49 protein-coding genes (2 of these 49 running past the window's edge) are annotated in these 56,467 nt (G+C 64.5%); 30 read left to right on the forward strand and 19 right to left on the reverse strand.

Annotated elements, in window-relative coordinates; translation table 11 throughout:
* The 3 genes from DBR47_RS21950 to DBR47_RS21960 form a co-directional block, all read left to right on the forward strand.
* A protein-coding gene (locus tag DBR47_RS21950; protein ID WP_124454132.1) for an aldo/keto reductase crosses the window boundary here: on the forward strand, positions 1-862 show its 3' portion. The gene continues 122 nt to the left of window position 1, outside the view; 862 of the gene's 984 nt are visible here — the last part of the coding sequence; the start codon falls outside the window, past its left edge; it ends in the stop codon at positions 860-862.
* A 244-nt stretch (positions 863-1,106) separates the two neighbouring features.
* A complete protein-coding gene (locus tag DBR47_RS21955; protein WP_124454134.1) occupies positions 1,107-1,514 on the forward strand; it encodes a DUF1801 domain-containing protein in 408 nt (135 codons plus the stop codon).
* Between the two features lie 128 nt (positions 1,515-1,642).
* On the forward strand, positions 1,643-2,875 hold the full coding sequence (locus DBR47_RS21960; RefSeq protein ID WP_197047220.1) for a cation:proton antiporter: 1,233 nt from the start codon (positions 1,643-1,645) through the stop codon (positions 2,873-2,875).
* Positions 2,876-2,913: 38 nt separating this feature from the next.
* Here DBR47_RS21960 and DBR47_RS21965 read toward each other — a convergent pair whose 3' ends face one another.
* Complete coding sequence (locus tag DBR47_RS21965; RefSeq protein ID WP_124454139.1) at positions 2,914-3,222, reverse strand: hypothetical protein; 309 nt, start codon at positions 3,220-3,222, stop codon at positions 2,914-2,916.
* A 100-nt stretch (positions 3,223-3,322) separates the two neighbouring features.
* Between DBR47_RS21965 and DBR47_RS21970 the strand changes: the two genes are divergently transcribed.
* Positions 3,323-3,577, forward strand: coding sequence for a hypothetical protein (locus tag DBR47_RS21970; protein WP_124454141.1), 255 nt, complete (start codon positions 3,323-3,325; stop codon positions 3,575-3,577).
* A gap of 3 nt (positions 3,578-3,580) precedes the next feature.
* Here DBR47_RS21970 and DBR47_RS21975 read toward each other — a convergent pair whose 3' ends face one another.
* From DBR47_RS21975 to DBR47_RS22020, 10 genes are all read right to left on the reverse strand, one after another.
* Positions 3,581-4,330 (reverse strand): hypothetical protein, encoded by a 750-nt coding sequence (locus DBR47_RS21975; RefSeq protein ID WP_124454143.1) that lies wholly within the window; start codon positions 4,328-4,330, stop codon positions 3,581-3,583.
* Positions 4,331-4,369: 39 nt separating this feature from the next.
* On the reverse strand, positions 4,370-6,355 hold the full coding sequence (locus DBR47_RS21980) for a diguanylate cyclase domain-containing protein (protein WP_197047221.1): 1,986 nt from the start codon (positions 6,353-6,355) through the stop codon (positions 4,370-4,372).
* 62 nt (positions 6,356-6,417) lie between these two features.
* Positions 6,418-7,143, reverse strand: coding sequence for a nucleotidyltransferase family protein (locus DBR47_RS21985; protein ID WP_124454146.1), 726 nt, complete (start codon positions 7,141-7,143; stop codon positions 6,418-6,420).
* A gap of 308 nt (positions 7,144-7,451) precedes the next feature.
* The gene (locus tag DBR47_RS21990) at positions 7,452-9,632 is read right to left on the reverse strand and encodes an ATP-binding protein (RefSeq protein WP_124454148.1); all 2,181 of its coding nucleotides are present in this window, start codon (positions 9,630-9,632) and stop codon (positions 7,452-7,454) included.
* Positions 9,625-11,160: an HD domain-containing phosphohydrolase gene (locus DBR47_RS21995; protein WP_124454150.1), complete on the reverse strand. Its 1,536-nt coding sequence runs from the start codon at positions 11,158-11,160 to the stop codon at positions 9,625-9,627. Before DBR47_RS21995 ends, DBR47_RS21990 begins: the two co-directional genes overlap by 8 nt.
* Positions 11,161-11,390: 230 nt before the next feature.
* Positions 11,391-12,014, reverse strand: coding sequence for a putative 2OG-Fe(II) oxygenase (locus DBR47_RS22000; protein WP_124454152.1), 624 nt, complete (start codon positions 12,012-12,014; stop codon positions 11,391-11,393).
* Positions 12,015-12,027: 13 nt separating this feature from the next.
* The gene (locus tag DBR47_RS22005; protein ID WP_231512447.1) at positions 12,028-12,981 is read right to left on the reverse strand and encodes a HupE/UreJ family protein; all 954 of its coding nucleotides are present in this window, start codon (positions 12,979-12,981) and stop codon (positions 12,028-12,030) included.
* The gene (locus tag DBR47_RS22010) at positions 12,978-13,862 is read right to left on the reverse strand and encodes a peptidyl-prolyl cis-trans isomerase (protein WP_124454154.1); all 885 of its coding nucleotides are present in this window, start codon (positions 13,860-13,862) and stop codon (positions 12,978-12,980) included. The genes DBR47_RS22005 and DBR47_RS22010 overlap by 4 nt, the downstream gene beginning before the upstream one ends.
* 171 nt (positions 13,863-14,033) lie before the next feature.
* Complete coding sequence (locus DBR47_RS22015) at positions 14,034-16,256, reverse strand: hypothetical protein (protein WP_124454156.1); 2,223 nt, start codon at positions 16,254-16,256, stop codon at positions 14,034-14,036.
* A 128-nt stretch (positions 16,257-16,384) separates the two neighbouring features.
* Positions 16,385-16,861: a copper chaperone PCu(A)C gene (locus tag DBR47_RS22020; RefSeq protein WP_124454157.1), complete on the reverse strand. Its 477-nt coding sequence runs from the start codon at positions 16,859-16,861 to the stop codon at positions 16,385-16,387.
* Positions 16,862-17,105: 244 nt separating this feature from the next.
* Between DBR47_RS22020 and DBR47_RS22025 the strand changes: the two genes are divergently transcribed.
* The 7 genes from DBR47_RS22025 to DBR47_RS22055 all read left to right on the forward strand — a co-directional run bounded on the left by DBR47_RS22025 (position 17,106) and on the right by DBR47_RS22055 (position 21,044).
* Positions 17,106-17,540: a BLUF domain-containing protein gene (locus DBR47_RS22025; protein WP_124454159.1), complete on the forward strand. Its 435-nt coding sequence runs from the start codon at positions 17,106-17,108 to the stop codon at positions 17,538-17,540.
* Between the two features lie 30 nt (positions 17,541-17,570).
* Positions 17,571-17,957, forward strand: coding sequence for a VOC family protein (locus tag DBR47_RS22030; protein ID WP_124454161.1), 387 nt, complete (start codon positions 17,571-17,573; stop codon positions 17,955-17,957).
* Positions 17,957-18,541, forward strand: coding sequence for a GNAT family N-acetyltransferase (locus tag DBR47_RS22035; RefSeq protein WP_124454163.1), 585 nt, complete (start codon positions 17,957-17,959; stop codon positions 18,539-18,541). The genes DBR47_RS22030 and DBR47_RS22035 overlap by 1 nt, the downstream gene beginning before the upstream one ends.
* An 18-nt stretch (positions 18,542-18,559) precedes the next feature.
* A complete protein-coding gene (locus DBR47_RS22040) occupies positions 18,560-19,108 on the forward strand; it encodes a hypothetical protein (RefSeq protein WP_124454165.1) in 549 nt (182 codons plus the stop codon).
* Positions 19,109-19,762, forward strand: a complete 654-nt coding sequence (locus DBR47_RS22045; protein WP_124454167.1) for a class I SAM-dependent methyltransferase — start codon at positions 19,109-19,111, stop codon at positions 19,760-19,762. It abuts the gene before it with no gap.
* A gap of 87 nt (positions 19,763-19,849) precedes the next feature.
* Positions 19,850-20,290, forward strand: a complete 441-nt coding sequence (locus DBR47_RS22050) for a hypothetical protein (RefSeq protein ID WP_124454305.1) — start codon at positions 19,850-19,852, stop codon at positions 20,288-20,290.
* Between the two features lie 115 nt (positions 20,291-20,405).
* Positions 20,406-21,044: a PEP-CTERM sorting domain-containing protein gene (locus DBR47_RS22055; protein ID WP_124454169.1), complete on the forward strand. Its 639-nt coding sequence runs from the start codon at positions 20,406-20,408 to the stop codon at positions 21,042-21,044.
* Between the two features lies 1 nt (position 21,045).
* On the opposite strand, the gene DBR47_RS22060 is transcribed toward DBR47_RS22055, so the two are convergent.
* Positions 21,046-21,660, reverse strand: coding sequence for a hemerythrin domain-containing protein (locus DBR47_RS22060; RefSeq protein WP_124454171.1), 615 nt, complete (start codon positions 21,658-21,660; stop codon positions 21,046-21,048).
* Positions 21,661-21,818: 158 nt separating this feature from the next.
* Between DBR47_RS22060 and tkt the strand changes: the two genes are divergently transcribed.
* From tkt to DBR47_RS22080, 4 genes are all read left to right on the forward strand, one after another.
* Positions 21,819-23,870 (forward strand): transketolase, encoded by a 2,052-nt coding sequence (gene tkt / locus DBR47_RS22065; protein WP_124454173.1) that lies wholly within the window; start codon positions 21,819-21,821, stop codon positions 23,868-23,870.
* A 221-nt stretch (positions 23,871-24,091) separates the two neighbouring features.
* Positions 24,092-25,108, forward strand: coding sequence for a hypothetical protein (locus DBR47_RS22070; protein WP_124454175.1), 1,017 nt, complete (start codon positions 24,092-24,094; stop codon positions 25,106-25,108).
* Positions 25,109-25,211: 103 nt separating this feature from the next.
* The gene (gap, locus tag DBR47_RS22075; RefSeq protein WP_124454177.1) at positions 25,212-26,210 is read left to right on the forward strand and encodes a type I glyceraldehyde-3-phosphate dehydrogenase; all 999 of its coding nucleotides are present in this window, start codon (positions 25,212-25,214) and stop codon (positions 26,208-26,210) included.
* A gap of 168 nt (positions 26,211-26,378) precedes the next feature.
* A complete protein-coding gene (locus DBR47_RS22080; protein WP_124454179.1) occupies positions 26,379-28,703 on the forward strand; it encodes a S8 family peptidase in 2,325 nt (774 codons plus the stop codon).
* Between the two features lie 101 nt (positions 28,704-28,804).
* On the opposite strand, the gene DBR47_RS22085 is transcribed toward DBR47_RS22080, so the two are convergent.
* Genes DBR47_RS22085 through DBR47_RS22095 form a run of 3 tightly spaced genes read right to left on the reverse strand, consistent with a single transcriptional unit; the run spans position 28,805 to position 30,998 of the window.
* Positions 28,805-29,566, reverse strand: coding sequence for a hypothetical protein (locus DBR47_RS22085; protein WP_124454181.1), 762 nt, complete (start codon positions 29,564-29,566; stop codon positions 28,805-28,807).
* 3 nt (positions 29,567-29,569) lie between these two features.
* Positions 29,570-30,463: a biotin--[acetyl-CoA-carboxylase] ligase gene (locus tag DBR47_RS22090; RefSeq protein ID WP_124454183.1), complete on the reverse strand. Its 894-nt coding sequence runs from the start codon at positions 30,461-30,463 to the stop codon at positions 29,570-29,572.
* A gap of 22 nt (positions 30,464-30,485) precedes the next feature.
* Complete coding sequence (locus DBR47_RS22095) at positions 30,486-30,998, reverse strand: SET domain-containing protein (RefSeq protein ID WP_124454185.1); 513 nt, start codon at positions 30,996-30,998, stop codon at positions 30,486-30,488.
* A gap of 124 nt (positions 30,999-31,122) precedes the next feature.
* Between DBR47_RS22095 and DBR47_RS22100 the strand changes: the two genes are divergently transcribed.
* The 14 genes from DBR47_RS22100 to DBR47_RS22165 all read left to right on the forward strand — a co-directional run bounded on the left by DBR47_RS22100 (position 31,123) and on the right by DBR47_RS22165 (position 48,136).
* Positions 31,123-33,804 carry a DNA topoisomerase III gene (locus tag DBR47_RS22100; RefSeq protein ID WP_124454187.1) on the forward strand — a complete coding sequence of 894 codons (2,682 nt, stop codon included), beginning with the start codon at positions 31,123-31,125 and terminating at the stop codon, positions 33,802-33,804.
* A 94-nt stretch (positions 33,805-33,898) separates the two neighbouring features.
* Positions 33,899-35,758 (forward strand): ATP-binding protein, encoded by a 1,860-nt coding sequence (locus tag DBR47_RS22105; protein ID WP_124454189.1) that lies wholly within the window; start codon positions 33,899-33,901, stop codon positions 35,756-35,758.
* A 70-nt stretch (positions 35,759-35,828) separates the two neighbouring features.
* The gene (locus DBR47_RS22110; protein WP_124454191.1) at positions 35,829-36,104 is read left to right on the forward strand and encodes a hypothetical protein; all 276 of its coding nucleotides are present in this window, start codon (positions 35,829-35,831) and stop codon (positions 36,102-36,104) included.
* A 620-nt stretch (positions 36,105-36,724) separates the two neighbouring features.
* Positions 36,725-38,527: an MFS transporter gene (locus DBR47_RS22115; protein WP_231512449.1), complete on the forward strand. Its 1,803-nt coding sequence runs from the start codon at positions 36,725-36,727 to the stop codon at positions 38,525-38,527.
* A 74-nt stretch (positions 38,528-38,601) separates the two neighbouring features.
* Positions 38,602-38,874, forward strand: coding sequence for a hypothetical protein (locus DBR47_RS22120; protein ID WP_124454193.1), 273 nt, complete (start codon positions 38,602-38,604; stop codon positions 38,872-38,874).
* 146 nt (positions 38,875-39,020) lie between these two features.
* Positions 39,021-41,885: a pitrilysin family protein gene (locus DBR47_RS22125; protein ID WP_231512450.1), complete on the forward strand. Its 2,865-nt coding sequence runs from the start codon at positions 39,021-39,023 to the stop codon at positions 41,883-41,885.
* Between the two features lie 102 nt (positions 41,886-41,987).
* A complete protein-coding gene (locus DBR47_RS22130; RefSeq protein ID WP_124454195.1) occupies positions 41,988-42,995 on the forward strand; it encodes an AEC family transporter in 1,008 nt (335 codons plus the stop codon).
* A gap of 9 nt (positions 42,996-43,004) precedes the next feature.
* The gene (locus DBR47_RS22135; RefSeq protein WP_124454197.1) at positions 43,005-43,721 is read left to right on the forward strand and encodes a bifunctional 2-polyprenyl-6-hydroxyphenol methylase/3-demethylubiquinol 3-O-methyltransferase UbiG; all 717 of its coding nucleotides are present in this window, start codon (positions 43,005-43,007) and stop codon (positions 43,719-43,721) included.
* Positions 43,718-44,569, forward strand: coding sequence for an APH(3') family aminoglycoside O-phosphotransferase (locus DBR47_RS22140; RefSeq protein WP_231512451.1), 852 nt, complete (start codon positions 43,718-43,720; stop codon positions 44,567-44,569). Before DBR47_RS22135 ends, DBR47_RS22140 begins: the two co-directional genes overlap by 4 nt.
* A gap of 49 nt (positions 44,570-44,618) precedes the next feature.
* Complete coding sequence (locus DBR47_RS22145) at positions 44,619-45,485, forward strand: N-acetyltransferase (protein WP_197047223.1); 867 nt, start codon at positions 44,619-44,621, stop codon at positions 45,483-45,485.
* 32 nt (positions 45,486-45,517) lie between these two features.
* Entirely contained in the window at positions 45,518-46,069 is a 552-nt protein-coding gene (locus DBR47_RS22150; RefSeq protein WP_124454203.1) for a GNAT family N-acetyltransferase, read from the forward strand.
* The gene (locus DBR47_RS22155) at positions 46,066-46,923 is read left to right on the forward strand and encodes a hypothetical protein (RefSeq protein ID WP_124454205.1); all 858 of its coding nucleotides are present in this window, start codon (positions 46,066-46,068) and stop codon (positions 46,921-46,923) included. The genes DBR47_RS22150 and DBR47_RS22155 overlap by 4 nt, the downstream gene beginning before the upstream one ends.
* 140 nt (positions 46,924-47,063) lie before the next feature.
* Complete coding sequence (locus DBR47_RS22160; RefSeq protein WP_124454207.1) at positions 47,064-47,519, forward strand: DUF4262 domain-containing protein; 456 nt, start codon at positions 47,064-47,066, stop codon at positions 47,517-47,519.
* Positions 47,520-47,815: 296 nt separating this feature from the next.
* Positions 47,816-48,136, forward strand: coding sequence for a hypothetical protein (locus DBR47_RS22165; RefSeq protein ID WP_197047224.1), 321 nt, complete (start codon positions 47,816-47,818; stop codon positions 48,134-48,136).
* Positions 48,137-48,374: 238 nt separating this feature from the next.
* On the opposite strand, the gene DBR47_RS22170 is transcribed toward DBR47_RS22165, so the two are convergent.
* Positions 48,375-49,316, reverse strand: a complete 942-nt coding sequence (locus DBR47_RS22170; RefSeq protein ID WP_124454209.1) for a GyrI-like domain-containing protein — start codon at positions 49,314-49,316, stop codon at positions 48,375-48,377.
* A gap of 188 nt (positions 49,317-49,504) precedes the next feature.
* On the opposite strand from DBR47_RS22170, the gene DBR47_RS22175 reads away from it, so the two are divergent.
* Positions 49,505-50,758, forward strand: a complete 1,254-nt coding sequence (locus tag DBR47_RS22175; protein ID WP_231512455.1) for a glutamate-5-semialdehyde dehydrogenase — start codon at positions 49,505-49,507, stop codon at positions 50,756-50,758.
* A 12-nt stretch (positions 50,759-50,770) separates the two neighbouring features.
* Here DBR47_RS22175 and DBR47_RS22180 read toward each other — a convergent pair whose 3' ends face one another.
* The 3 genes in view from DBR47_RS22180 to DBR47_RS22190 are tightly spaced (at most 47 nt apart) and all read right to left on the reverse strand, a layout consistent with a single transcriptional unit that may run on beyond the window.
* Positions 50,771-51,259, reverse strand: coding sequence for a hypothetical protein (locus tag DBR47_RS22180; RefSeq protein WP_124454213.1), 489 nt, complete (start codon positions 51,257-51,259; stop codon positions 50,771-50,773).
* A 27-nt stretch (positions 51,260-51,286) separates the two neighbouring features.
* Positions 51,287-54,529 (reverse strand): DUF6519 domain-containing protein, encoded by a 3,243-nt coding sequence (locus tag DBR47_RS22185; protein ID WP_124454215.1) that lies wholly within the window; start codon positions 54,527-54,529, stop codon positions 51,287-51,289.
* Positions 54,530-54,576: 47 nt separating this feature from the next.
* Positions 54,577-56,467, reverse strand: partial view of a hypothetical protein gene (locus DBR47_RS22190; protein WP_124454217.1) — the 3' portion only. Its footprint extends 176 nt past the window's final position; the window shows 1,891 of its 2,067 coding nt (coding positions 177-2,067); the start codon falls outside the window, past its right edge — the gene reads right to left on this strand; it ends in the stop codon at positions 54,577-54,579.

A 56,467-nucleotide genomic window follows, 5' to 3' on the forward strand; every position in this document is an offset into this window, starting at 1 on the left:
CGATGCCGGCGTGAACTTCTTCGACAACGCCGAGGTCTATGCCAACGGCCACAGCGAGCTGGTGATGGGCGAGGCCTTCAAGGCCTTGAAGTGGCCGCGCCTGAACTACATCGTCTCCACCAAGTTTTACTGGGGCCTGGCCTTTGAGGGCAATCGCGTCAATCGCAAGGACACGCTGAACCGCAAATACCTGATGCAGGCCATCGACGGCTCGCTCTCGCGCCTGCAGCTGGACTTCATCGACCTCGTCTACTGCCACCGCCCCGACCCGCATACGCCGATTGAAGAAACCGTGCGCGCGATGAGCGACATGATCACCCAGGGCAAGGCGCTGTACTGGGGCACCAGCGAATGGTCGGCCGCTGACATCCGCGCCGCCTGGGAGATTGCCGAGCGCCACCACCTGCACAAGCCCGTGATGGAGCAGCCGCAGTACAACCTGCTGCACCGCCGCCGCGTCGAGAACGAATACGCCCGCCTGTACGAAGACATCGGCCTGGGTCTGACGACCTGGAGCCCGCTGGCCTCCGGCCTGCTGACCGGCAAGTACAAGAGCGGCCAGGCCCCGGCCGGCAGCCGTGGCGCGATGGAAAACATGGCCTTCCTGCGCGACGGCCTGCTGGACCCCGCCCGCAACGCGGCCGTGGCCAAGCTGGAAGGCATCGCCGCTGAGCTGGGCGGTAATGTGGCGCAGCTGGCGATTGCCTGGGCCAATAAGAACCCGCATGTGTCCACCGTGATCCTGGGCGCCAGCAAGGCGGCTCAGCTGACGGACAACCTGGGCGCCCTGGCCCTGACGCCCAAGCTGACGCCCGAGGTGTTGGAACGGATTGATGCGGCGACGCAGGGTTTGGTGAAGTAAGCGAGGTGCGGCCTGAGTACAGCTCGGGCCGCTTGATTTGAAGAGGCGGGGATGACTTCATCGGAAGCGCTGGCGCTTCGTGTTGAGTAACCCGCTTCAGGAGTTCTCGCGTCGGGCCTTGGACGAACTGGTTCGACTGCAGGATGTTGGGAACCCATCCCAAGTTTGTGCGTAGATCAGACCCAGAGTGCGGGGGCAGAATCTATTCCTTCAGTTGGGCTCAACAAGAGAAGAGGCTCCCCCCATGGCCGAGAACAAAACCCAAGCCACCGCCGCCGACCCCCAGGCCTATCTGGCCACGATTGCCGATGAAGCAAGGCGCCAAGATTGCGCCGCCTTGCTCGCGCTGATGAGCAAGGCGACGAAGGCGCCTGCCGTGATGTGGGGCTCGGCCATCGTGGGTTTCGGCCTGCACAAATACCCGCTTGCCGGTGGCAAGCAGGGTGAGATTTGCGCGGTGGGTTTTTCCTCCCGCAAATCGGACATCTCGATTTACGGCGTGGCCGACAGCGAGCAGGCCGAGGCCTTGCTCGCTCAGCTGGGCTATCACAAGCGCGGCAAGGGCTGCCTCTATATCCGCCGCCTGGCGGAGGTGGACCTCAAGGTGCTGGAGCAGTTGCTGGCCCAGGCCTTCAAGCGCAAGAGCAACTGAGGCCGACTCCGGGCTGCAGGGCATCGTCCACAGCCGGGTTTGAGGCAAACAGCTTCATCCGCACGCACTTTCTGGGCGAGGCTGCCGTTAGGATGGCCCGCCACACCACGCTTAGCGCCACCCACCCCATGTCCATTGCCGCCCTGCCGACCCTGCTTGTTTTTTCCGCGGCCGCTGTGGCCCCTGTTCTGGGCATGCGGCTGCGCAAACTGGGTCTGCCAGCGGTCGTGATCGAGTTGGCCTTGGGTGTCTTGCTCGGCCCGCAGGTGCTGGCCTGGGTGGAGATCAACAGCACCCTCGAAGCCATGGCAGGACTGGGGATGGCCATGCTGTTCTTCCTGGCCGGCTGCGAGATCGATCTGCCCGCCATTCAGGGCCGGCCTTTGCGCGGGGCGCTCTCGGCCTGGCTGCTGAGCTTGGGGCTGGGCATGGGCCTGGCCTGGCTGGGCTTGCAAGAGGGCTGGCTCTCGGGCAGCACCGCGGCCCTGGTGGTCGGCCTTGCGTTTTCCAGCACGGCCTTGGGCATTCTGGTGCCCATGCTGCGCGATGCCGAGGTGCTGGACAGCTTCTTCGGCCGGCAGGTCATGGCCGCTGGCGTGGTGGGGGAGCTGGGGCCCATCTTGTTGATGTCGGTGCTGCTCTCGACCCGCTTTGGCGCCGGCCAGCAAAGCCTGCTGGTGCTGGCCTTCTTGCTGCTGGTCTTGCTGCTGGCCTGGGCGCTGGCGCGGCGCGTGCGCATACCGCGTTATCTCCAGGCCTTGCAACGCGCGCTCACGCAGTCCAGTCAATTGCCTGTGCGCATCGCCATGCTGCTGCTGTGCTTGCTGGCCTATCTGGCCGAGTCCTTTGAAATCGATTTGGCCCTGGGGGCGTTGGCGGCGGGCATGATTGTTCGGGTGTTGACCCAGGACTCGCCGACGCATCTTTTGCAGGAGAAGCTCGATGGCATCGGCTTTGGCTTCTTGGTGCCGATCTTCTTCGTCTGCAGCGGGGTCAAGCTGGATGTTGCCGCCGTTCTCGGCAGTGCTTCCGGTTGGCGCTTGACCGGCCTGTGCCTGGCCGGCTTGTTGCTGGCCCATCTGCCCATGTTTTTGCTTGGGCTGCGCCGCATGCCTGCGCGCGAGGCCTTGGGCTTGAGCTTGTTGTCCGCCACCACGCTGTCCCTGATCGTGGCCATGACCGGCATCGCGCGCGAGAGCGGGCGCATGAATTCCGCTGAGGCGGGGGCGCTCGTTATGGCGGGGGTGCTGTCCGTGGTCTTGCTGCCCCGCCTGGCTTCGTTTGCCTTGCGCAAGGTCTTTAAGCAGCCCCAGCCTGTGGCCAAGCATGCCTCTCCCTACACCGACCAGGACGGTTTGTAGGCGCCCGCAGACGAGCGCCTTGCCCGGCCGGAGGGTTCTCAGTCTTTCTTATCCTTCTTCGCGTTTTTCTTCTTGCCTTGCCGCAAATCGGCCTTGGCCTTTCTAACCATGGCGTAGCAGTCCATATCGGGCAGGGGGTTGAGGTCGACCAACTTGGCCTCGGCCTGCACGAGGTGGGCCAAGGCTTTGTTGCGCGCCCCCAGGGTGTAGTCGTCCTTGTGATCTTGAATGGTTTGGCGCGTCTCTTCGATTTCTTCCTTGCAACTCTTGGCGGCCGCGGCTGTGGACCCGAGGGTCAGCAGCGCGAGCAGGCCAGCTAAAACAGTTCGTTCAAAGGCAGTGTGCATCGCAGATTCTCCCAATCGTGGATTGAAACAAGGGTGGGCCAAACGGCTGGCGGGTGGCGGGGCTCAGAAGGGGTGGCCGAAGCGCAGATAGAAGCCGCGATTGCCGCTCTTGCCCTGGGCAAATTCTGCGCTGACCAAAAAGGTTTTCCTTGGGTTTAATCATCGGATACAGATGCTCTGCATTTCAGGCTTGGCCGTCACCAAACCGGCAGCTCAATCCGGCGAAGGCTTTGAGGCCCCATTGGGGGCGGAGCATGTAGCGATCTTCCAGCTCGAAGCTGAGGGCGTGGCGGAGGTGGATCTCAAGGTGTTGGAGCAGTTGCTGGCCCAGGCCTTCAAGCGCAAGAGCGCGTGAGGCCTACTCCTTGCTATACGTCATCGGAAACCCGAGGCTTTCCGTGCGCAAGGTCTTGGGCCCAACAGGCCGCAGTTCCATGCGTTCAAAGCCCACGGGGATGATGTAGCGCTCGTCGTCGATGGCGAAGGCGGCGATGCGAGCTTGCGCGCGTTGGGCGGGCACATCCAGCCATTGCCAGTCGCTCTGCTGGCCCTTGGGGCGCAGGCCGACGCGAACCCAGGCTTCATCCGCCGCCATGGCCACGGTGGCGTCACCACGGCGGTCGGTCACGGCCGTGGCTGTCTTGCCGGAGCGAGCCTGAAACATCACCTCCATATTCGCGGCCGGGCCGACCTGGGGTTTGCCGACGATAGCGACCCAAGTCCCCTCGGCGGCAGGTTTGCGAATTCTCAGCTCGTCTTCCTCGAACAGACGGAACTTCGGCGCTTGGCTGGGCTTGGCGCTGGTCAGGGTGATGGTTTGATCTTTGAGCGTCCAGCGGCCCTGGGCTTGTTGGTCCATCGCGCCGTAGCTGATCATCCAGGCAAAGCTTCCGTCGGCGCGCAAGAGCAGCTCGGAGCCCATCTCCATCTGGCCTTTCAAATAGTAGTGCCCCACCCACTCCGCAGCGGGCTCGGCTGCTTTGGGCTTGAGGGTGGCGCTCTGGTTTGCGGTGTTCTGGGCCTGGCTGCTGCCGGAAGAGAGGATCAGCAGTGCGGCAAGCGCATTGAGCAGACTTGCTTTGGTTTTGACTTGAGTAAGGGATTTCATGTGCCCATCATGGCGCAAATTTGCCGCCTAATTGCGACGTTAGCTTTCTTCTTGATCGTGCATCAAATCCAGCGCCGAGACGGCGCGGTCCCTGCCCTGGGCCTTGGCCTGGTAGAGCGCACGGTCGGCCAGGGCCAGCCATTGCGAGGAGAAGGTGCCTGGGGTGGGCGGGCAGCTGCACATGCCGATGCTGGCGGTGACGCTGGGGCGCAAGGGAGAGCCCTTGTGCTCGATATTGGCCGCGGCCAATAACTCGCGAAAGCGCGCCGCCACGGCCTGCATGCCTTGCTCGTCGGTCTGGGCCAGCAGGATGACGAACTCCTCGCCGCCGTAGCGGGCCACCAGATCGCCGGGCCGGTTGGCGGCATTGCGCAAGACATGGGCGACGGTCAGCAAACAGGTGTCGCCGGCCTGGTGGCCGTAGTGGTCGTTGTAGAGCTTGAAGTAGTCCACATCGATCAGCAGCAGGCTCAGCGGCTGATTGCTGCGCAGGCCGCGCCGCCACTCTTCCTCCAGGCGCTGCATCAGCAGGCGGCGGTTGGCCAGCTCGGTGAGGGCATCGGTGGTGGACAGGCGCAGCAGCTGCTCGTTGACGCGTTGCAACTCCTGCTCGAACTGCTTGCGATCGGTCAGGTCCGAGATCACGCCGACAAACAGCTTTTCCGCCTGCTCCGGCACTTCGGAGACGGACAGCTGCACCGTCAGGATCAGGCCATTGCGATGCCGTGCCTGCAGCTCGCGCGGCTGGCCCATCAGGCGGCCGCCTTGGCCATGGGCAAAGCGGCGCAGGTATTCGTCGTGACCCTGGCGTTCTTTCTCGGGCATCAGCATGCTGACGTTGTGGCCCAGCATCTCGGCGCGGGCATAGCCGAACAGCCGCTCCACCGCCAGATTGCAGCTGAGGATGCGGCCGCCGCCGTCTATGGTCAGTATGGCCACGCCCGCCGTGCCGATGATGGCTTGCAGCTGGGCCTGGCTGGCTTTGAGTGCCTGCTCCTTGTGGATCAGATCGCTGACGTCTTGATGCACCATCAGCACAAAACCCTCGGGCGTGCGGGTCTGCGAGGTCTTGAGCCAGAGGCCGCCGGGCATCTGGCTGAGCAGGGTCAGGTCTTGCCTATCACCGTTTTGTGCGCGAAGGGCGAGGCGCTGGGTCAGCCACTCGTCCTCGCGGCCCAGGGCCTCCTGGGGCAGCTGGTCGGCCTGCTGGGCCGAGCGCTGCAAGGACTCAAAGGTCTGGCCGTAGGCGCCCGCCCGGTACAGATGCGGCTGCCAGTTGGCCAGGCGTTGGTTGACCATCACCAGGCGGTCGTGTTCGTCGTAGATCTCGATGCCGGCGGGCATGGCGTCGATGGCCCGCTCCAGCAGCTGGCGGTCGTGCTGGGCCTGGGCCTTGGCCTCGGCCAGGGCTTGCTGGGTTTGGATCAGCTCGGTCACATCCAGACGTATGCCCACGGTGAAGCCCGAGGGGGTGCGGCGTTCGTGGATATGGGTCCAGCGGCCGCCGTACTCCTCCACCACGGGCTGCTCCTGGTGGCCGCGGCGGGCCAGGCGCTGCTCTAACCAGCTGGTTTCATTGCCGATGGCGGCCTGGATGGCGCCGCTTTGCAGGGATTGACGCAGCAGATCTTCCAGCTTGGCGCCGGGCAGCAATTGATCGGCCAGGCTGGGGTATTGCTCGCGCAGGCGCTGGTTGCAGATGACCAGGCGGTCGCGCTTGTCCCAGAGTTCAAAGCCGGCCGGCATGGCCTCGATGGCTTCGCCCAGGATTTGTTGCACGCCTTGCTGGTAGCGCTCGGAGGCTGCCAGCTTCTGCCGCCAGGCTTGCCACAGACCGCCGAGGCTGAGGCAGAGGCCGCCCAGCAGCAGGACTTGCAGCCCGGCGGCATAGGGCGGCAGTTTGGCCGTGGCAATGGCTTGCCAGCCCGCCAGGCCCAAGGCCATCAAACCGAATGCGGCGGCCAGCCCAAGCCAACGCGGGACCGCGCGAAGAGTCTTCTTGCGAGGAGGAAGAACTGCCGCCATGGACGCCCATTCATGAGGATGCGCGCCCATTCTGGCCGAGCCGAGGCCGATGGCGAGGCCGACTAATCCGATTTGTCAGCAGATGGCCCCTGCAAGGCGGCCCAGCGTTGCGGGGTGCCGACATCGACCCAGGTTCCGAGGTAGAGGCTGGCGGAGATGGACTGGCGGCGGATGCCGTCTTCCAGCAGGGGCCGCAGCGCGGCCTTCTGGCCCAGGGGCAGGCCGGCGAAGGGGGCGGCCTTGAACAGGCCGACGCTGGCCCAGGTGTAGCGCGGCTCCGTGTCATTGCTGGCCAGGCCCGCCGGGCTGATGCCGAAGTCGCCCTTGGGGTGGTGGGGGCTGTTGGGCGCCAGCCAGAGCTGGGCATCCAGCGGCCCTTGGGCAAAGGCCTGGGCTTGATCTGGGTCAAAGCGGAAGTCGGGGATGTAAACGTCGCCGGACACCACCCAGAAGGCGCCGTCGCCCTCGGCCGTCAGCAAATCGAGCGCACGGCGGATGCCGCCGGCGGTTTCCAGCGCCCCGGCCGGTTCGCCCGATTCATCGCTGTAATGCAGGCGCAGGCCCGGCCAGCGGGCGGCGAAGCGGCTGCCGTCGCCCAGGGCCAGCGGAAACTGCTCGCTGAGCCAGGCGGTGTTGATGACGATGTCGCGCACGCCAGCGGCGGCCAGGGCCTCGATATGCCATTCGATCAAGGGCCGGCCGTGCACGGGCAGCAGGGGTTTGGGGGTGTGGTCGGTGAGCGGCCGCATGCGCTCACCGCGCCCGGCCGCGAGGATGATGGCTCGCATGGCGCCAGTGTAAAAGGCGCGAGCGCCATGCCTAGGGAAGCTCTGCATAAATCGGGGCGAGGTCGGGTTTGCGGATCGGGATGGGATGCAAGGCGCAGTCTGAAGCCAATGGCCCTAGCTATTGGCGAGAACTGCAACGCAGCAGACCGCCCGAGTCCGCGCTATCCCGGGCCGGCCTGATTTGTGCAGAGCTTCCCTAGGTTTTAGAGCGGCTAACAAAGCTCAGCGAAGCGGTCCTGGCAAGGCGTGTTGTCGCAGACAGTACAAAAAGTAGGGCAAGGCAACACAACGCAGCCAGGAGAGTTTTGTTAGCCGCTCTTGGCTTCGCCGGCCTCCGGCCCGCGCACCGGGATCCATACCTTGAAGCAAGTGCCTTTGCCGGGGGTGGACTCCACCTCGATACGGCCGCCATGTTTTTTGACGATGGAGAAGGACAGGGACAGGCCCAGGCCCGTGCCCTTGCCCACCGCCTTGGTGGTGAAGAAGGGGTCGAAGATGCGACGCTGCACCTCGGGCGGCATGCCGCTGCCGTTGTCGATGACGCTGATGCAGACCCAGTCGCCGCCCTCGCAGCGGGTTTGCAAGGTGATTTCGCCGCGCTGCTCGATGGCGTGACTGGCGTTGACGATCAGGTTCATAAAGACCTGGTTGAGCTGGGCCGCCAGGCAGCGCACCGCCGGCAGCTGGCCGTAGTCGCGCTTGATCTCGGCCTTGTACTTGACCTCGTTCATCACGACGTTGAGGGTGGACTCCAGGCCCTTGTTGATGTCGGCGTCCTGCCAGTCGCTTTGGTCTACGCGGCTGAAGTCCTTCAAATCCTGCACGATCTTTTTGACGCGGTTCAGCCCGTCTTCGCTCTCCTGCAGCAGCAGGGGCAGGTCTTCGTGGATGAAGTCGAAGTCGGCGGCCTTGCGCAGCTGCTTGATCTGGCCGTGGACTTGCGGCGGTAGCTGCTCGATGGTGACGCATTCAAACAGACCGATCAGCTGCAGCATGGACTCCATATAGCGCCGCATGGTGCTGAGGTTGGAGGACACAAAGCCCACCGGATTGTTGATCTCATGCGCCACACCGGCCGCCAGCTGGCCGATGGAGGCCAGCTTCTCGGACTGCAGCAGCTGGCTTTGCGCCTCGGCCAGGCGGGCATTGGCCTGCTTCATTTCGCCGTAATTGCGCACCAGCTCCATCTGCGCGCGCATCACATCGCTGCGGTCTTGCAGCAGCCACCAGATGCAGGCGGTGGGGTCTTGGGTGTCTGAGGTGTAGGCGATCATCTGCACCCAGATCTCGTTGCCGTTGGCGGTGGTCAAACTCATCTCATGCGCCAGAGACTCACCGCGCTTGAGCACGGGAATCGTCTGGCGGATCAAATCGGTATAGGCCTTGCGATCGGGGAAGAAGCGCCGGGTGTATTCGCCCACGGCCGAACCGTCGTCCAACTCAAAGACCTCGGCGAACTTTTTGTTGGCGCGCAGGATCTGCCGCCCGCTGGTGCAGAGAATGCCCACCGAGGCGTTCTCCATAAAGGCGTCCAGCTCCAGATGGCTTTTCAGCGCATCGGCCGTGCGTATGGCTACCAGGCGCTCCAGCTCCTGCTGGTGGCGCTTGAGGGCGTCCTCGGCGCCGCGTCTTTCGGTCACATCCTGCATGGAGGCGATGGCGCCCACCGTCTTGCCCTGCACATCAAAGAGCGGCACGGCGGTGCAGAAGATCCAGCGCCCAGTGCCGCGCAGATGGGGGTAGAACTGCTCCATCTCAAAAGCCTTGGGCACCAGGCTGGAGGGCTTGAGCGCATCGCCGTACAAGGCTTGCAGCTGCGGGCGCAACTCCTCGTGGATCAGCATCTCGGCCAGCAAGGGGCGGGGTTCGGGATAGAAGGCGCGCCAGGCTTCGGTGCTGCCGATGATGTCAAAGGCCTCAATACCGGTCAGCTGAACGCAGCCGCTATTCCAGTGGGTGACCCGGCAGTTGGCGTCCAGCACCAAAGTGGGCACGGGGTTGTTCTCCAGGATCTGCTGCATCACCCGGCCTACATCCAGCAAGCTCATCTGCACATGGCGGATATCGCTCAAGTCCATGCAGGTCAGCAGCACCAGGGGGCCTTGAGCACTCTCGTTATGGCGGGCCGTCACCTCCAGATAGCGGGTCGAGCCATTGGCCGTCATGGCCTCACATTCCAGTGTGGGCAAGGCCTCGGTCTCGCGCAGGCAGCGCTCGCCATAGGCTTTGAGCGGGGCGATGAAGTCCTGCGTGGCCCAGGCGTAATGCGGCATGGCTTGCAGGTCGCTCAAGGGGTAGCCCAGCAGGCGTTGCATGGCGGTGTTGGCGAACAGCACCTGTTCGCCCCCATGCACCAGCACCGGCGCGCTGACGGCCTCCAGCAAGGTGGTGAGCTGCTCGTCCAGCACTTGATCGGGTCGCAGGCCCTGCAAGGGCGAGCGGTTGCCGGGCTGGGGTGCCGGGCTGGCGGTACTGGCGAACTCAAGCATGTTGCACCTGACTGCCGCTGGGCTTGAGTGGCGGCGGGGTGGCGGCGGGTCGCTTGGGTGCGCGCGGGTCCACCGGCAGTTTGACGAAGAAGTGCAGCTCCAGACCGTCACGCTGCTCCAGCTCCTTGACCTGTTTGATCAAGCCGGTGGTGAAGCTGAAACCCACCGGCAGCAACACGCTGCCCTGCGGGCTGAGCAAGGGGCGCGACAAAACCATGCCGGGCTTGAGGCCCGCCGAAGTGACCTCGTTATCGGCTTCCAACTCCAGCGCGATCTCCTTCAGCACCGCGTCAAAGGCCTTGACCACATCCTCGTCGTAGCGGATGCCCGCGCCCTCCAGAATGCTGGCCACCGCCTCGGTCGTGGAGAACTCTTTTTCGGCCAGGCGGCCGCTGATCAAGGATTCGTAGGTGCTGGCCACATTGATGATTTGCGAGCCCAGCGGCACCTCATAACCGGCCAAACCATCGGGGTAGCCTTTGCCATCCACGCGCTCGTGTTGCGAGCGGATGATGACGGCGGTCTGGCGCAAACGGCCCAGCGGGGTCAGGGCCGCCTGGGCCTTGACCGGGTGCTGCTTGTAGAGGTCGAACTCGCGCCCGTCCATCAACGAGACGGTTTTGTTCATCAAGGCGTCGGGCAGGCCGATCTTGCCGACCTCGTGCAGCAGGCCGGCGTTGTAGACGTCCTGCTCTTCCTTCTCGCCCAGCTTGAGGTTTTCCGCGATACGCCGCGCCAGCGTGGCCACGCGGTGGCCGTGGCCGGCCACGCTGCCATCGCGCAGCTCCAGCAAGCCGGAGAACACGCTGATGGACAGGGCGAAGTTCTCTTCCAGCTGCGCATTGGCGCTGTTGAGGCGTTGGTTGGCCAGCTCCATCTCGGCATTGATGGCGGCCAACTTGCCATTTGCTTGCTCCAGCTCCTGGGTGCGTTCCTTGACGCGACGTTCCAACTCCTCGTTGACGCCGCCCAGCTGCAGATTGGCCTCGCCCAGCTGATCGTTGGCCGCCTCCAGCTGCTTGTTGCTGCTCTCTAGCGCCTGGTTGACGTTTTGCAGCTGCTGGTTCTGCTCGCGGGTCAGCTCGACCAGGCGGGCATTCTCGCGTTCCAGCTGTTGGCGCCTCAAGCCGTCGCTGACGGCTAGGAGCATCTCTTGATCGTCCCAGGGCTTGCAGATATAGCGGTGGATCTCGCCGCGGTTGATGGCGCCTATGGTGGAGGTGATGTCGGCATAGCCGGTGAGCAGAATGCGCACGATATGGGGATAGCGTTCGCGCACCTGCTCCAGGAACTGCACGCCGTCCATTTCGGGCATGCGCATGTCCGAGACGACCAAATCGACGGCTTCGGTCGCCAGCAAAGCCAGGCCGGCCGCGCCGCCCTCGGCCATCAACACCCGATAGCCTTGCGGCCTGAACAGGCGGCGCAGGGCGCTGAGGATGGAGGGCTCGTCATCGACGAAAAGAATGACCGGCGGCGCTTGCTCCTCGGCCGGTGCCGGTTCAAATTCTGTGTTGTGCTCGCTCATGCTCGGGGCTCCTTGATCGCCAGGCCCGGCATGTATCAGGGCACTGGCCCGGGGCGATCGCTGCGTGCTTGGAGCCAGCTTGAACGCATTCCCGATGAAAGGGAAGTCAAGGCCATGCTAACTGTGTGATTAACCGCACAGGGTGCGAAGAACTTTGCGGTCCCGCTTGCAGGCTGGGCATGGTCACGGTGTTCTGCCTTGTTGCAGCCTGCCGGCCGCGGCTGCTCTTGTCAGCCGCTGAAGCCGACGGTATAGCCCCAGGAATCGAGGCGCAGAGGGATGGCGTTGAAGGCCAGGGTGATGCGGCGGGCGCCGGCATTGGGCGGCACGGCATGCATCAGATAACTGGGGAAGAGCACCATGTCTCCTAGGCTGGGCATGGGGCTGATCCATTTGTCGGCATTGAAGGGGCCGGTGACGACGCCGGCATGGTCGTTCTTGAAAGAGAAGTCGTGTCCGCCGGGCGACTTCATGAACACCGTGCGCGAGGACTCGTCGGTGGGGGTCAGATAAACCACGCCGGAGATAAAGCTATTGGCATGGTTGTGCACCGCTTGGCGGCCGCCGGAGTCCAGCACATTGACCCACATTTCTTTGAGCGACCAGCCCATGCGTTCACCAAACATCAGCGCGCCGAACTCGGTGAGCTTTGGCGTGATCAGGCTGGCCACGTCCAGCAGCAAGGGGCTGTCGCTGGGCTTGAGCATGCGGGTGTGAGAGAGATTCGCCGAGGCATTGTTCTCTTGCAAGGCCGCCGCGCTGAAGTGTTCCAGCAAGCCTTGCACCAGCAGGGGCGGCAGGGCCGCGGGCGCGCGCAGAAATGGCGTGGGGAAGAGGCTGATGACTTCGTCCATGGCGGGTGCAGATTCAGGCAAACAGGCTGGCGATGCGCAGCAAGGACCAGTAGCTGGCGAGGGCGCCAATGCTGTAGAGCAGGCCACGGCGCAGGCGACTGGCGGCAGGCCAGCGAGCGCTCAGCTTCCACAGCGCAAAGGCGGCGGCCACCGTCATCAGCTGGCCGATCTCCACGCCGATGTTGAAGGTCAGCAAGGCCACTAGCAGATGTTGCTCGGGCAGGCCGATCTCCTTCAGCGCCCCGGCAAAGCCCAGGCCATGGACCAGGCCGAACAAAAAGGCCACCAGGGCAGGCCAGCGCCTTGATAGGGTCTGGCGCTGATGCAGGGCCTCGGCGGCGACCAGCACGATGGACAGGGCAATGGCGGCCTCCACCGGCGGCGGCCGCAGGACCAGCCAGCCCAGGGCGCTGCTGGCCAGGGTGATGCTGTGGGCGGCGGTGAAGGCGGTGAGAGTCCAGAGCAGGCGGCGATTGAAACCCACCAACATCAGCATGGCGATGACGAAGAGCAGATGGTCGCTGCCGCTCAGGATGTGCTCCACGCCCAGCACCGTGTAGGCGCGGGCGATCTCGCCCATGCCGCGTTTGTCATCGGCGGCGCCGTAGAGATGCACGCTGGGCTGGCCTGCGGTGAGGGTGTAGACGCGGCTTTGGCCGTCCAGCCAGAAGACCTTGACCATCACGGCGGAGTAGGCCTTGCCCACGCCTTCCATCTGCAGCTGGCCTTGCAGGCCGGCCGGGCCGCAGTGCAAGACGTTTTGCTCGGCCTGGCAGCTCTCGGGCCAGATGGGGCTCAGCACCTCGGCCGGTGCGCGCTTCTCGCTGGCCGTCCATTGCCAGAGGAACTCGCCGCGCGCCAGCTCGCGCAGCTGCATCTCGGCCATGCTCATTTCGTGCGCTTGCAGCGGGCCGGCCATGGCCAGCAGGCTCAGCAGGGCCAGGGTGAACTTTGTCCAAAGGCTCACGGCTGCGCGCTTTCGTCCACGACCTTGTACTTCTTCGCCAGTGCGCGCACGGCGGCGGTGCGTTGCTCGGCCAGCACGGCGTCGGTCCAGTCCTGCTGGACGATATTGCGCAGGGTGGCGAAGTCGGCCGGCTTGGGTGCGATCAAGGCGTCCAGGCGCATGGCGCGCCAGCCTGAGCTGGTCTTGAGCGCCCGCCATTCGCCCGGCGTGGCGGCTTGCAGCGCCGGGGCCAGCTCGGGGCCATAGCTTTGCTCCAGATTGCTCAGCGGCCGGTTCTTGAAGATGCGCAGGCCGGCCTTGGCATCGCCCGGCGTGCCGGCGTTCAGCTCGGCGACGAAGGCGCGCACGGTCGCTTCTTCCGTGGCCTCTCTGCCGCTCAGGGCCGCCTCCTGAAAATCAAAACGCGGCGGTTCGTCGTACTTGCTGCGATGGGCCTCAAACCAGTCGCGCAAGGTTTTCTCATCGGCCGGGGGCAGCTTGGTGTTGGCGTCCACCACGCTGAGGGCCTTGAAGATGACGCGCTCGCGGATGGCGCTGTCCCCCCGGTCGACCTGCAAGGCCAGGCCTTCGCGGTAAAGCACCTCGTTGTCCAGCCAGACCTGGCGCAGGGCTTTGAGCTCCTCGGTCGTGGGTGGGCGGCCGCGTGAGGCCTGGAAGAGTTCGGTGGCCTCCTTGGTGACTTCGGCGCCGACGCTGATGCGATGGGGATCGTCCGCGCGGCCGACCAGCAGATGGTCGATGCCGAAGAGAAAACCGCCCAGCAGCAGAAAGTGCAGCAGAGGTTCGCGCAACCAGGCGCCGCGCTGGCTGCGCGCATCGAGCGGCGCGGGCTGAGTGCTGGGCTGGCCGGTGGACGGCAGGGGCTTGGAGAGGGTGGGCATGGGGCGGATTTGGGCACGATCCAAGCGGCCGCAAAGAGACGAGAGGCCCGATCAACAGCGCTTGGCCGCGCCATCTTATGAAGCTTGCAAGACAGGAATGTGTCGGCCTGCGACGCAAAAAAAGCGCCGGACTTTGCGATCCGGCGCCTTGCTCAAACACAGCTTGCTGTCTTATTTGACGCCGGCCACCAGGGCCGAGCCGTTCACCTGCACATAGATGGGGTTGCTGTAGAACCAGAGATCAGACCAGGCGGCCACGTCGTAAGCCACCATCTTTTTGCCGTTCACCACCGGCAGATGCGAGGGGCAACCGTTGTACTCGGTCGTGCCGCTCGTCGTGCAGGGGATGCGCAGCATCGTCGTGTCATTGGCATTGGTGAAGACATCGGCCAGGGGCGAGCCATTGGCGTCGGTCTCAAAGGGCACGGCGGCGGGCAGATTGCTGCCGCGCAAGCGCACATACTGCGAGGCCTGCACCGCGGGGATGCGATAGCTCATCTTCAGGAAGGCGCTGTTGTCCACGCCCGAGGCCACCGTGGCCCAGGAGGGCGTGGCACCGGCGCCGCTGAAGGTCTTGATGACGGCGGCGCTGCTGTTCTTGGCGCCAGCGGGCACGACCGACAGGCCGGCGGTCGTGCCATCGGCCTTGAGCCAGGCCGTGTTGCGTGGCCACTCACCCGCGTAGTCAGCCGCACCCGGGGTCTTGTAGCCGCTGACCAGGCCGCGGATCAGGTCGATATGGTCCAGCACCGGCTGGTTCAGAGGCTGGTTGATGCCAATCTGCAGCAAGGAGGGGTTGGGGAAGCTGTAGGGCGAGTAGTTGGTGCCGGCCGGGTCGCGGGCCACGATGGCGACGATGATGTCGGCGCCGGGGCGCACGACCAGCTTTTCACCCATGGTGGCGCAGCCGCTGCTGTCGATGTCGCGATTGTTCGTGGCTGCAGCCACGGCCAGGGCTTCGACCGAGGCGTTGCTGCGTGCCGCAGGGCCCGGGTAGGAGGCGCAGGCGATGAAGGCCAGGCGGTCGATCAGCTGGCCGCTGGCGGCAAAGCTATTGCCGCTGCGCAGGCCGTCCACAATGGTTTGCGGGCGCAGCTTGTCGGCACCGTTGCGCACCAGCACATGGTCACGCGCGTATTCGCCGGGGTAGAAGTCCTGCGTGGAGCGGCGGTCATCGGGGCCGAACTGGCCGCGGTTATGCCAGTCGGACGAGGCGAAGTACCAGAAGTTGCGACCCTCACCCAGCAGGGCGTCCCACACGCCGCCGACCTGGGCGCCGTAGACGCCGGTGCCGCCGTAGGTGGTGCCGCCGACCGAGTCGGTTAGCACGCCGCCGATATTGTTGCGCTTGGGCTGGTACTCACCGCGATTGGACGAAGCGCCGTGGCCGGGCTGGGTCTCGAAGCCGAAGGCGATGGCCGGGCCAGCGTTGTTGAAGTTGCGCAGGTGCTCGATATTGAAGCCGTTATTGCCGTCCGGGTTGAAGGGGCCGGCGCGCTCCAAATGGGCGGGCACGTAGTAGCTGCCCATGGCATGGTTTTGCGCCATCCACTTGATGGCTTCCACCGTCTTCAGATGGCCGCGATTGCCGGTGCCGCTGCCGCCGGCGGGCATCAGTTTTTGCGCCGTCACGTTCCAGCTCAGATCGGCGCTGCTATTGCTGCCGGCCACCGAGCAGTTCCAGTTGTTACCGATGCTCGTGCCGGTGGTGTTGCCACGGCTCTTGTCGGTGTCGCCACGGTCAAAGCAGTAAGACCATTGGGCCAAGGCGTTGGCATTGCCCAGGGCGGTGTAGCCGGGGGCGCTGGGCAGATTGGCGTTGTCGATGGCGGCCGGCAGCTGGCCGGTGATGATGGACATGGAGGCATGCTCGTGGCCGGCCACGACGGACTCCATGCCTATGAACAGGGGCAGGTTCTTGGCGGCAGACAGGTACTCCATCAGCGGGTACTGATATTCCTGGATGGACTGCCAGCGCCACATATTGCCGTTGCCACCCACGCCACCGCCATCCCCCTTGATGGCGGCCGCGCCCACGCTCTGGGCCCAGGTCGTGGTCGGGCCCTTGCCGGCGACGAAGGGGTAGGCGGGCATGCTCAGCGAGGCGTCTTCCACCAGGGTGCAGTTGCGGTTGCCATTGCCGCCGTGACCGGCTTGCACAAACCAGTCCAGGCCCCAGGGCGTGTCCACTTTGTCGGTGACCTTTTTGACCAGCTTCTGCATGGAGATGGAGCCGTCCGAGCAGGTGGTGTGGTTGTGGAAGTCGCCGCTGACGTACTGGCCGGCCGTCTTACCGGCGGCGATGGCCGGGGTCGGGGTGCTGGACAGGGCGAGGCTGCCCAGGGCCGCGAAGGCCGCGAGGGCGATCGGGCGCTTGTTGAAGGACTTGTTCATGGTGATGCTTCCTGGCTTGGAGAAAGTGGGAGGAGCTTGGGTTTGGGCGCTCAACGCCCGGCGATGCTAGGGGTCGCCCGTGACCCTGGCGTGACGCTTCACACCGCGCAGCCTCCTGGGCCCAGAACTCAGCCGGTCAGGGCCTCGTAGTCCACGCTCAGATCGGCCTCGACCCGGCCACCTTGTTCAAACAGCAGACTCAAGGGATAGCTGCGCGCCATCTCCAGCGGATGGCGCAGGCCGGTGAGGCGGATGTGCAGGCCCTGCTCACTGAACAAGGTCTCGCGCCCGGCCGGGACGAGGTAGTTCAACGCCTGCGACTCGCTGGCGCCCGGCCCGCCGAGCACCGCGCCCTGGGCCACCGGCGTGCTGACGCCGATCAGGCGATCGCTCTTCGTCACCTCATCAAACTTCAGGCTGATGATGGCCGTGGTTTGGCCGGGTGCCGAGACGCGGGTCCAGGGGTGGGTGATGCGCAGATGGGTGGTGTAGAACTCGCAGGCGCGGGCCGTTGTAGGCCACCACCCCATCAGGCCCAGACCGAAACCCAAGCTGCCTTGCAGTAGCAGGCGCCGTTGTTCTTGCAAGGCTTTCTTCATTTCCATTGCTGCCTACTCCTGCATGCGTGAGATGGCATGGGGACTTCGGGGCCACGCCTGGCGCGCAGGCTATTGGGGCGGGATGAAAGTGTGGTGACAGGGGTGTGTCAGATCAGGGCAACGATTCAAATCGGGTGGCAAATCCAGATTTGTTGGGTTGCTAAAGACCTGGGAGTCGCAATGATTCTTCATGGGGTGCCCCGCGATATATTGAGAGTCAGTGCATCAACACTGTTAGCGGAGATCTGGATTGGAAGACTTGAACTGCATCGTTTATGTCAGCTCTGCCATCCGGCCCTTGGCGGTTCCGGAGTTGGAAGCGCTTTTGGTGAGTGCGCGGCAATTCAATGACGAAGTGGGAGTGACCGGCGTTTTGCTCTATCACGACGGCACCTTTTTTCAGTATTTTGAGGGGCCGACTGAGGGCGTGACCCAGGTTTATGCCCGCATTCGGGCGAGCCGATCGCATCACGCGATTTACGAGCTCTTGAATACAAAAATCAAAGCAAGACTGTTCCCCAACTGGTTGATGGGTGCTTCCAATGTGACCTCATCCTTGCTGCTGAATTTGGCGAGGGCGGAGTGGCATGCTTCAATCCAGCAAGTGGCGGACTTGCCTGAAGTGCCAAACGAGGGGCTTGCTCTTTTGACGAGCTACTGGAAGAGTTGTGGCTATGGGCCCTGATGGTCAGGGTTGGCGTCATCGGGGGTGTGCATGAAGCGAGTCACAGGCATAGGCGGCATCTTCTTCAATGCCAAAGACCCGGCCGCCTTGCGGGCCTGGTACCAAAAGCACTTGGGTATTGATGTGCAGGCCTGGGGCGGCACGGCCTTCAGCTGGATCGATGCGGCCGGGCAGCCGACGGCAGGTACGACGGTGTGGTCCATCAATGCCAGCGACAGCGGGCTGTTCTCGCCCAGCCCGTCCAGCTTCATGATCAATTACCGGGTCGAGGATCTGGCGGCCCTGCTGCAGGCTTTGCGGGACGAGGGCTGCGAGGTGCTGGAGAAGATGGACGATTCGGAGTACGGCAAGTTCGGCTGGGTCTTGGACCCGGAGGGCAATAAGGTCGAGCTCTGGCAGCCGCCGCTGGGGCAGTGATGCACAGCAAGGCCATGGCGGGTATTGAGATCCAGGCCTTGAAGCCGGAGCGCCAGGCCGATTTCCTGGCTTTCTTTGAGGGCCCCGCGTTTGCGGACAACCCCAGGTGGAAGTCCTGCTTCTGCCAATTCCTCTATGTCGATCACCGCCAGGTCCAGTGGATGGCGCGCACGGCCGAGCAAAACCGTAGCGCCGCCTGTGAGCGAATTGGCTGCGGGCGCATGCGGGGTTATCTGGCCTATCGTGAGGGCCAGGTGGTGGGCTGGTGCAATGCCGCGCCGCGTTTGATGATGGACGCCTTCGCGGACGAGCCCGACCCGCAGGCCGATCGGCTCGGTCAGATCACTTGCTTTGTGGTGGCGCCCGCGCATCGCCGTAGCGGCGTCGCCAGCGCCTTGCTGGCCGCCGCCTGCGATGGCCTGAAGGCCCAGGGCCTGAGCTGGGCGGAGGCCAGCCCCAAGCTCGAATTGCAGGGCGATGCAGAGAACCACTACGGCCCGCTCAGCCTCTACATGGCGGCCGGTTTTGAGTTCCATCGCCAGGGCGAGCATGGCTGCGTGATCCTGCGCAAGCGCTTGGTCTGAGGCCGAACACAGGCGCCCATGCTCAGCTTGCTTCAGCGCATTCTTGTTCGGCTGCTGCTGTGCTGCGCGGCCAGCTATCTGCTCTGGCGAGCGTTTGGGCCGGTCGGCCTTGCGATTTCCTCGCCGATCTTTGCGATGGCGTTCGCGCGACCGATTTTTGATGTTTTAAGTGGCGCTCGGCGGACCGCCAAGCGCTTGGCGCTCATCAGCGTGGAGGGGCGCTATTACTCGCATCGCGGCCAGCCCATCGAGGTCGTTGAAGACGTGGAACACCATCGCTGGCTGCGCCTGATCGATGTTCGCAAGCTGCTGCAAGGGTTGCCTCAAGAGGCCGTGCTGGCCTTGCAGTTTCCGCAGCGGGTGCAGGACCGCCGCATTCGAGCCGATGCCTTGCGAGACTATCTGAGCAAGAGCCAGGAAGGCGACTCGCTCAGGTTCAGAAACTGGTTGGAGCGAGAGTTGCTGAGCCCCACGACTCGGCTGCGGCAGCGCATGGGTTTGCCGGATGTGGCGCTTGAAGCCAAGCCCGCGGCCCCGGCGCAGGGCGCGAATGAAGAAAACAGCTGAATGATTGAAAGCGCCATGCCCGATTACAACGCCGAATCCGTCGCCACCTTTGACAAAAACGCCGCACGCTATGCGGAGCGCTTTTTTGCCCTGACCGATTACGACCGCTTTTACGCATGGCTGGTGGCTGCCACGCCACAAGGCCCCGCAAGGTTTTTGGATCTGGCTAGTGGCCCCGGCAATGTCGCGGCCTTTGTCCGCCGCCAGCGGCCACAGGCCGATATCTGCTGCGTGGACCGCTCGCCCTTGATGCTGGGGCAGGCCGCCCGCCTGGTGCCAGGTGTACAGATTCAGGCAGCCGATTGCCGCGATCTTTCTGCCCTCAGCGGCCTGTTCGATTCGGCCGCCTTCTGCTTTGGCCTGAGCTATTTTGACGATGCCGATGCCCGCCAGGTGCTGGCGGAATTGCATCGCCTGCTGCGCCCCGGTGCGGCTTTGCTGCTGGCCACGGTCGCGGGTGAGCCGGCGCTGACGGGCGCGCAAAGCAATGCGGCGGGCGAGCGGGTGTTCAGTTTCTATCGCCGCAGCGCGGAGATCGAGGCTTTGATGCGCAGCGCTGGCTTTCTGATCGAGCAGACCCAGCGGATTCCCAGCCCTGCCAATGCCAGCCTCCAGACCGAGGATGTGTTGGTGCAGGCCAGGCGCGGCGAGTGAAGTCCTGATCTCTATGAATGCCAAGCAAGGCGCTAGGCCATGACAACAAACCATGAGCTCACTTTCCCCATCTTGAGCGAACAGGCGATGCCCGGCTCGCTTGCCCCTGGCGCAGCGCCCGCTTTTTTGATCAAGGCGGATCTGCCGGACCCTGGCGCGCCCCGGTTCGTCTTGGCGGATCAAAAGACCATGTACGGCGGCAAGCACCTGAGGCTGGGGGATCGGGTGTTTGTCTTCGCCAGCGAAACCCAGGGCGGCGAAGGTTTGTGTGCCCTGGGCCAGGTGACGGCGCTCCAAGCCACGCCGCGTTTGCCCGGCCTGGCGCGTCAGACCCCCAGGCTGAGCCTGAGCATTGAGCGCCTGGCCTCGCCGCGCCGCCGACTGGGCCGCGCGGAGCTCAAGCCGTTTACGGACTGGCAAGACGGCCGACCCGAGACCGAACTGAACTTCAAGTTCTACCGCCAGGCCACCAACAAGCTGGGCGGTATATCGGCGGCGGCCGCGGCCTTTTTGTGGGCGCATTTTTAGGAGCGACGGACGGTCACATTCCTGTCGTTTGCCCTGCCTAGACTCTGCCGGACTCGAGCCTGGGTGGAGGAAACCTTCCTCCGCTCAAGTCTCTTCCTCTGCCAGGAGTATTCCGATGAAGCTGTCTCGTGTGGCCATGCTGGCCTGTGTTTGCCTCACCCCCACGCTGGCCACCTCGGCCTTTGCCGCCACGCCCAACTGGACGGTGAACTTTGAGCACCCGTGGGATTACGCCAATGGCGGCGTGGCTTCTTTCTACAACGGTGGCGCGGCCGACGACGGCAGCAGCGGCGGCGCCAATCTGGGCGTGGAATTCATCGGCGTCTCGGGTCTGTCCAATGACGCTGATTTCACTTACTACGCCGGTGCGCCCTCGCCCCAGGGCGTGGCTTATGTCTACGGCAGCAGCGCCTTCATGAATGTGGCCGGCGGTGTGGACAAGGGCTTGGCCCTGTTTTACGCCAGCGCTAGCGATGTGCAGGGCGCGATCAAGGTCTACTCGGGTCTGAACGGCACGGGCGATCTGCTGGGCAGTTTTGATCTGAGTGCCAATAGCAGCGCCGCTTATGAGCACTGGAGCAAGTTCACGCTGAGCTTCGCCGGCATCGCCAAGTCCTTCGACCTGAGCGGCAGCGTGGGCACGGTGGCTTTTGACAATATCTCGGCCGTGCCCGAGCCCAGCACCCTGGTCTTGATGCTGGCCGGTGTGGCTGCGCTGACCGGCTGGCGCCGCCGTTCCGACGGCTTCGTCTAATTTAGAGCGCCGGCCCCAGGCCCAGGGGTGCGGGCAGGGCCGCCAGCACCTTCTGGAACAGGGCCACATAGTCCTCGGATGGGGCGTGGCCGGACAGCGGGTCCTGGTTGGCGGCAAAGGCCTCGTCCAACTCGGCCCAGTCGGCCTCGCTCAGCATCTGCTGGCACAGGGGCAGGATCTCGCGTTCCTCGATCTCCATATGCTGGAGATAGGACTTGACGTAGCGCAGGGCTTTTTCCTCGAAGGCATCGCGCCGGGCTTCGCCCATCATCTCGAAGGCCAGCAGGGCGTGTTCGAGCTCGCGGATCGCGTGCTCGCCCCGGCGATGGTCTTCGTCCAGCTTGTCCAGCACGCCACGGATCTCGGGCGCCCGCGCGCGCAGCTTGGGGAAGAGCAGCTCGCTTTCCTTGGGGTGATGCAGGCGCTCGGGAAACTCGTCCACATAAAACAGCATGGCCCGCATGGCGGCAAAGTCGGGCAAGGTCTTGTGGCGGCGCTGCTCGGCCAGCAAGAGGGGGATGGAGCGCAGCATGGCGGCCAGGGCACCATGCTCGTCCCGGATAACCTTCAGCGTCAGCGGAATCGGCTTGGACGAGGGGGCACTTGTGACTGTCATGGCGGTCTCCGTTGGGTCTCGATTTTTTGGCAGTTTGCAGCTTGGCACAGCTCGCCCGCAAGGGCTTGCTTTAGGTCAAGAGTTAGGCGTGCTTGGGCCCAATCGTTGCGGCCAAGTAAAATCCGGGATTACCCCGCAACTCCTTCTTCTCTAAGCTCATGGCTATTTCCGCTGCAAGCAACACCTCTTTGATGGCCAATGCCATCCGCGCACTGGCCATGGACGCCGTGCAGCAAGCCAATTCCGGCCATCCGGGCGCGCCCATGGGCATGGCCGATATCGCTGTGGCGCTGTGGAGCCGTCATCTGCGCCATAACCCGACGAACCCTCAGTGGGCGGACCGCGATCGCTTCGTGCTGTCCAACGGCCACGGTTCCATGCTGATCTACGCCCTGCTGCATCTGAGCGGCTACGACCTGCCCATGGCTGAGCTGAAGAACTTCCGCCAGTTGCACAGCAAGACCCCGGGCCACCCCGAAGTGGGCATCACCCCCGGTGTTGAGACCACCACCGGCCCCCTGGGCCAAGGCATCACCAATGCCGTGGGTCTGGCCCTGGCCGAGAAGATGCTGGCCAAGGAATTCAATATCGACGCTCACAAGATCGTCGATCACCACACCTATGTCTTCCTGGGTGACGGCTGCCTGATGGAAGGCATCAGCCACGAAGCCGCCTCGCTGGCCGGTGCCTGGAAGCTGAACAAGCTGATCGCGATTTACGACGACAACGGCATCTCCATCGACGGCCAGGTCGCCCCCTGGTTTGCCGACAACACCGCCCAGCGCTTCGACGCCTATGGCTGGAACGTCGTCGGCCCGGTGGACGGCCATGATGTCGACGCTGTCGACGCCGCCATTGCCAAGGCCAAGCTTAGCACCGACAAGCCTACCCTGGTGATCGCCAAGACGCATATCGGCAAGGGCTCGCCCAACCGCGCCAACACGGCCAAGGCCCACGGCGAGCCTCTGGGTGCGGAGGAAATCAAGCTGACTCGCGAGTCCATCGGCTGGGCGCATGAGCCCTTCGTGATCCCGCAAGAGGTGTATGCCGATTGGGACGCCAAGGCCGCTGGCGCCAAGCTGGAAGCCGCCTGGGACGAGCGTTTCGACGCCTACGCCGCCGCTCACCCCGAGCTGGCCGCCGAGTTCCAGCGCCGCATGGCCGGTGTGCTGCCCGCCAACTTCGCCCAGACCGCCGTGGACGCCGTTGTGGCCGCCCACACCAAGGGCGAGACCGTGGCCAGCCGCAAGGCCAGCCAGATCGCACTGGAAGCCTTCACCGCCGCCGTGCCTGAGCTGCTGGGCGGTTCGGCCGACCTGACCGGCTCCAACCTGACCAACACCAAGTCCACCCCGGCCTTCCGCGTGGAAGCCGATGGCTCGGCCAACGGTGGCCGCCACATCAACTACGGCGTGCGCGAGTTCGGCATGGCCGCCATCATGAATGGCGTGGCCCTGCACGGCGGCTACATCCCCTACGGTGGCACCTTCCTGACCTTCAGCGACTACAGCCGCAACGCTATCCGCATGGCCGCGCTGATGAAGCAGCGCGTCATCCATGTGTTCACCCACGACTCCATCGGCCTGGGTGAAGACGGCCCGACCCACCAGTCGATTGAGCAAGTGGCCTCGCTGCGCCTGATCCCGGGTCTGGACGTCTGGCGTCCGGCCGACACGGCCGAGACCGCGGTCGCCTGGACCATGGCCATCGGCAACGCCACCCGCCCCAGCGTGCTGGCCCTGAGCCGCCAGAACCTGCCTTACGCGCCGAAGAAGTCCTTGGACGAAATCAGCAAGGGCGGCTATGTGCTGAGCGAGCCGGCCGATATCGGCCTGAAGAAAAAGGCCCGCGCCGTGCTGATCGCCACCGGCTCCGAAGTCCAGCTGGCCCTGCATGCCCAAGGCCTGCTGGCCGCGCAAGGCATCGCGGTGCGCGTGGTTTCCATGCCCTCGACCAATGTCTTCGACCGTCAAGACGGCAAGTACAAGAGCAGCGTGCTGCCCGCTGGCCTGCCCCGCATCGCGATTGAAATGGGCGTGACGGACGGCTGGTGGAAGTACGGCTGCGCGGCCGTCGTCGGCATCGACAGCTACGGCGAATCGGCCCCGGCCCCGGTGCTGTTCAAGCACTTCGGCTTTACGCCTGAGAACGTGGTCGACACCGTCAAGGTCGCCATCGGCGAAGCCCGTCTGAAGGGCGGCAAGCGCTGAGCTCGCGCACAAACGCCGGAAGGCGTTTGTGGCTGATCGTTTGAATTGACTCACCCGAAAAAGGGCAAGGCTTGTGGGCCTTGCCCTTTTTTCATGGGCGGCCCTGGGTCATATCCACAATTTCCAGCCCCTTGCTGACCGCGATACTTGCGGCCGACTTCTAAACGAAGGTGCGGTCCTTTTTGGACACGGCGCCCATAGAGCAAGTGGAGGAGAAGCGGATGAATGGCAAGAACTGGCGGTTGGCGGCTTGGTTTGCGGGCTTGGGATTGTTGGCTGCCTCTGCGGCGCAAGCGCAGACGGTGCTGCCGGATGAGCAGGTGAATGAATGGATGGCTTGTCTCAGCAAAGGAGAACACGCCCTGGTCTATCCGGAGCGCCACCTTGAAGCCAAATCGGGTGGTTTTGTGCGCGTCAAGCTGAGCTTTGAGCGCGCCGACCGAGCGCCGGAGGTCGAGGTGTTGTCGCGCGCCATCCCCGAGGGTTTGTTGGACGCCGTGCGCAGCTATCTGCGCCAGTACCGTTTGCCTTGCTTGCCGGCAGGCAAGACGCTGACCGCGGTGCAGGAGTTCAGCTTCTCCATGCTGTCTCCCAAGGAAATCACCTGGACCAATCCGCGTGGTGTGAGGGAAGACAATGGCGAAAAAATCAGGAGTTGTCTGCGCACGCCTCCCGACAAGCTGCGGCCAACCTGGGGCAGTGGCTTGGCCTCCCGCATGCGACAAAAGGACCATGGCAATCTCTTGCTGAATCTGCGTTTTGAGACGCCCGATGGCCCGCCCCAAGTCAAGGTGGTGTATGACTCCGCGCCCACCGAATTCCGCCAGCCGGTGCTGGACTATGTGGCCAAGTACCGCATGCCTTGCCTGGTCGACGGTGACAGGCCGATTTCTATGGAGCAGCAGTTCCACATCAATAGCTCGGGCTCCGGGAAATCGATGTCGCTGAAGGATCTGGACTTGATCAAATTCCTAGGTGCGGTTAAGGACATCGATCAACAGCAGGTCAACTTTGACCTGAACACCATGGCCTGCCCCTTCCAAGTTGTGTGGCGCGCCGGCATGCCCATAGAGAAGAACCGGGTGGGCGAGGTGGGCCCGAGCAACCTCAACCGCACCGAATTCCTGGCCTGGCTGACGGGCCTGAGCCTGAATGTGCCGGCCGAAGCCATGGAGCAATTGCTGGGTCAATCCATGCTGATCAGCGTGCCCTGTGGCGAAGTGAAATTGGGCGGGTGAGGGGCCTTGCAGGGGTCTGGCGCGGGCGGCTCCGCGCTTGGAACTAAACTTGCGTCAGTTCAGGATTCCCATCATTGCTTACCCATCAAAGGAGAACTCTTCCATGACGATCAAAATCGGTATCAACGGCTTCGGCCGTATCGGCCGTATGGTGTTCCGTGCTGCCGTCGCGAACTTCAAGGAGATTGAAGTCGTCGGCATCAACGACTTGCTGGAGCCGGACTATCTGGCCTATATGCTCAAGTACGACTCGGTGCATGGCAAGTTCGAAGGTGAAGTTTCGGTCGAGGGCAACACCCTGGTCGTCAACGGCAAGAAGATTCGCCTGACCCAAGAGCGCGATCCCGCCAATCTGAAGTGGAATGAAGTCGGCGCCGACATCGTGATCGAAGCCACCGGCCTGTTCCTGGACAAGGCCTCGGGTGAAAAGCATCTGACCGCCGGCGCGAAGAAAGTGGTCTTCTCGGCTCCCTCCAAGGACGACACCCCCATGTTCGTCTACGGCGTGAACCACGCCACCTACGCCGGCCAGACCATCATCTCCAACGCTTCGTGCACCACCAACTGCCTGGCCCCGCTGGCCAAGGTGCTGAACGACAAGTGGGGCATCAAGCGCGGCCTGATGACCACCGTGCACGCTGCTACCGCGACGCAAAAGACCGTGGACGGCCCCTCCAACAAAGACTGGCGCGGCGGCCGCGGCATTCTGGAAAACATCATTCCTTCGAGCACCGGCGCTGCCAAGGCCGTGGGCGTGGTGATCCCCGAGCTGAACAAGAAGCTGACCGGCATGAGCTTCCGCGTGCCCACCTCCGATGTGTCGGTGGTGGACCTGACCGTGGAGCTGAACAGCGAAGCCACGTACAAGGAAATCTGCGCCGAGTTCAAGGCGCAATCGGAAGGCGCGCTGAAGGGCGTGCTGGGTTACACCGAAGAGAAGGTGGTTGCGACCGACTTCCGTGGTGACGCTCGCACCTCCATCTTCGACGCAGACGCCGGCATCGCCCTGGATGGCACCTTCGTCAAGCTGGTGGCCTGGTACGACAACGAGTGGGGCTACTCGAACAAGGTGCTCGAAATGGTCCGCGTGATCGCCAAGTAAGACCGCGGATTCACCCGCACCAAGGCCCCGCTCAGCGGGGCCTTTTTCATTCGCCCAAGCGGTTTTGATCGTCGAAAAACCCGGGCTTGGATTTGCCTTTCTTTACGCTGGAAATGCAGGCACACGCCTAAACTCGCCGCACCACGCTCGCAACTGAAAGTCCGGCTTATGAAGCACCTGCCTAACTCGATCCCGCGGCTGCCCGCCTTGGCCCTCGTTCTGGCCTTGGCCGCCACTGGTGCCTCGGTGCCCTCGGGGGCTGCGACGGACGCCAACTCGTCGGCCAGTGCGAGCAGCTCCACCGAGCAGGCCCGTGTCATCGTGCGCTTCAAACCCGCCGCGGATAGCCTGCGCAGACGCGCCCTCTCGCTCAGCATGGATGCCTCTACCGTCAAGGAAGTGGCGCAAAGCCGCGCCACGGCGCTGGGCCAGCGCACCGGTCTGAGTGGCCTGTCTGCCCAGGGTCTGAGGGCGCGAAAGAATTTGGATGAACGCACGCATGTGATCACCGCCACCGGCATCAGCTCGGCCGAGTTGGCCAAGCGTTTGTCTGCCGATAGCGAGGTGGAAGTGGCGGTGGTCGACCACCTGCGTCGCCATACCGTCGTGCCCAATGACACGCTTTACGCAGGCAATGGCGGGACTCCGCCCAGCTCCGGCAATGGCTCGGCCTATGGCCAGTGGTATCTGAAAGCCCCGGCGGGCGAGGTCGTGTCCAGCATCAATGCCCCGGCCGCCTGGGACATCAGCACCGGCAGCGCCTCCGTCGTGGTGGCGGTGATCGACACCGGGGTGCGCTTTGATCACCCCGATCTGAGCGGGCAGTTCATCGCCAACGCCTCCTTTTCCGCTGGCAAAGTGGGTTATGACATGGTTGGCTTTGCCAACACAAGCGCCTTGGCCGCCGCCAATGACGGCAACCTCAACGACGACGACCCTTCCGATCCGGGCGATTGGGTGAGCCAGAGCGACGTCGCCAACGGCAGCCTCGGCTCAAACTGCACGGTCTCCAACAGCTCCTGGCACGGCACCCGGGTTTCCGGCCTGATTGCGGCGGCCAGCAATAACGCCCAAGGCATTGCCGGTGCGGCCTGGGGCGTCAAGCTTTTGCCCGTGCGGGTCTTGGGCAAATGCGGCGGCTATGACTCCGACATCATGGCCGGCATGAAATGGGCGGCCGGCATCGCGGTTGCCGGTCTACCCAGCAACCCCAATCCGGCCAAGGTGCTCAATATGAGCTTGGGTGGTGACGGTGCCTGCGGCACCACCGGCACCGGTGGCCTGTACCGCGATGTGATCAACCAAGTCACGGCCAAGGGCGTGACGATTGTGGCGGCGGCCGGCAATAGCGAGGGCCTGGCCGTGGGCATCCCGGGCAACTGCCCCGGCGTGATCACGGTGGCGGCTCTGCGCCATGTGGGCAGCAAGGTGGGCTTCTCCAGCATTGGCCCCGAGGTCAGCATCGCCGCGCCCGGCGGCAATTGCGTCAACACCACCGGGGCCTGCCTCTACCCCATGCTCAGCACCACCAATAGCGGCACGACCACCCCGGTCGCTGGCGATAGCAGCTACACCAACAACAGTGCCTCGGTGGGCACCAGCTTCTCGGCGCCCATCGTGGCCGGCACGGTGGCCTTGATGCTGTCGGCCAATCCGAATATGACTCCGGCCCAGGTGCTCAGTACCTTGAAGAGCACGGCGCGGCGCTTCGTCACCAGTGGCGGCACGGCTGGCATCCCGCAATGCACGGCACCCACCGGCGCGGTGCAGGACGAGTGCTATTGCACCACCAGCACCTGTGGCGCCGGCATGCTGGATGCGGCGGCAGCGGTGGCCGCTGCCAAGGCGGCCAACCCGGCCTTGACGCCGCAAACCATCACCTTCACCACCCCCTCCAGCCAGACCATGGCCGCCTCGCCGGTGGCGCTCAGCGCCACGGCCAGCTCCGGCCTGACGGTCAGCTTCAGCGCATCACCATCGACGGTGTGCACGGTCAGCGGCAACTCGCTGACGCTGCTGGCCGTGGGCACATGCACGGTCACGGCCAGCCAGGCTGGCAACAGCACTTATGCGGCAGCGGCCGATGTGGTGCAGACGATTGCCATCACTCAAGGTGCCCAGACCATCACCTTCCCGAGCATTCCCACCCAGACCCTGGGCGTCAGCCCGCCGGCCTTGAGTGCGACGGCCAGCTCCGGTCTGGCGGTCAGCTACACCTCCACCAGCACCTCGGTGTGCACCGTCTCGGGCAGTACGCTGACCTTGGTCGCCGTGGGCAATTGCAGCATTACGGCCAATCAGGCCGGTAACGCGGCCTATGCAGCGGCCAGCCCGGTCACCCAGACCTTTGCCATCGTGGCCGCATCAAGCGGCGGCAGCAGTAGCAGCAACTCGGGTGGCGGCGGCGGTGGTGGCGCATTTGGCGCCGTGTGGGTGGCCTTGTTGGGCCTGGCCAGCTTTGTGTTGCGGCGGGGTGGTGGCCGCAAGCTTTGATGGGGATGCCTCTGGCCGCTGGTGCGGCGAGACATTGCCGCACCCTCAGTCAGGGCCTAGTTGCATCGCCGCCCGAGCAAGCCATGCGATGAATCGCTGGGTTAGCGCGCCGTACTCGCCCCCGCGCTCGCAGGAATCGTTGGCGTCAGGCTGGTCGCCGCAGGGGCGGAAGCCGCTCCATCCGCGGCCGAACTGGCCGATGCGCTCACCGGGCAGGGGCGGAAACCCGGCGCCAGGGCTGGGTCCTTGCTGAGTTGCGCCAGCTTGGCGCGCAGCAGGCCATCGGCCTGAGGCACTAACAGGCGGTGGCGTTTGATGGGCTCTTGCAGGGTCAAGACGCGCAGACCTTTGAGCTGACGCTTTTCCAGCGCATCCACCGCCCGGGCGGCGGCCGCTTCGCTGCTGTGGCGGCTGAGGATCAGGCTGGGCATCTCATTGGGCATGCCTTGCAGATACTCAAAATTGATCTTCATCTTGCGATAGGTTTCTTCCTTGCGCTGCTGGAAGTCCTTGTTCGGCAGCTTGATGCTGGCCACCGCCCAGACGCCGGGCTCCTCGCTGTGCTGGGGCTGGAAGTCGGTCGGCGTGATGCCGGAGCGGGCCAGCAGGCTTTGCGCCGCTTGCAGGGCCGGGTCGCCCACCAGGGGCAGCTCCAGGCAGCTGCGCGCTTCGCTGGCCTGGATCTGCGCCAGGCGTTCGGGTGTGAGCAGGGTGATGCGTTCGGGGTTGACCTGGCGGGCCACGCGCTCGGGCTCGCGGTCACCGCGAGCCTTGAAGCTCAGCAGCTCGTCGAACCAGCCGCGCGTCCAGCCGAACAGTGCGGCGTTCAGGGCCAGGAGAATCAGCAGCAGGGTGCGCAACATGCTTCAGTTGCCGCTGCTGGGGCGCTCAGCGACCAAGCGCAGGCTGACCTCGCCGCCGCTGACCGGCTGCAAGCCCTGTTCGGCGGATTCGATCAGCAGCTCGCCGCTGGCGCTGATGCCGCGCGAGATGCCTTGCAAGCTGCCGGCGCTGACCTGGCGGCCCAGGGTCAGGTCGCGCCTGGCGTAGGGCGCTTGCCAGGGAGCGAAGCCTTCGCTCTGGAAGGCATTGAGTGCGCGGGCCAGGGCGGGTGCGATCAGGGCCAGGACTTCGGGCGCCTGGATGCCGGGGCGGAACTCCTGCAAGCTGGCAAAGCCGGTGGAAAAGGCACTGGCGCTGGGTTCTGGCGCCGTGCCACCACTCAGTTCGTGGATATTCAGACCCACGCCGATGATGACCATGCGCTGGCTGCCGGCCGGCACGGTTTCGATCAAGATGCCGCCCAGCTTGCGGCCGTCCAGCCAGATGTCATTGGGCCATTTCAGCATCAGGCGCGGCGCCTGAGCGGCCGGGATCTGTGCCGGTGGCTCCAGGGCGTCGGCGATGGCGCAGCCCACGGCCAGGGACAGGCCCGACCAGTCGGCCACGCTCATGGGCAGGCCCAGGGAGAAGGTTAGCGAGCTGCCGCCAGTGCTGGACAACCAGGCCCGGCCCATGCGGCCACGGCCATGGCTTTGCTGCTCGGCCACCAGCAGGCAGGGTTGCATATCGTGCGAACGCCGCCCGTAAGCTTGGGGCGAGCCGCTGCGGGCCTCGTTCTTGACCCGCTCCAGCAAGGCGGTGTTGGTGGAGGCGACGCGGGCCAGCACCTCGACGCTGATGCCCGGAAGCAAGGGGCTGAGGGTTTGCCAAAGCGCTTCGGCTTGCCAGTCTTGGTAGGGGGTGTCGGAGCTGGACATGGGACTGCGGGGGGGAGTGCGCTTAGCGCTTGGGTGCCAACATGGTGCCACGGCAGTGCGGGCTGCCGCAGTAACAGGCGAATTCTTTCTTCAGCTTGGGCGTGTAGCGCTCGTCAATCGTGAGGCCGTAGTCGTAGAACAGCTCTTCGCCGGGGCTCAAGTCCACCAAGGCCTTGATATAGACCCGGCCCTCCACCTCGTCGGCCTCGCAATTGGGCTCGCAAGCGTGGTTGATCCAGCGCGAGCTATTGCCGCCGTGGAGGGCGTCGATGACGCGGCCGTCATCGATATGGAAGTAAAACGTGTGGTTGGGCTGGCTGGGGTCGTGCGGATGGCGATCCATCGCTTCGTCCCAGCTGATGCGCTCACCGGTGTACTCGATGATGACCTCACCTGCAGCGATGGGCGCAAGCGCATAGACTCCGCGCCCATGCACACCCGAATTGCGCACCTGGATCCGGCGGCCCGAGGCCTTCGCTGGGGCTGCGGGCTTGGCGGCAGCGGCCGGGGACTTTTTACGAGCGGCTTGCGTCATCGAGTTTGTGGTTACATTGAATTCATGGGTGCGCGCGTGCGTGTGCGCATGCGCGAGGCCGGATTGTAGGCAGAGCACGGGACCACCTTGCCGATTGAACAGAAGAAAACATCAAACCGACACTATGAGCAAAACACTGATCATTGCCGAGAAGCCCTCCGTGGCCCAGGACATCGTGCGTGCGCTCACCCCGAGCGCTGGCAAGTTCGAGAAACATGACGAGTACTTTGAGAGCGAGCACTATGTGGTCAGCTCGGCCGTCGGCCATCTGGTGGAGATCAAGGCGCCGGAAGAATTTGACGTCAAGCGCGGCAAGTGGAGCTTTGCCAATCTGCCGGTGATCCCGCCTCACTTTGATCTCAATCCCATCGACAAGAGCAAGGGCCGGCTGAACGCCCTGGTCAAGCTGATCCGCCGCAAGGACGTGACGCAGCTGATCAACGCCTGTGACGCGGGCCGCGAGGGTGAGCTGATCTTCCGCCTGATCGTTCAGTACGCCGGCACGGCCAAGGCGGCCATCAACAAGCCGGTGCAGCGCCTGTGGCTGCAGTCCATGACGCCGCAAGCCATCCGCGAGGGCTTTGAGAAGCTGCGCACGGACGCGCAGATGCTGCCCCTGGCCGATGCGGCGCGCTGCCGCTCCGAGGCCGATTGGCTGGTCGGCATCAACGGCACCCGGGCGATGACGGCCTTCAATTCGCGCGATGGCGGCTTCTTTCTGACCACGGTCGGCCGGGTGCAGACGCCCACGCTGTCCATCGTGGTGGAGCGGGAAGAAAAGATCCGCAAGCATGTGGCGCGCGACTACTGGGAGGTGCGTGCCAGCTTCGACGCCCAAGCCGGCCAGTACGAAGGCAAGTGGTTTGATCCGCAGTGGAAGAAGAACGCCGAGGACGCCGAGCTCAAGGCCGACCGCCTCTGGCAACGCCCCGACGCCGAGGCCATTGCCGCCGCCGTGCTGGGCCAGCCCGCCAAGGTGACGGAAGAAAGCAAGCCCACCAGCAGCAGCTGCGGCGGCCTCTACGACCTGACCACCTTGCAGCGCGAGGCCAACTCGCGCTTTGGCTTCTCGGCCAAGACCACGCTCTCCCTGGCCCAGGCCTTGTACGAGAAGCACAAGGTCTTGACCTATCCGCGTACCGACTCGCGCTATCTGCCCGAAGACTATCTGGCTGTGGCCAAGCAGACGGCCGAGATGATCGCCTCTGAAGACATGCCCGGCCCTCTGCGCGAGCTGGCCGCGCATGCCAAGAAGTCCTTGAAGGAAGGCTATATCAAGCCGACCAAAAAGGTGTTTGATAACAGCAAGGTCTCGGATCACTTTGCCATCATCCCCACCCTGCAAGCGCCCAAGAGCCTGACCGACATCGAGGCCAAGCTCTATGACATGGTGGTCAAGCGCTTCCTGGCGGTGTTTTTCCCGCCGGCCGAGTTCCTGGTCACGACCCGCATCAGCACCGTCAAGGCTGGGGGTAAGGACTACAACTTCCAAACCAATGGCAAGGTGCTGGTCAAGCCGGGCTGGTTGGCCGTCTACGGCAAAGAAGCGCAAGAAGACGATGCCAATCTGGTGGCCGTGGCCGCGGGCGAAGTGGTGCGCACCGAGGGCGTGGATGTGAAGGCCCTGGCCACCAAGCCGCCGGCCCGTTACACGGAAGCGACTTTGCTCTCCGCCATGGAAGGCGCGGGCAAGCTGATCGAAGACGAAGAGCTGCGCGCCGCCATGACCGAAAAAGGCCTGGGCACGCCAGCCACCCGCGCCGCCACCATCGAAGGTCTGCTGACCGAGAAGTACATGGTGCGCGACGGCCGTGAGCTCATCCCCACCGCCAAGGCCTTCCAGCTGATGACCCTGCTGCGCGGCCTGAATGTGGAGAACCTGACCAACCCGCAGCTCACCGGCGAATGGGAATTCAAGCTGGCCGAGATGGAGAAGGGCCGCCTGAACCGCGACGCCTTCATGGCTGAGATCGCCGCCATGACCGAGCGCGTGGTGCAAAAAGCCAAGGAATACGACCGCGACACCATTCCCGGCGACTACGCGACGCTCAAAGCCCCTTGCCCCAAATGCGGCGGCGTGGTGAAAGAGAACTATCGCCGCTTCACCTGCACTGGCAAGGACGGTGCGGCCGAAGGCTGCGGTTTCTCCATCGGCAAGATCCCCGGCAGCCGCAGCTTTGAGCTGCACGAGGTGGAGAAGTTCTTGGTCGACAAAAAGATCGGCCCGCTGGAAGGCTTTCGCTCCAAGGCGGGTTGGCCCTTCACCGCCGAGTTGGCCCTGGTCTATGACGAGGAGATCAAGAACTGGAAGCTGGAGTTCGACTTCGGCGAGGATGCCAAAAAGGCTGAAGGCCTTGGCGAGCCGGTGGACTTCAGCGCCCAGACGGCGCTGGGCCATTGCCCCAAATGCGGCGGCTCGGTGTTCGAGCATGGCAGCAACTATGTCTGCCAAAACGCGGTCGGCCCTGGCTCTAGCTGCGACTTCAAGAGCGGCAAAATCATTCTGCAGCAGCCCATCGAGGTGGCGCAGATGCAAAAGCTCCTGAGCACGGGCAAGACCGAGCTGCTGGAGAACTTCGTCTCCAACAAGACCCGACGCAAGTTCAAGGCCTTCCTGGCCTTTGACAAAAAGGAAGGCAAGGTGATGTTCGAGTTTGAGCCGCGCGCGGCCAAGCCCGGAGCCAAGCCGGCGGCAAAGACGGCAGACAAAGCGGCGGACAAGGCCCCCGCGGCCAAGACTGCCAGCAAGGCTGCCGCCAAGGCCCCGGCCAAGAAAGCGGCGGCCAAGAAAACCGCCAAGGCCTGAGGCCAGGGCCCCCGAGCGGGCCCCGGCGCACAAACTCTGACGGGCCGGCTGGCCCGTTCACGCATCGTGATGAGGATTCCTGGGGAGGGATCGCATGTCGGTTAGGGATTTCGGTCTGGGCATTCAGGCAAGGCTGATGCTGGGCATTGCCGGGGTTGCCACGGCCCTGGTGGCCGTGGTGGGCCTGGTCTGGACCACCCAGATGGAGCGCGAGCTGAGCCTGGAGCTGGATCAGCGGGTGGCTCGCATGGTGATGCTGGTCAAGCGCAATCTGGCCGTGCCCATCTGGAATATGGATGCCGGCTCGGTGGAGAACCTGCTGGACGCGGTGATGGCCGATCCCGAGGTGCATGCCATCGAGGTGCGCAGCGAGAGCTTCAGCGACAAGCCCATCGTGCGCCAGCGCATGGGTCAGCCCGTTGAGCCCTTGCGCAGCGAGTTTGATGTGGTCTACAGCAGCAATGCCTACGCCGCCCAGAAGTCGCTGGCGCGGGTCAGCCTGATCTACAGCCGCGAGCAAAGCCAGGAACAGTTGCAGCGCACCCGCCGCTTTGTGGCCGCCCTTTTGCTGGGCGTGCTGGCGACCGTGGTCTTGAGCTGTTATGTGCTGGTTAAACGCTTTGTCAAGCAACCGGTGCTACGCCTGGGGGCCTTGGCCCAGCGGGTGGCCGATGGCGATCTGGGCGCCCGGGCCGAGGTGGGCAAGCGCGATGAGATAGGCCGGCTCACCGAGCAATTCAACGCCATGAGTTCCAGCCTGCTGGCCTCCTCGCAAGAGCTCAAGCGCAGCGAGGAGCGCTACCGCAGCCTCTACGAGAACGCGCCGGCCGGCATCTTCCAGGCCGATGACCGGGGCCGCCTGCTCAGCCTCAACCACGCCTTGGCCCGCATGCTGGGCTTTGCTTCGCCGGCCCAGGCCCTGGCGGCCGGCGCCCGCCTGCGCCAGCTGGCGGAGCTGGACCCGGCGGACTACAAGGCCATGGCCCGCGCCCTGATGCGCGACCAGCGTTTGCAGCAAGTGCCGCTGCGCATCGCCCTGCCCGAGGGCCGCCAGCTCTGGGTGGAGCTGACGGTCCATCGCGTCGCCGAACCCGAGGAGGGCGGCGGCCCGCGCATCGAGGGCATGATCACCAACATCACCCAGCGCCGCCTGGCCGAGCAAGAGCTGACCCACCACCGCGACCATCTGGAAGAGCTGGTGGCCAAACGCACCCAGGCGCTCAAGCAAGCCATCACCCGGGCCGAAGTGTCCAGCCAGGCCAAGAGCCGCTTCCTGGCCACCATGAGCCATGAGTTCCGCACGCCCCTCAACGCCATCCTGGGCTTTGCCCAGCTGCTGCAGATGGACGATGAGCTGCGGCCCGACCAGCGTGCGCGCATCGACTCCATCCGCAACTCCGGCGAGCATTTGCTCAGCCTGATCTCCGATGTACTGGACATGGCCAGCATCGAGGCCGGCAAGGTGCGTTTGCAGCCCAGCCCGGTGGACCTGCGCGCCCTGCTGGACATGGCTTGCGACACCGTGCGCCTGCGCGCCGAGCAGAAGAAGCTGATGTTCGCCGTCGACCTCTCGCCCCATCTGCCGCAGCGGGTGATGGTGGACGGCCAGCGCCTGCGCCAGATCTTGCTCAATCTGCTCTCCAACGCCGTCAAGTACACCGACGCGGGCGCCGTCTGCCTGAGCGTGCAGTTCCTGGCCTGGGACGGCGATCGTGTGCGCCTGCGCTTCGCCGTGGGCGACTCCGGCATCGGCATCGCCGAGCAGCATCTGAGCCACCTCTTCCAGCCCTTCGAGCAAGTGGCCGACAGCGCCCGCTGCCTGGGCGGCACCGGCCTGGGCCTGTCCATCAGCCAGCAGCTGGTGCAGGAGATGGGCGGCGAGATTCGCGTGAGAAGCGTGCTGGGCGAGGGTAGCGAATTCGAGTTTGACCTGAGCCTGCCCTGCGTGATCTGAAGGCCGGTGTTTGTGGGGTGCGTGTAGAGCGCCAAATTGGTTGCCTTGGCAGGTTGGGTAGATCAAGGCCTTGCACCTCCTCCTGCCCTACGCCTCTTTCCTGTTCTCGCTGCTGCCTTTGCTGCAAGGGCAGTACTGGCGGCTCTGGAAGATGGCATACGGCGGCCGTGCTTTGACGGGCAGCTGGGGCACCGTCTGGTTCGTGCCGATCCTGTTCCTGACCCAACAAGTCATGAAACAAGGCAACTACGGCTGGCCGCTGCTGAGCCTGGCATCTTCATTGGCCGCCGTGCACTTGGTCTGCCAGCTCTGCCGTGTCCGCAGCCTCACGCGTTCTCAAGACTGACTGACCGCCTAGAGAGCGGCCACCGAACTCATCGTGCCTGACACGGGGCTCCGAGGCGCCGTGGCCAGTCGCCACCTCGAAGTGCGGGTTGAGAAAGGGTCTCGCGCCCTAGGGCGCGCATTCTTGGAATTTCGGCTCAGAACGAATTGTGATCTCCATAACGTGAGGCATCTTTTCGCATTTGCTCGAGCCCATCCGGCCTGTGGCGGCGAACGCGGCAGGGTACTTACGAAGTATGGAGATGGCGATAGTTCAGCATGTGTTCTCCGGTTCGGAAGAACCGAATCCTAGGGGTGCTAACCCCTGGTATGTGCGGGGTGCGCCCTGCTTAACGCGGACTTTCCCTCGCTTTGAAGTCATGGGCGGCCGTTGAAATTTTGACGTAAGGGACCGTCGACACATTCGCGAAGTTGGGAAGTGGGGATGCTGCTGTTGGATGCGCGTCGGCGAACAAGCGGACGGGCCTTCGGCTGGCCTGAACAGGCCACCCTGCGCGACAGAGCTTCGCTTTAAGCCCAGGCCGGTTACCCAAAAGGCGAAGCGAAAAAGAGGTGGTCCGCAGTCCGACTGCAATTAAAAACCGTCTGGCCAAAGTGCTGGATATAAAGGGAGCAAGCTGAATGACGACAAGCGACATCACAAACTCGGTGCGGGAACGTTCCCGGCCCATGACCCCTGAAGAGAAAAAGGTGATTGCCGCCTCTTCGGCGGGAACAATCTTCGAGTGGTACGACTTCTACCTCTACGGCGCGCTGGCCGCGATCATCGGGGCGCAGTTCTTCACCGCCTTCCCCGAAAACACACGCAATGTGTTCGCCTTGCTTGCCTTCGCAGCCGGCTTCATCGTGCGTCCGTTTGGCGCCCTGGTGTTCGGCATGCTGGGCGACATGATCGGACGCAAGTACACCTTCCTGATGACCATCGTCATCATGGGTGTTTCGACTTTCCTGGTCGGCGTCTTGCCCAACTACGAAAGCTGGGGCGTTGCGGCTCCCATCATCCTGATCTTGCTGCGCATGGCGCAGGGCCTGGCGCTGGGCGGCGAGTACGGTGGTGCAGCGATCTACGTGGCTGAGCATGCGCCAGCCAACCAGCGTGGCTACTTCACGGCCTTCATCCAGACCACGGCGACCTTGGGCCTGTTGCTGTCCTTGATCGTGATTCTGTCGGTGCAAGGCTACGTCAATGGCAACTATCCCGACGTGCCCCTGATGAAGGACGGCATCGCGGTGTTGATGGCCGACGGCACACCGCAGATGGTCAAGGCATTCAATGCCTGGGGCTGGCGCGTGCCCTTCATTGGCTCGATCTTCCTGCTGCTGATCTCGCTCTACATCCGCCTGCAGATGAACGAGAGCCCGGCCTTTAAGAAGATGAAGGAAGAGGGCCGCACCTCCAAGGCACCGCTGAGCGAAGCCTTCGGCAACTGGAAGAACGGCAAGATCGCCCTCATCGCGCTGTTCGGCCTCGTCGCAGGTCAGGCCGTGGTTTGGTATACGGGCCAGTTCTACGCGCTGTTCTTCATGCAGAACGTGATCAAGATCGACAGCTTCACGGCCAACGTGATGGTGGCCTGGTCCTTGATCCTGGGCACGGGCGGCTTCCTGTTCTTTGGCGCGCTGTCCGATCGCATCGGCCGCAAGCCCATCATCCTGGCGGGCTGTCTGCTGGGTGCCGTCACCTTCCTGCCTCTGTTCGGCTTGCTGACCAAGACGGCCAATCCCGCGATCTACAAAGCGCACCAGACGCCCGTTACGGTGACCGTGAACGCGCAAGACTGCTCGTTCCAGTTCAACCCCACGGGAACGGCCAAGTTCACTTCGTCTTGCGACATCGCCAAGGCACAACTGGCTCGTACCTCGGTGAACTACACCACCTTGGAAGGTGCAGCGCCTGGCACCTTGGCGGTGGTGAAGGTCGGCGAAACGTCGATCCCGGCGTACGACGCGGGCAAGCTCGCCGGCGACGATTTGAAGAAGGCCAAGACCACGTTCGACTCCGCGCTGAATGCGGCGCTGAAGCAGGCGGGCTACCCGATGGTTCCGGCCGACAACTCGAGCATTGCAAAGGCCCAGCACTTCTTCGACATCTTCACGGCGCAGAAGCTGACGATCATCGCCATCCTGACCTATCTTGTCATCTTGGTGACCATGGTCTACGGCCCGATCGCCGCGATGCTGGTTGAACTGTTCCCGACCCGCATCCGCTACTCGGGCCTGTCGCTGCCGTATCACATCGGCAATGGCTGGTTCGGTGGCCTGATGCCGGCGACCGCCTTCGCGATTTCGGCGCAGACCGGCAACATCTACTCGGGCCTGTGGTACGCCATCGTGGTGGCCGTCATGACGGTGGTCATCGGTATGTTGCTGGTGCCGGGTGGTACCCACAGGAAGGACATCTTCGCTGGCGACGGCGGCAGATAAGCCCATCTCGATTGCCGGGCCGAGGCTTCCGCGAAGCCACGGCCCGGTGTGCATTTGACAAGGGAGATGCCGCTTTGACCGATCTCGTGCTTTCACAATTGACCGACCTTTTTCGCTTTGGACTGATCATCGCTCTCGTGGTGACGATGCAGAGAACCGCGGCGGTGACAGGGCGCGTCCTGCCCCTGGCCATGGGCGTGGTGTTCGTGGCTGTCATGATCCCCGCCACCATGCCTAGCGGTTCGGTGAGTATGACCCACGCCATCCTTGCTGGGCTGGTGTCCAACGCCATCATATTGATGCCCGTGCTGGCCGGTGCGTGGCTGATCGCGCGACTGCGGCGCTGAACAAGGCAGAAGAATCGGTGGCGGCGAACCCCGCCTGGGCCGCCCGCCGCAAATTGCCACCGGCCGCGTGCCCTGATTTTCGACACTTGTCGGCCAGGCGCGCTCGCAGTATGGTGCGCGCCATCTGTACATCCAATGGAATTCCAATGAAATTCAAACTCCTGGCCATCGCGGCCGCTGCTGCCTTGAGTAGCGGTATGAGCGGCCTTGCCCTGAGCTCGGCCTGGGCCGCCGAAGCAAGCGCCAATGTGGGCGCGGTGGTCTCCAGCGAAGGCCGTTTGGCCGTCAAGTTTGAAAAAATTCGCCTGGCCAATGGCTTTGAGGTGATCTTGGTGGAAGACCACCGCCTGCCCCTGGTGGCCTTCAATCTGTGGGTGCATGCCGGGCCGCAAAACGAGGCCAATGGCCAGACCGGCTTTGCCCATTTGTTTGAACACCTGCTGTTCGCCGGCACCAAGCACATCCCGCGCGGCGAGGCCGACAAGATCGTCGAGGCCGCGGGCGGCACCGACTCCAACGGCTCCACCAATTTCGACCGCACCAACTACTTCTTCACCCTGCCCAGCAATCAGCTGGAGCTGGGGCTGTGGATCAAGTCCGACATGCTGGGTTACATGATCGACAATGTCGACGCCGTGGCCCTGGCCAATCAGCAGGACGTGGTGCGCAATGAGCGCCGCCAGTCGGTCGAGAATCGCCCCTACGGCATCGTCGAGGAGGCGGTCTACCAGGCCTTGTTCCCCGAGGGCCACCCCTACCGCGCCACCGTGATCGGCTCGCACGCCGACATTCAGAGCATCAAGCTGGAAGACGTCAAGGCCTTCTCGCGCACCTATTACCGCCCGAACAACGCCACCCTGGTGCTGGCCGGTGACTTCAAGCCGGCCGAGGCCAAAAAGCTGTTGCAGAAGTATTTCGGCACGCTCAAGGCGGGTGATCCGGTGCCGCCGGCGCATGCGGCTCAGCCTGTGATTGCGGCAGAGAAGCGCGTCAAGGTGACGGACCGGGTGGAGCTCTCGCGCCTGAATCTGGCCTGGCACACGCCCGCCATTTTCCAGGCCGGCGACGCCGATCTGGATGTGGCCGGCTACATCCTGGGCGGCGGCAAGGCAAGCCGCCTGCATAAAAAGTTAGTTTACGAAACCCAGCTGGCCCAGACGGTGCAGGTGGCCCAGGAATCGCTGGCCCTGGGCTCGGTGTTCGGGGTGGAAGTGGTGGCGCGGCCCGGCAAGTCATTGGACGAGATCGAGGCTTTGGTCGATGGTGAACTGGCCGAGCTGGTGAAGAACCCGCCCTCGAATGAAGAGTTGCAGCGCGCCCGTGCCGCCATCGAGACCAATCTGCTCTCGCGCATGGAAAAGGTCGGCAGCCTGGCCGATCTGCTCAACCATTACAACCAGATGGCCGGCGACCCCGACTTCGTCGGCAAGGACCTGGCCCGCTACCGCGCCGTCACGCCCGAGTCGGTGCGTGCCGCAGTGATCAAGTATCTGGACAAGAACAAGCGCGTGGTGGTGCAGGCCACGCCGGGCGAGAAGGTCTTGGCCGCCGAGGTGCCCACCCCGCCCATGCCCACGGCCAAGGCCGAGGTGCTTAGTGCCGCCGAACGCGCCCAACTCAACCCGAGCGAAGCCTGGCGCAACAAACAGCCCAAGCCCGGCAAGGCGCTGGCGCTGAGCCTGCCCAGTGGCAAGCGCATCGCTCTGGCCAATGGCCTGACCCTGGTCCATGTGCCCAAGCCCGGCCTGCCCCTGGTCAGCGCCAGCTTGATCGTGCGTGCCGGTCAGCTGAACAACCCGGCCGACAAGCCGGGCCTGGCCAGCTTCACCGCCAGCATGCTGCAAGAAGGCACGCAAACCCGCAGCGCCCAGCAGCTGGCCGATGAGGTCGCTAACCTGGGCGCTCAGCTGACAAGCGCCGCCAGCCTGGAGGATTCACGCATCGAGCTGAGCAGCCTCAAGGCCAATTTCAAACGAGGCCTGAGCCTCTTGGCCGATGTGGCGCAGAACCCGGCCTTCAGCGAGGCGGAGTTGCAACGCAAGAAGGCGGCTCGCCTGGCCGCGCTGGCTCAGCAGCGGGAGAACCCGGCTGCCGTCGCGGCGGTGATCGCCAACCAAGCGGTTTACGGCGAGGGCCACCCCCTGGCCTTCAGCGCCCTGGGCAATGAGGCGGCGATCAAGGCCACCGATGCCGCGGCCCTGCGCCAGTTCTGGCAGCAGCAATATCGCCCCGAACAAGCGGCCCTGGTCATCGCGGGTGATGTCAGCGAGGCCGAGGCGAAAGAGCTGGCCCAGAGCTTGTTTGGCAGCTGGAAGTCGGCCCCTGCCGCGCAGACGCAAGCGGCCGCCGCAGTGCCCAAGGCCAAGCCCAGTGCGGCCCGGGTGATCCTGGTGGACAAGCCCGGCGCACCGCAGACGGCCCTGGCCGTCGTCTCCGCCGGCCCCTTGGCCCAAGACCCGCAAGCGGCGGCCATCCAGGTGATGAATACCGCCCTGGGCGGCGCCTTCACCTCGCGCATCAACCACCAGCTGCGTGAGGTCAAGGGCTATACCTATGGCATCTATTCCAACTTCCAGATGGGCCGCCAGGTGGGCGACTTCGCCATTCGCGGCAGCGTGCGCACGGATGTGACCGGCGAGGCCTTGAAAGATATGTTTGCCGAGATCGCCGCCGTGCGTGCCCAAGGGCTCAAGCCCGAGGAAACCGAGCGTGCCCGCAATGCCCAGCTCTTGACCCTGCCGGGCCTGCTGGACACCAACCGCGTCGTGGCCTCCAGCTTCGCGGGCTTCTGGTCCAGGGGCTTTGGCGAGGACTATGTCGCTCAGCTGCCGGCCCGCTTTGCCGCTGTCACGCCGGCCAGCGTCTTGCAAGCCGCCAAGACCCATGTGGATGCCGATGGCTTGATCGTGGTGGCCGTGGGCGACAAGGCCAAGATCCTGCCGCAGTTGCAGGCCTTTGGCCGCAAGCCCCTGGAGCTGCGTGATGCCGAGGGCCAGTTGATCAAGCCCTGATCAAGGTTTGTGTTTTTTAGGCTGGCAAAAGGGCGGGCCTGCGGGCGCGCCCTTTTTTTCGCCCCGGCTTTTCCGGGCTCTGTTTGGCGGCACACTGGCCGCATGAGCGAGACCGTTTTCTACAAGCTGCTGGCCATCTTCATCGCCGTGGCCATCGGTTGGTTTGTGGGCCGTATGCGCTGGCTGGGCGATGTCACGGCGGGTGGCAGCGGGGGCGACCCGGCGCGGGTGCTGTCGGCAGCAGCCTTCTACATCTTTGTGCCGGCCCTGCTGTTTCGCACCACGGCGCGGGTGGACTTCGCCACGCTGCCCTGGTTGACGTTGGCGGCATTTTTCATCCCCGTGCTGGGGCTGGCGCTGGCGGTCTACGGCCTGCAACGCGCGCGCGGGGCCGGGCGCCAGCCTGGCATGGCCGCCGCGCCCAGCGTGCAAGCCATCACCGCCATGTTCGGCAATACCTTGCAGGTGGGCGTGCCCATGGCGGCGGCCGTGTTTGGCGAGGTCGGCCTGGCCATCCACATCACCGTCGTGACCCTGCACGCCCTGAGCATCCTGACCCTGCTGACCGCCTTGGTGGAGCTGGACCTGGCGCGCGAGCGTGCCGCCGCAGCCCAGGCGCAGAGCCTGGGCCAGATCCTCGCCACCACCTTACGCAACACCGTGATTCACCCCGTCGTGCTGCCGGTGTTGGCGGGCCTGAGCTGGAACGCTTTGGGCTTGCACCTGCCCGCCGTGCTGGACGAGGTCTTGCAGATGCTGGGCACGGCCGTCGTGCCCCTGTGCCTGACTCTGATCGGCATGTCGCTGGCCTATTACGGCTTGCCCAAGAGCTTGCAGCCGGTGCTGGGCCTGGTGCTGGCCAAGCTGATCCTGCTGCCGGCTCTGGTGCTGGTCTTCGCGCATTGGGGCCTGGGGCTGAGCGGCATGCCCTTGGGTGTGGTCGTGATGATGGCGGCCCTGCCCACCGGCTCCAACGCCCTGATCTTTGCCCAGCGCTACCGCTGCTTGGAGGGCCAGACGACGGCCGCCATCGTCGCCTCCACTCTGCTGTTCATGCTGACGGCGCCGCTATGGCTGGCGCTGCTGCATCACGTCAACCCTGGAGGCTAGGCATTGGAAATGAGCAAGTTTTCTGGCAGCGGGCCGGGCGAGCAAACGAATGACGGTTGCTCCGTCGAGTTCTATCGCCGCCTGCCTTATCTGGGCGAGCTGGACGAGATCATGGGTCTGCTGCCGGCCCATTCAAGCGTCATGGAACTGGGCTGCGGCAGCGGCCGGCTGGCCGCCCGTCTGGCTGCAGCCGGCCATCGCGTCGTCGGCGTCGATGATTCCGCCGCGATGCTGAGCCATCTGCCGCCCACGGTGAGCGGCGTTCATGCGTCAATTGAAGCCATTGCCTTGCCCCAGCGCTTCGACGTTGTGCTGCTGCCCAGCCATCTGATCAACCACCCAGATGCCGATCTGCGCAGCGCCTTCGTCCGCTGCGCGGCCAGGCATCTGGTGGCGGGTGGGGTGTTTTATCTGAAGCGCCACGACCCGAGCTGGCTGCGCACCGTGCAAACCGGCTTTCTGGCCGAGCGAGACGGCGTCCGGTACGCGGCCGAAGGCGTCAGCCGCCAGGGCAATCTGCTCACCATGACCTTGGTCTACCAAGCTTTTGGCGAGCGCTGGACGCAGAGCTTCACGGCTCAGGCCCTGGAGGCTGAGGCCATCGAAGCCTTGTTGGCCGAGCAGGGTTTTGGCAAGGTGCAATGGCATGGCGAAAAGGGCTTGTGGGCAGAGGCCCGCTTGGCCCACGACACATCACAAGAACGAGCAAGAGGAGGCTACGCTTGAGCCACACCATTTCCGAAGAACGCTTGCAGCCCGGCTCCGCACGCGAGCAGGTCTGCGAGGCGCCGGCCCTGCCGCCCAGCCTGGCGCAGCGCCTGCGGCACTGGCAGTGGCGGCGCAACCGCGTGGGCCAGGCCGGTGCGGCCGTGTACCGCCTGCACAAGCCAGCTCCCAATCAGCAGGACCTGTATCTGAAGCAGGGTCGTGGCGAGGTGGCCGAGGCCTTGTTTGACGAGGCCGCCCGCCTGCGCTGGCTGGGCCAGGCTCTGCCCACGAATCAACTGCTGGGTTTCGAGTGGGATGGCGAGGAAGCCTGGCTGCTGAGCGCCGCCGTACCGGGGCGCAGCGCCTACGAATGCCTGAGGCAGCGGCCCGAGCAGGCCGCCGAGATCGCCCAGGCCCTGGGCGCCTTTCTAGCCCGCTTGCACGCCCTGCCTATCGAGGCCTGTGCCTTCAATGCCCAGCTGCCGATTCGCCTGGCTCAGGCCCGGCGGCGCCTGGAGGCGGGTCTGGTCGATGCCCAAGACTTTGATGCGGATCGCGCCGGGCAGACGGCCGAGCAGGTCTGGCTGCAGCTTCAGGCCCTGCTGCCCATGCAGACCGAACTGGTGCTGACCCATGGCGACTATTCCCTCGACAACATCTTGCTCGATGAGGCCGGTGAGGTCAGCGGCGTGATCGATCTGGGCCGCCTGGGGGTGGCCGACCGCTATCAGGACCTGGCGATTGCCTGGAATTGCCTGCAGGAGTTTGGCTCGGCCGCGCAACAAGCCTTTGTCTCGGCCTACGGCATTCCAAGCCCAGACCCGCACAAAATTGCCTTGCATCTCTGCCTTGACGAGTTCTTCTAGCCCGCCCCAGCTTTCCATCTGAGCAAGCCTTCCGATGCAAGCGCAAGACATGAGCCCACACAAAATTCTGCCGGCGCTGGCGCTGCCGCCCGATGCCTTGCGGCAAGCCTTTGTCGCGGCCTTTGCCGACTATCTGATCGGCCCTTTTGAACCCACGCCCGAGCAGTGGCCCGCTTTCTTGCAGCGCCAGGGCGTGGACCTGAGCTTGAGCCGCGCGGCCCTGCGGGTGGGCTTGGATGAGCAAACCGGCGTCGAGCTGCTGGCCTTTGCCCTGGTGGCGCCACGCCCCGAGCTGGGCCGTTGGCGCCTGGCCACCATGGGCGCCTTGCCGGCCGCGCGCGGTAGCGGGGCCGCCCCAGCCTTGTTGGACGATTTTGTTCAGCGCGCTGCGGCCCAGGGCCAGGCGGCCGTGGAGCTGGAGGTGTTTGCGCAGAATCAGCGGGCTTTGCGTCTGTATCAAAGCCGAGGCTTTGTGGCGCGACATGAGTTGCATGGCTATCTGGCCGAGCCCGGCCGTATCGGCGGCCTGGATCACCCGGTCCACGAGATCGCCCGGCCGGCCGATGCGCTGGACTGGTTGCAAGAGCAGGCCCCGCCCGATCTGCCCCTGCAGGTCTCGCCGCCCATCCTGCGCCAAAGCGCCTTGCACACATGGCGCTGGGGCCGCGCCCAGCTGATGTTCGCTCTGCCCGATGTCCACAGCCTGCAGATCAGCAGCCTGCTGGACGTCTCCGGCCCCGCCCAGCGCGATGCCCGGGTGCTGCTGCAAACTTTGGCCGCCCGCTACCCACAGCGCACGCTGCGCGTGCCGGCCCTGCAGCGACCCGAGCTGGGCGGCGAGGCCTTGCGCGAGCTGGGCTTTGAGCGGCAGGGCTTGCATCAGCTGTGGATGCTGCGAGATTTGTCTGTCGGCTGAATTTGCCTGTGCATTTTTAAAGCTAGCAATCGATGAAAATTCATATTCAAGCCATTGGTGAAGAACAGTTTGATGGCTTCGCTAGCTATCTGAACAATCATCTTTCGGACAACGGCGCCGTCGGCACGGGCTACTTCCAGCCCTTGCCTCGCCAGGCTTCGTTTTTCTCAGAAACGCGCATAGCGGCATTCCGGGTTGCCTTGGGTCGAGCCCTCACGGAGCCAGGTTGGCGGCGAGCTTGGGTGAGCCTGAATGCGCAAGAGCGCATCACCGGCCATGTCGATCTACGCGCCCTGGCCGAGCCGCACACCGAACATCGCTGCCTGCTGGGCATGGGTGTGGACCGGGACTTCCGGCAAGCCGGTTTGGGGCAAGCCTTGCTGTCGCATGCCCTGAGCTGGGCCCGGGACGAGGCGGGTCTGGAATGGGTCGATCTGCAGGTGCTGGCCGGCAATGAAAAAGCGCGGCGCTTGTATGCGCGGGCCGGCTTCGTGCAGACGGGCTTGATCCCTGCAATGTTCAAGATCGATGGGCAGGTGTTGGACTACGTTTTGATGAGTCGTCGGGTTATTCTGCCGAAATGAACCCTATTTCTTGGCGAACTGCGCTCACTCTTCTATTGCTGCTTGCGGCGGCTGCTGCCGCTTGGTTTCCTCAACTCGACGCACAAGCCAGTCAAGAGCTGGATGCCGGGATCCGGCGTGCGATGGCTACGTTTGCTACTGCACGGGTGATCAATGCGGCGATCTCAGTTCTGCAGGAGTTCTCCATCAGCGTTGGAGTGACGATTGCCATTGGCCAAGCGCTGGACCCTATCAATGACATCGTCGAACAGTTTTCGACCTTGATGCTGGTCGCGCTGGTGTCCATGGGCGTTCAGAAAGTGCTGCTTGCGATGGGCGGCCATCTCCTTGTGAAAGTCTGCGTCGTCGCGGCGATTCTTGGTACGGCGCTTGCCGTCTTGATGCGCTGGCGCTTGCCTCGCATTTGTCGTGCGGCCTTGATCGTTCTGCTCTTGATCCGCTTCGTTGTGCCTGTGGCTTTGCTGGGCAGCCATGCGGTCTTCAAGTATTTCTTGCACGAGAGCTACCAGAGCCATCAGCAAGGCCTTGATCTGGCCGCTGCGGACATGAATCAGCTCCACTCCTCTGTCGGCAAACAGCAGCAACAACAAGACGTAATCAAAGCCCCTTCTCTGCTGGACCGATTCAAGAGCGCGGTCACCCCGCCCGACCTCGGCGCGAAGTTTGAAGATCTGAAACAAGCCGCGAATCGAGTCACTGACGATTTGGTTCAGCTGATGGTGGTGTTTCTTCTGCAAACACTGCTCGTGCCACTCTTTTTCCTCTGGCTGATGATCGCCGCCGCGCGCGCGATTGGGCGCGATTTGACGAGCCATTTTCTGCGGCCAAGACAGGAGCGAATCGCTGGCGATTGAAAGGGTAGGAAGGGGACATGTTCATGGATGGGTGTCGCTGATTCATGGTCCCGAACTTCTTGGGGGATCGTGCAGACTCGCAGCTTCATGCACGTCTCCCCAGACGTTTGCCTTCAATTCGGTTGCAAGGGTGCGAGGAAATGAACGACTACGAGCGAGACATTCATGCCCATATCGAGACATGGGGATGTAGTGTGACGTCCGTCTTTGACCCCGATGGGGATGAGCCGCCGTTCACTTACTCCATTGGCATCGTGAAAACCTGCCAAGCAGCCGAACTGATTGTGGTGGGGCTACCGCCCGAGCTTGGGCATTGGCTGGTGAACGAATACAGACGCAGAGTGCACGCTGGAGAGACGTTCTCGCCTGGCATCCTGTACGGTGGCTTTTTGAGTGGCTTTGATGTCCAGTTCGGCCCGGTTGACCGGGAGCACCGTGCTGAGTACATGCGGTCTGCCACTTGGTTACACGGCGGGCCGGATTTCGAGGCGCTGCAGTTGATCTGGCCCAGCACGAGTGGCGTATGGCCCTGGGACTCGGCAGCGGACACCTTGTTTCGGGCCAATCAGCCGCTGCTCGGTGCGCTCTGTTCGTGAGCGTATGTCAGCCGTTGCTGACGCTGACCAATTCGGGCCCTGCCGCGCAAGCCCGCCACGTTTCAATGTCCCCATTGCCGCATTGCCGAACTTCGCCATAGCTTCGGCGAAAGTCAGCCGTCGGCAGAACATTCTGGCTCGGGCGTTGGGGCACAGTACATTTTCACCAAGAGGTTTTGTCGGCCCTGGAGGGTTCGCCCAAACACTTGGCCTCGCAACCCCCATCGCTTCAAACTTGGACCGAGGGTTCCCACATGTCAGACCTGAATGCAGTCTTCGCTGCGCTTCGAGAACTCATGTTGCCCTATGCTGCGAAGCTCGTACCCAGCCGGGATGATGAGCATGAGTTGTACCTGGACACACGGCATTTTCAGAAGAACAAGAAGCCGCTGTTTTTCGGCGCCGTGCAGATCAAGAAGTCCTACGTCAGCTTTCATTTGATGCCCATCTACGTCAAGCCCGAGCTGCTGGCCACCGTGTCTCCCGCGCTCAGGGCACGGATGCAGGGCAAGTCTTGCTTCAACTTCGTTAGCGTGGACCCCCATTTTTTTCAGGAGCTGGCAGCACTCACCGAAGCTGGCTACGCAAGCTACAAGGCGCAGGGCTTTGTTGAGTAGCCTGTAGGCCTCAATTTGTGGCAGGCCCCGGGCGCTGGGAGTTTGACGGGTGGCCTCCGTTCTTGACGACGACTTCGCGTTCGATGTGGGCTACTTTAGGTGCGACAAAGGAGATGACGATGTTGCAAACGCACTTCGCTCAGCGCTGCGTCCTCGAGGTTCCAAGGTGCTTGGATGGGCGCAACCCCGAAGCGGTCAGGCACTAGGCCGAGACGTGTGAGTTGCGGGTTTGCACAAGTCATCGCAAAGGCATCCAAATCTCACTCTGCGCCTCCTGACTCGGCACATCCGGCTCCATGCTGATGCGGCGGATGACGGGTGGGAGATCGCGCAGGGTCTCGCCGCTGGCGGGCAGCCAGTCGCGGTAGAGCCGCAAGACCTTGTCGAACAGGGCGGCGTCCGTGCCCTGGTGGCTTAAGCAGGCCCAGCGGCCAGCCGCTAGCTCGGACGCTTCCAGGCCTTGGCTGTTGCCCGCCAACTCGCCACGATGGCCCTCGGGCAGGCCGGCACCCAGGCCGATGCGCCAAAGTTGTGGGTCCACCTGTTCGGGGTCGTCGAAGAGGATGTTGTAGGTGGCGCTGCGACTGGGCGGCAGGCCGTTCTCGCGCCGCCAGTCGCGAAAGCGCTGCAGGCTTTGCGGCAAGTTCGCGGGCGGGCCTTGGTGGATCAGCAAGGCGATGGGAATGGCCGGCTGCTGGGGCAGGATGCGAACCTGGTCTTGGAAGTCGGCGGCATCGCTCGAAGGGCTGCTATTCATCATGGCGTGAAAATTCTCGGTCAAGGCTTGGAACTGCGCGAGTGCGGGCCAGTCGGGCTGGCGCGCGCTGCGGCGCAGGGCGGAGGGCGTGAGCCCCAGTTCACGACGAAAAACGCGGCTCAGGCTCTCCGGGCTCTCATAACCACAGGCCAGGGCAATCTCCAGCACCGTCAGCTGCGGCCGGTGCAGCAACCAGGCCACGGCTCTTTGCATGCGGCTCATCAGCACATACCTCGCCAGCGGCATGCCTAGCAGGGCGCGGAACTGGCGGTGGAAATGGCAGGGCGAGCTGGCGGCCAGGGCGCTGAGTGCTTGCAAGTTCAGCGCCGCCTCGGGTTGGCGGTCGATCTGGCTCAGCACGGCCTGCATGCGGGCGTGCATTCGCTGTGCGGGGCTCGGCGGGGTCAAAGAATCGGTCTTCATCGTGGCTTGAATCTAGCTGCCTACGCGTGATTTGACCTGACCGTTCTTGACTTGCTAAGCGTCCCGCCGTGCGCATGGCCGAGAATCGGGGCATGAGCAAGAACAAAGCCCCCGCCAAAGCCCTCGCCAAAACCGTTGCCAAATCTGCAGCCAAGCCTGTCAGCAGCGCCCCGGACCTGAGCGTCTATATGCAGGATTTAGGCAAGGCCGCCCGCCAAGCCGCCAGCCTGATGGCCGCTGCGCCCACCGCGCCCAAGAACAAGGCCTTGCTGGCCCTGGCGCGGCGCCTGCGCGCGGCCGGCAGCGGTCTGGCCAAGGCCAATGCCAAGGATGTGGCCGCCGCCAAAAAGGCGGGCCTGGCCGCGCCCCTGGTGGACCGGCTCAAGCTCACGCCCGAGATCATCGAAACCGTGGCCCTGGGCTGCGAGCAGATCGCCGCCATGCCCGACCCGGTGGGTGAGATCAGCGGCCTCAAGCGCCGGCCCAGCGGCATCTCGGTCGGCCAGATGCGCGTGCCCCTGGGCGTGTTCGGCATGATTTATGAGAGCCGCCCCAATGTGACCATCGAGGCCGCCTCGCTGGCGATCAAGAGCGGCAATGCCTGCGTTCTGCGCGGTGGCTCGGAGGCGATTCACTCCAATCTGGCACTGGCCGAAATCGTCTCGGCGGCCCTGGCCGAGGCAGGCCTGCCTAGCACCGCCGTCCAGCTGATCAAGACCACCGACCGCGCTGCCGTGGGCCTGCTGATCACCGCGCCCGAGCATGTGGACGTGATCATCCCGCGCGGCGGCAAGAGCTTGATCGAGCGCATCACGGCCGAGGCCAAGGTGCCCGTGATCAAGCATCTGGACGGCAACTGCCACAGCTATGTCGATGCTGAGGTGGACTTTGATCAGGCGCTCAAGATCATCGTCAACGCCAAGACGCAAAAGGTCAGCCCCTGCAATGCCACCGAGTCCTTGCTGGTGCATGTGGAAAGCGCGGCCGACTTTCTGCCCATCGTCGGCCACCTGCTGGCCGACAAGGGCGTGGAGCTGCGCGGCTGCCCGCGTACTCTGGCCCTGCTAGGCCCCATCAAGGGCGCCAAAATCCGCGCCGCTACCGAGGCCGATTGGAGCGAGGAATACCTGGCGCTCATCCTCAGCATCAAGGTCGTGGACAGCTTGGACGAGGCGATTGAACACATCAACCGCTATGGCTCGCACCACACCGATGCCATCCTCACCACCAACCATGCCCATGCCATGCGCTTTTTGCGCGAGGTCGATTCGGCCAGCGTGATGGTCAACACCAGCACCCGTTTTGCCGATGGCTTTGAGTACGGCCTGGGCGCGGAGATCGGCATCTCCACCGACAAGCTGCATGCCCGCGGCCCCGTCGGTCTGGAGGGTTTGACTTCGCTGAAGTGGGTGGTGTTGGGCCAGGGCGAGGTGCGGAGCTGACGGTGACTTTTTTCAGCCCAGGAACTTGCCCATGCGGCCCAGCTCGGTGCTGAGTAGCTTGTCCATGGCCTCCAGCTGTTTGGCTGTGGCTTCCGCGGATTTTTGATCGGCAGCCGCCTGCACCGCGGCTGATTCGAGCTGTTTCTTGAGCGCTGGGTCGCCCTCCTGCAGGCGCTTGAGGCCTGCGCTTTTGAGCGCGCTGCTCAGGTCCTGCTTCTCGGTCTTCAAGGTCTCGGCCTGCAAGCGGGCGCGTTGGCTCAAGGCAGCCAGCCCCGCCTGGGCCTGGGCTTGAAAGGCGGCCAAGCTGTCGCCGCCTGCGGCCTTGCCTGTGCCCAGCTCGCTGCCCTCGGGCAAGAGCAACATGCTGCCCAGTTCCAGCTTGGCCAGGTTCAGATGGGGGTTGAGCTTTTTGATTTGGGCCAGCGCGCTGCTGTTGCCGCTGCCCAGCTGCTGGCTCAAGGCTTGCAGATCGGCGGCCTTGTTGAGGTGAATGAAACGCATGGTGTTTGACTCCGACGAATGCTCGCGTTAGGCAATGAGGTTGAGCGGCTGCATTTCCGCCTTGAGCGGGGCCTGAATGCTGCGCGTGGTGATATTGCCCAGGGCCGTGACCTGGGCGTTTTTGTCTTGCACCTGGATCGACACCTCGCCCCCGCGCACCCGGTTGGCGCTGAGGAGGACGATGGGGCTGTCCAGTTGCACCACCACCTCACCGGGGTTGGCGCGCAGCTCGCAGCGGTTGTCGCTGAATAGCAGCTCGCCCTCGGCTTGGATGTAAACGGCCGGGCTGCGGCCGCGCGCGCTCAAGGTATTGCCCAGCACCGAGGCGCAGACGCCTTCGGCGGCCAGGGCGTCCCCAGCGATCAGCTTGCGGGCTTGGCGGATGAAGGCCCGGCCGGCCTGCATCACCAGGCTGCGCCGCTCGTCCAGCTTGACGGCCCGCTGCGCGCCCACCGCCGCCTGGCCAGCCAGGCCGGGCGCTTGCGTCAAGCCGGTGATCAGCAGGGCCAGGACGTTGAGCCGGCTGGGGGCCTCGCTGCTTTGCAGATCGCGCTCCACATGGTTGCCCAAGACCTCGGCCTGCTCCAGCGGCGCGCGCAAGGCCAGGCCCAACACCGCGCCGCCAAAGCCGCTGGCGACTTCATCCTGCGGGCCGATATCGCTGAGCAGGTTGTGCAGCAGGCGTGGATGGGCCACGTCAAAGGCATGAATGCCCGCCACCAACTGCTTGTCTTGGCCCGCTCGCAAACCGATGCCGCGCAGGCTGTTGCCGGCCACGGTGACTTGATCGCTGCGCTGCAAGCCTATGCCCAGCAGCAGGCGCTCGGGGTCGGTGTCGCGGCCGCCGCTGAGGCTGTCGATGGCGCTGATCTGGTTGTTCTCAATCACCAGGCTCTGCGCACTGGCGGCATCGCGCATGACGATGCCATTGCCGCAATGGTCGATCAGATTGAGCTTGATCAGCAAGCTGGAGACCGGCGCGGTGATCAAGATGCCGGCCTCGGCAAAACCGCTGATCTGGTTGGACAGGATGTGGGCCTGGTCGCTGCCGGTTTTGTCCAGGCCCAGGCCTAACTCAATGCCTGCGCCGTTCAAAACGCGCTCGCCATCGCGGCTGCATTGCAGCTTGTTCTGGCTGATGAAGGCACCGTCGGTGGCGCAGCGTATGCCGCTGCCGTGCAGGCCGAGCTGGTTGTCGCTGATGCGCAGGGCCGCACCGGGGGCGGCATAGCCCCCGGCGGCCAGGCCGACCTCGTGGCAGGCCATGACTTGGTTGCCGCTGATGCGGCTGTCCAGCAAATGGACGACGGCCCCGCGCAGTTGCAGGCCGGCTTCGGCACAGCTCATCATGTTGTCGCAGATGCGCAAGCCGGCGCAGATCAAGGCCTCGGGCGCTTCCTTGACCCTGGGCTCCAGGGCCTGAATGCCGGTGCTGGCCAGGATCAGGTTGTGGCTGATCTCGGCCGCGCCCACCAGGCCGCTGAGGGCAATGGCCGGGGATCGGAAGTCGCTATTGCCCAGCACCGCCAGCAGCAGATCGGCCAAGCGCAGGCCCAGGGCGGTGCGTACGGCGATGGCGGCGTCGCGGCCCAGAGAGAGCACGCTCAAGCCCTCGATGGCGATGGCCGCGCTGGCTTCGATCAGGAAGGCACCGCCGGGGGTGATCAGGCGGCTGGCCGGCCCCTGGCCGTGGATGCGCAAGGAGTTGGCCCCGGCGATGCGGACCGCATCCAGCAAGACATAGTCACCCTCGTGCAAGCAGACCGTGCCGCCCTGGCTCTGCACCCGGTCCACCGCCATCTGTATCGTCAGGCGGCCGCTTGCATGGGATTCGGGGGTGACGCAGGCCGTGCACATGCAGTCGCCTCCGCCGCCCTCGGGGGGCCAGGGGTGGCGGCAGTCGCTGACGCTGCCGGCGGCCACATCCCAGATGCCCAAACGGGCGTAGTGATGGTGGACGCCGCGCGGCGGCGCGCGGTCCAGGATCTCGACCGAAGCGTCCGCTGTGCGGGCGGCAATAACCCAGAAGTCCCCGCTCTTGAAGCCGCGCCCGGCCGGATCGCTGACGCTGAAATTGACGGTAATGCCATGCTCCAGCATCAGCGTCACCGTGCTGGCGGGCACGCTGATCAGGCCGCTGGATGCGGCGGCGTCCAGGTCCTGCAGCTGCACCGGCGTGCCGCTGGCATCGGTGCGGAAGACCTTGCCTTTCTGATCCCAGCGCCGCACCCGCAGATGGCGGGCGCGGGCCTGGGTGCTGTCGGGCAGCACGGCGGGCAGGAGCGCGGCGGGCAGGGCGGGGCTGAAGCTGATGCGGCGGGTGGCGTCATCCACCGTGATGCGGCGCATCTCGCCGGGCTGCTGGTTCAGCTCGCGCCAATCGTCGGTGATTTCCACCCAGTCCCCGCTGTTGAAGCGCAGCACCTCGTCGCGGCCCAGGCTGTCCAGCTCCAGCACGCTGGCCGAGACAATGCTGGCCACGCCCGTGGCCACGCTGGCGTTCTCGCGCGACCATTTGAAGGTGGCCGTGCCCAGCTGGCCGGGGTCGTGAATCTCCACCCGGTAGAGCTGGTTCTCCAGCCCCCGGTAGCCGCCGGTGGGCGGCAGCTCGCAGGGGTTGTCGCTGGGGGCAACCTCGTAGCTGCCGCTGCTCAGCCGCCCGCTGGAGGGCGCGATCACAGCGGCCCAACCGGGCAGGTCGGCGTCCGGCGTGGCGCAGCTGCTGTTGGCGGCCTCATTCGCCAGCACCCGAACCTGCCAGGCGGTTTGCTGGCGCGAGCTGGTTTCCACGCCCAGGGCGGATTCGACCAGATCGGGCTGCTGCAAATGCGTCAGTTCGCGCTGCCATACATCCAGATAGACCAGATGCCGCCCGGCCGTGGGCAGGGCGGCGGGCTGGGGCCAGTAGGGCTGCTGGGCGTAGCTGAGCGGGTCGGCGAATTGGGCTTCAGCCAGCAAGGGGTCGAACAGGCGCTTGGCGTTGAGCGCCGAGGGCGCGCCATGGTTCTCCGCCAGCAGGCCGTCCACGTACAAACGGCCTTTCTCGATCTGCAGGCCACCGGCCACGGCGCTGATCTTGAAGGCCTGCGGCGTGGTGGCGGAGACCGTGGCCGGCCCCAGGGTGTCGCTGGCCAGGGCGCGTAGGCGGCGGTCGATCAGGGCCACCAGCTCATTGGCGTCGGCGTCCAACAGCACGGCCCCTTGCTTGAGGTTCAGGCCGGCGTAATCGAGCAGCGGGTTGTGGCGGATACGGGAGAGATCGGTGCTCATGGTGAGAGTCCTCGGTCCATCAATCGGTCTATCAATCAATCAATCAATCAATTGGCGAAAAAGAGCCCGGCGTGCAGGCCAAAGCGCAGGTATTCGTCCAGGCGCAGGCGCAGATTGCTTTCGCGCTGAGCCTGGAACAGCTCGTGCAAGACGCCCATCTCGCTGCCGTCGTCGGCGCCCTCCAGCAAGGCTTTGCCGCTGGCGCGGCGCAGCTGGCCATAAGCGGGCTCGCCGTAGCGCAGGCTGCTGAACTGCGGGATCACAGCGGGCTGCTCCTGGCTGGGCTGGCAGTGGTGGCGGCGCGGCGTGATCGAACCCGGCGGGATGTAGGAGAAGCGCACACAGCCCTCCTGGCGGCGCTGCGCCCGCAGCGGATGGGCCCAGATTTCGGCGGGGGCGGCGCCTAAGCTGGCGTGCAGAATGCTGTTGGACACCAGGCGCAGCAGCTGGGCATGCACCTTGCCGATGAGGGTGCATTGCAGCGTGCTCAGCTCGGCCCCGGCCTGGCCCAGGCCGTCGCCATCGAAGGCAGTGTTGCTGGGCGAGCCGGCGTCGATGATGCAGTCTTGCAGCGTCACCGTGGCCCCGGCCACCACTTGCAGAGGGCCGCAGATGCAGCGCTCCAGCCTGATCTTGGCAAAGGGGTGGAGCACGCGCAGGCTGGGCGCGCCGGGCGAGGCGGGGCTGCCGTCGGGATTGAGCGTCAGGCCGGGGACCAGGGTGCAATCGCGCAGGGTGATTTCACGCGGCTCGCTGTCCGCGCCCAGGGGCAGGACCAGGGCGCCGCCGCTGATCACTAGGCCCTCGATCAGGACTTGCGAGCGAGCGCCTAAATTCAGCGTGAGATCGCCGCTGGCGGCCAGCAGGGGGCGGCAGCCCTGGGCGGCGCTGATCACCAGGCTGTGGCCGCTGGCGCCGGGGCTCGTCACTGCGTCGATTTCGATGCTGGGGTCCTGCTCATAGCGCAGGCTGTCTTGCACCAGCAGGCGGCCGCCCTGGCGCAGATCGTCCAGCGCGGGCTGCCAGGCCTGGGATTGGGCCACGCTGCGCTGCGTGCCTAGCTCCGCGCCGCCGGGCTGGCGGGCGTATTCGCCGCCGCCGATCAGGCTGGGCTGGCCGTAGTGGAATGTGGCCAGCAGAGGCCCGTCGCTGGCCGCGCCCAGCAGCACCCGACCGCGCTCGGGGTCCAGGCCGATCTGGCCTGGGACGAGATCGTTCTCGTGGTTCCAGGCGATGAGCACGCCGTTGATGTCGAGGATGTCGCGCAGATCGCAGATGCGGATCTCGCTCAGCGGCACCGGCGTGGCCGGTGGGCGCAGCAGCTGGATGCTTTTGCCGGGGCCGTAGTCCAGGCCTGGGTCTTGCGCCAGCAGGCGAATCTTCAGCGCCTCGGGCACGTTGGCGGGCTGGGCCAACTGGCTGATGTCCGCCTCGGGCTGGGCATCGCGGAAGAGCTGCAAATCCGCGCCCAGGGGGTTGAGCCGCCAGCGCCTGCCGCTGCCGTCCAGCGGGTCGGGCCGCAAGGGCTGGGCGCTCAGGCGCAGGGCTTGCATGCGCCACAGAAAGAGGCCGATATTGGGGATGTTGTAGCGGCCCGAGCCGGCCTCGGGGCGGCGCATCTCGGCCAGGTGCTGGGTGCTGTTGAAGGGGCCGCCCAGGCGCAGCAGGGCGGCCTCATTGCGCAGATCGGCGCAGGCCGGGGCATGTAGGCGCGGGTGGCGCATATGCTGGCTGGTGGCCAGCAGCTCGAAGAACTCGACCGCCCGGCTGGGCCAGCCGCTCACATCCTGGGCCAGTTCTTCCAGCATCAGTGCCGTGCCCTTGCGGCGGCGGAAGGCGATGGTGTGGGCCACCTCAGCGCGCGGCGAGGCCACGCTGGGCACGACGCCATGCAGGGGGCGGTAGCCAATCAGATCGCCGATGTAGGGCGCTACCCAG

It is taken from the genome of Paucibacter sp. KBW04, from assembly GCF_003852425.1.
Classification (GTDB): Bacteria; Pseudomonadota; Gammaproteobacteria; order Burkholderiales; family Burkholderiaceae_C; genus Paucibacter_A.

Excerpts from the sequence above, each read along its gene's own strand:
- DBR47_RS21955 (WP_124454134.1), top strand. The coding sequence starts at position 1,107 with ATGGCCGAGAACAAAACCCAAGCCACCGCCGCCGACCCCCAGGCCTAT.
- DBR47_RS21960 (WP_197047220.1), top strand. The coding sequence starts at position 1,643 with ATGTCCATTGCCGCCCTGCCGACCCTGCTTGTTTTTTCCGCGGCCGCT.
- DBR47_RS21965 (WP_124454139.1), bottom strand. The coding sequence starts at position 3,222 with ATGCACACTGCCTTTGAACGAACTGTTTTAGCTGGCCTGCTCGCGCTG.
- DBR47_RS21975 (WP_124454143.1), bottom strand. The coding sequence starts at position 4,330 with ATGAAATCCCTTACTCAAGTCAAAACCAAAGCAAGTCTGCTCAATGCG.
- DBR47_RS21980 (WP_197047221.1), bottom strand. The coding sequence starts at position 6,355 with ATGGCGGCAGTTCTTCCTCCTCGCAAGAAGACTCTTCGCGCGGTCCCG.
- DBR47_RS21985 (WP_124454146.1), bottom strand. The coding sequence starts at position 7,143 with ATGCGAGCCATCATCCTCGCGGCCGGGCGCGGTGAGCGCATGCGGCCG.
- DBR47_RS21990 (WP_124454148.1), bottom strand. The coding sequence starts at position 9,632 with ATGCTTGAGTTCGCCAGTACCGCCAGCCCGGCACCCCAGCCCGGCAAC.
- DBR47_RS21995 (WP_124454150.1), bottom strand. The coding sequence starts at position 11,160 with ATGAGCGAGCACAACACAGAATTTGAACCGGCACCGGCCGAGGAGCAA.
- DBR47_RS22000 (WP_124454152.1), bottom strand. The coding sequence starts at position 12,014 with ATGGACGAAGTCATCAGCCTCTTCCCCACGCCATTTCTGCGCGCGCCC.
- DBR47_RS22010 (WP_124454154.1), bottom strand. The coding sequence starts at position 13,862 with ATGCCCACCCTCTCCAAGCCCCTGCCGTCCACCGGCCAGCCCAGCACT.
- DBR47_RS22015 (WP_124454156.1), bottom strand. The coding sequence starts at position 16,256 with ATGAACAAGTCCTTCAACAAGCGCCCGATCGCCCTCGCGGCCTTCGCG.
- DBR47_RS22020 (WP_124454157.1), bottom strand. The coding sequence starts at position 16,861 with ATGGAAATGAAGAAAGCCTTGCAAGAACAACGGCGCCTGCTACTGCAA.
- DBR47_RS22030 (WP_124454161.1), top strand. The coding sequence starts at position 17,571 with ATGAAGCGAGTCACAGGCATAGGCGGCATCTTCTTCAATGCCAAAGAC.
- DBR47_RS22035 (WP_124454163.1), top strand. The coding sequence starts at position 17,957 with ATGCACAGCAAGGCCATGGCGGGTATTGAGATCCAGGCCTTGAAGCCG.
- DBR47_RS22040 (WP_124454165.1), top strand. The coding sequence starts at position 18,560 with ATGCTCAGCTTGCTTCAGCGCATTCTTGTTCGGCTGCTGCTGTGCTGC.
- DBR47_RS22045 (WP_124454167.1), top strand. The coding sequence starts at position 19,109 with ATGATTGAAAGCGCCATGCCCGATTACAACGCCGAATCCGTCGCCACC.
- DBR47_RS22050 (WP_124454305.1), top strand. The coding sequence starts at position 19,850 with ATGCCCGGCTCGCTTGCCCCTGGCGCAGCGCCCGCTTTTTTGATCAAG.
- DBR47_RS22055 (WP_124454169.1), top strand. The coding sequence starts at position 20,406 with ATGAAGCTGTCTCGTGTGGCCATGCTGGCCTGTGTTTGCCTCACCCCC.
- DBR47_RS22060 (WP_124454171.1), bottom strand. The coding sequence starts at position 21,660 with ATGACAGTCACAAGTGCCCCCTCGTCCAAGCCGATTCCGCTGACGCTG.
- tkt (WP_124454173.1), top strand. The coding sequence starts at position 21,819 with ATGGCTATTTCCGCTGCAAGCAACACCTCTTTGATGGCCAATGCCATC.
- DBR47_RS22070 (WP_124454175.1), top strand. The coding sequence starts at position 24,092 with ATGAATGGCAAGAACTGGCGGTTGGCGGCTTGGTTTGCGGGCTTGGGA.
- gap (WP_124454177.1), top strand. The coding sequence starts at position 25,212 with ATGACGATCAAAATCGGTATCAACGGCTTCGGCCGTATCGGCCGTATG.
- DBR47_RS22080 (WP_124454179.1), top strand. The coding sequence starts at position 26,379 with ATGAAGCACCTGCCTAACTCGATCCCGCGGCTGCCCGCCTTGGCCCTC.
- DBR47_RS22085 (WP_124454181.1), bottom strand. The coding sequence starts at position 29,566 with ATGTTGCGCACCCTGCTGCTGATTCTCCTGGCCCTGAACGCCGCACTG.
- DBR47_RS22090 (WP_124454183.1), bottom strand. The coding sequence starts at position 30,463 with ATGTCCAGCTCCGACACCCCCTACCAAGACTGGCAAGCCGAAGCGCTT.
- DBR47_RS22095 (WP_124454185.1), bottom strand. The coding sequence starts at position 30,998 with ATGACGCAAGCCGCTCGTAAAAAGTCCCCGGCCGCTGCCGCCAAGCCC.
- DBR47_RS22100 (WP_124454187.1), top strand. The coding sequence starts at position 31,123 with ATGAGCAAAACACTGATCATTGCCGAGAAGCCCTCCGTGGCCCAGGAC.
- DBR47_RS22105 (WP_124454189.1), top strand. The coding sequence starts at position 33,899 with ATGTCGGTTAGGGATTTCGGTCTGGGCATTCAGGCAAGGCTGATGCTG.
- DBR47_RS22115 (WP_231512449.1), top strand. The coding sequence starts at position 36,725 with ATGACGACAAGCGACATCACAAACTCGGTGCGGGAACGTTCCCGGCCC.
- DBR47_RS22125 (WP_231512450.1), top strand. The coding sequence starts at position 39,021 with ATGAAATTCAAACTCCTGGCCATCGCGGCCGCTGCTGCCTTGAGTAGC.
- DBR47_RS22130 (WP_124454195.1), top strand. The coding sequence starts at position 41,988 with ATGAGCGAGACCGTTTTCTACAAGCTGCTGGCCATCTTCATCGCCGTG.
- DBR47_RS22135 (WP_124454197.1), top strand. The coding sequence starts at position 43,005 with ATGAGCAAGTTTTCTGGCAGCGGGCCGGGCGAGCAAACGAATGACGGT.
- DBR47_RS22145 (WP_197047223.1), top strand. The coding sequence starts at position 44,619 with ATGAGCCCACACAAAATTCTGCCGGCGCTGGCGCTGCCGCCCGATGCC.
- DBR47_RS22150 (WP_124454203.1), top strand. The coding sequence starts at position 45,518 with ATGAAAATTCATATTCAAGCCATTGGTGAAGAACAGTTTGATGGCTTC.
- DBR47_RS22155 (WP_124454205.1), top strand. The coding sequence starts at position 46,066 with ATGAACCCTATTTCTTGGCGAACTGCGCTCACTCTTCTATTGCTGCTT.
- DBR47_RS22160 (WP_124454207.1), top strand. The coding sequence starts at position 47,064 with ATGAACGACTACGAGCGAGACATTCATGCCCATATCGAGACATGGGGA.
- DBR47_RS22165 (WP_197047224.1), top strand. The coding sequence starts at position 47,816 with ATGTTGCCCTATGCTGCGAAGCTCGTACCCAGCCGGGATGATGAGCAT.
- DBR47_RS22170 (WP_124454209.1), bottom strand. The coding sequence starts at position 49,316 with ATGAAGACCGATTCTTTGACCCCGCCGAGCCCCGCACAGCGAATGCAC.
- DBR47_RS22175 (WP_231512455.1), top strand. The coding sequence starts at position 49,505 with ATGCAGGATTTAGGCAAGGCCGCCCGCCAAGCCGCCAGCCTGATGGCC.
- DBR47_RS22180 (WP_124454213.1), bottom strand. The coding sequence starts at position 51,259 with ATGCGTTTCATTCACCTCAACAAGGCCGCCGATCTGCAAGCCTTGAGC.
- DBR47_RS22185 (WP_124454215.1), bottom strand. The coding sequence starts at position 54,529 with ATGAGCACCGATCTCTCCCGTATCCGCCACAACCCGCTGCTCGATTAC.